Origin of the sequence: Streptomyces sp. NPDC004111 (assembly GCF_042874215.1) — a bacterium.
Lineage (GTDB): Bacteria > Actinomycetota > Actinomycetes > Streptomycetales > Streptomycetaceae > Streptomyces.
The window spans coordinates 1-56,856 of the sequence record NZ_JBIAMU010000026.1 but is presented as its reverse complement, the minus strand read 5'-3'; the positions used below and the strand labels follow the sequence as shown (position 1 = coordinate 56,856).

Genomic DNA, 56,856 nt, shown 5'->3' with positions numbered 1-56,856 from the left:
CACCCATCTGGCCCGATGGTGCGATTTACACTCGCCCGGCGGCCTGCGGCACGTCAGAACCCGGGGAAATGGCCACAACTTCTGCACCAGTACCGTCACGAAAACCCTGCGCGCCGACTATCCACTTGGCGCGCAATCCGCATGATGGACGACCATAGGGGGAGCGGAACACAAGCAGACCGCGGTGAAAGGAGGCGTTCATGGGATCGGTGCGCAAGGCGAGTGCCTGGCTCGGACTCGTCGAGGACAACGACGACGACCGCTACTACGACGACGAGTACGCCGAGGGGAACAACGAGACACCCGAACCCTGGGTCACGGACCCCCGGGTCCGCGTCGTCTCCGAGGCCGCCGAGGACAAGGGCCGCCGCATCGCGACCGTCACGCCGGACGGGTTCCGGGACGCGCGCGGGATCGGCGAGCTGTTCCGGGACGGCATCCCGGTGATCGTGAACCTGACGGCCATGGAACCCGGGGACGCCAAGCGCGTCGTCGACTTCGCGGCCGGCCTGACCTTCGGCCTGCGCGGCTCCATCGAGCGCGTGGCCACCCGGGTCTTCCTGCTGACGCCCGCCAACACGAGCATCGTGAGCGGCGAGGCCGCCGGCCGCGAGACCGGCGGCTTCTTCAACCAGAGCTGATGGGCGGCCGTCCGCACTCGACCACGGGTCCGGGGCACTCCCCCGGGCCGATACAGCGACCAGCGCCGAGCAGGGCGCTCACCGTCCCCGGTTCCCGTCAGCGGAACGCGTCGAGCCCGGTGAGCGCCTTGCCCAGCACCAGCTGGTGCATTTCCACGGTGCCCTCGTAGGTGAGCACCGACTCCAGGTTGGTGGCGTGCCGCATCACGGGGTACTCCAGCGAGATCCCGTTGGCGCCCAGGATCGTGCGGCTGGTGCGGCAGATCTCGATCGCCTCGCGCACGTTGTTGAGCTTGCCGAAGCTGACCTGTTCCGGGCGCAGCTTCCCGGCGTCCATCCGCAGCCCCAGGTGGTGGGCGAGCAGGATGCCCTTGTGCAGCTCGACCGCCATGTCGGCCAGCTTGGCCTGGGTGAGCTGGAAGCCGCCGATGGGCCTGCCGAACTGTTCGCGCGACTTGGCGTAGTCGACCGCCGCTTCGAAGGAGGCGCGGGCCGCACCCATCGAGCCCCAGACGATTCCGTACCGCGCATGGCTCAGGCAGCTCAGCGGACCCTTCAGTCCCACCACCTCCGGGAGCACCGCGGTGGCGGGCAGCCGCACCTCGTCCATGACCAGTTCGCTGGTGACGGAGGCGCGCAGCGACCACTTGTGGTGGATCTCCGGGGCCGAGAAGCCGGGGGTGCCGGTGGGGACGACGAAGCCGCGGATGCCCTCGTCGGTCTGCGCCCAGACCACGGCGACCCCGGCGACCGAGCCGTTGGTGATCCACATCTTGCGCCCGGTGAGCACCCAGTCGGTGCCGTCCCGCTTCGCGTACGTGCGCATGCCGGCCGGGTCGGAGCCGTGGTCGGGCTCGGTGAGGCCGAAGCAGCCGATGGTCTCGCCGGCGGCCATGGAGGGGAGCCAGCGCTCCTTCTGCTCCTCGGAGCCGTACTTCCAGATCGCGTACATGGCGAGCGAGCCCTGGACGGAGACCAGGGAGCGGATGCCGGAGTCGGCGGCCTCCAGTTCCAGGCAGGCCAGGCCGTACTGGACGGCGGTGGCGCCCGCGCAGCCGTAGCCGGTCAGGGACATGCCGAGTGCGCCGATCGAACCGAGCTCGCGGGCCAGCTCGCGGATGCCGGGCAGTTCGCCGCGCTCGTACCAGTCGGCGATGTGCGGCAGGACCCGGTCGGCGGCCCAGTCGCGGACGGTGTCGCGGATCGCGAGGTCCTCGGGGCCGAGCAGGTCGTCGATGCCGAGCGGGTCGGCGGGGTCGAACGGCGGCAGCTTCGCGGGACGTGCGGACATGCGGGCCCTCCGGCGGCTCTCGGCGGTGACGACTCGGGAAGTGGGTGGCAGCGGAGCTTTAACTAGCAGCGGTAGTTAAAGCTCCCGGCCGACGTTACGGGCCACCGGCCGGTCAGTCCAGGCCCGCCGACGCCTCGGCGGGCTCGCGCCGCGCGGCCGGCAGCGGTCCCGCGGACCCCTTCTCGCCCTCAGCGGCGTCCTCGCGGTCCTCGGCTCCGTCGGCGTCCGCCGCGGCACCGGCGTCCGGTTCGCGGTCCCCGCCGTCCGTCCCCTCCTCCGCGGCCGTGGCCTGGTCCATGCCCTTGGGCAGCTTCAGTGCGGCGACCGCACCGATCAGCAGCAGACCGGCGCTGGTCAGCAGCGTCACGTGCAGTCCGTGCACGAAGGCGACGCGGGCCGCGGAGCGCAGGGCCGCGCCCGCCTGGCCGCCGATCTCCTTGGCGACCTCGTATGCCTCGCCGAGCGAGTTGGAGGCGAAGTCGCTGTGCTGCTTGGCGACGCCCTCGACGTGCTTGAGGCCGGGTCCGTAGGCGGCGTTCATCACGCTGCCGAGCAGGGCGATGCCCATGCCCGCACCGAGCTGGTACGAGGTCTCGCCGATGGCCGCCGCCCCGCCGGCCGCGTCCGCCGGTGCCTCGCTGAGCATCGACTCGTACGACCCGAAGAGGGTGGCCTGGAGGCCGAAGCCGAGCAGGACGAAGCCGAAGGCGAGCAGCCCCGGGTTGTCCTCCTGGCCCATCATCGTCAGCAGCGTGACGGCGGCGGCGGTGAGCGTGAAGCCGGAGGCGACCATGGCGCGCGGGCCGACCCGTTGCAGTACGTACGAGCCCAGCGCGCCCGCCACCATCGCGGCGAAGGTCAGCGGCAGCAGCCGCAGCCCGGTCTCCAGCGGGCTGAGGTCCAGCACCAGCTGGAGGTACTGCACCGCGATCAGCTCCAGGCCGACCAGCGCCAGCATGCCCAGCACGATGCAGCCCACCGAGGTGGTGAAGGCGGGCCGGGAGAAGAGCTTCATGTCGATCAGCGGGTGCTCGCGGCGCTTCTGCCTGCGTACGAAGAGCACCAGCAGGACCAGGCCCACCAGCAGCGGTCCCAGAGTGAGGACGGAGAGCGCTGGCTCGCCGCTGCCCGCCCGCTTGACCCCGTAGACCACGCCGAGCACACCGGCGGAGGCCATCAGCGCGCCGACGACGTCCCACGGCCCCTGACCGCTGCCGCGCGACTCGGGCAGCAGCAGACGGCCGAGCGGAAGGATCACCGCCATCAGCGGGATGTTGATCAGGAAGACCGAACCCCACCAGAAGTTCTCGACGAGGAAGCCGCCGACCACCGGTCCCGCGGCGGCGCCGATGCCGGTGACCGCCGACCAGATGCCGATGGCCATCGACCGCTCGCGCCGGTCGGGGAAGACCTGGCGGAGGATCGAGAGCGTCGCGGGCATGATCATCGCGCCGCCGATGCCGAGCAGGGCGCGGGCGGCGATGAGGATCTGCGGGGTCTCGGCGAGCGCCGCCATCGCCGAGGCGATGGTGAACAGTCCGTAACCGAGCAGCAGGATGCGGCGCCGCCCGACCCGGTCACCCAGCGTGCCGAAGAGGATCAGCAGCGACGCACAGATGAGGGGGTAGGAGTCGACGATCCAGAGCAGCTCCACGGAGCCGGGCCGCAGGTCCTCGGTGACCGAGGGGACCGCGATGTGCAGGATCGTCGAGTCGAGCGCGACGAGGGTGAGGCTTGCGCACAGGAGCGCGAGGACGACCCAGCGGTTCGCGCCGCGACCGTCCAGGAGCCGTCGCCAAGGACCTCCCGCAGTCGACTCGGTGCCGGCCGTGGTTGTCCCTGCCATCTACGTAACCTCCCAGTGAAACGCTCGCGCTCGGTAGGCCCTCGGACACGCACGTGATTCATACGTCCTGGTGGGCCCGGCATCGACGGGCGAGTGAGCCGTCAGCGTACGCGAGTTCACCCCCGGTACGCGTGGCCCATCTCTCACCGACTCGTCCGAGCCGGTGTGGCGTGCACCACGCAACACCACGCTCGGCGTGGCGTCCGCGGTTCCGTGCCGTGGCGGAGCGCACACGCGGTGCGACCGGCCGCTTCCCCTGCCGGGGCCGCCGGGCGGGGAGTTGTGGAGAGGTGAATTCCGGCCGCGTGCGCGATCAATGAAATGCGGCGGGATTCCTGAGGAGTTGCAGGAGTGGATCGCATTCAATAGGGCACAAGGCCCTCAGGATTTCCCAAACGCCCGGGAATAAACACTACGGTGAGACACACTCCACATCACATGGTCATCACAAAGAGCCGGGACCGGTCGGGCCCGTCACTCACTCGCGGTAATGTCGATTGGGTGCGTATCGACCGAATCTTTGCCCGGCTGGACCGGGAACCGGAGCCGCCGAAGATAGAGATCCCCGGCATGAGCCGGACCCGCAAGGCTCTCTTCGGCTCGACGGCGGCGTTCTACATCGCCATCGTCTGGGCCGTGCTGGTCTCGTCCTGGCTCGTGCTGCTCGACTGGAAGGTGATGCTCTTCCGGCCGTACGAGCAGTGGCCGGAGCTGCATGCCTTCCTCGACTACTTCGTGGTCCTCGGACAGCGCGGCCCGACGGCGGTGATGGTCGCGGCCTGGCTGGGCTGGCGCTCCTGGCGCCAGCACACCCTGCGTCCGCTGCTCGCCCTGGCCGCCGCCCTGCTGCTGCTGAACCTGACGGTGGGCGCGGTGAAGATCGGCCTGGGCCGGCTCGGCCCGCACTACGCGACGCAGATCGGCTCCGCCGAGCTGTACGCGGGCGGCGATATATTCCCCTCCGGTCACACCGCCAACGCGGTCGTGACCTGGGGCATCCTGGCCTACCTGGCCACCACCCCGCGGGCCAGGCGCTGGCTGTCGGTGCTGTCCGCGGTGGTCGCCCTCGGCGTCGGTGCCACCACCGTCTACCTGGGCACGCACTGGCTGAGCGACGTTCTGCTCGGCTGGGCAGCGGGGCTGCTGATCCTGCTGGCACTGCCCTGGTTCGAGCCGATGATCGCCCGCGCGGAGGCCTTCGTCTTCGCGGTGCGCGAGCGCTGGCGGGCCCGGGGGGCGTACGTTCCCGCCGCACCCGGGGCGTCGGGGGCCCGGACTCCGGCCGGTGCCCAGACCGTCATCCCCTCGATACGCGCGAGCTCGGTGGAGCCCTCGCCGTCCCGCGGGACGGTGGGTGCGGGCAGCGGCGGCAGACACGGCAGCGGCCGTTCCGCCCACCAGGGGGCGTCCCTCCAGACGCAGCCGCAGCTCCAGACCCGGCCGCACGCGGCACGCTCGGAGCGCGCACCGGTCACTCCGGCGGGCAGCCGCCGGCCGCCGCAGTCCCGCGGCGGCGGCGCGCACACCCCGCAGGCGGCGCGCTGACCGACCCGCCGCCACAGGCTCCCGATACGCACGGCGATGGCCCCGGACCGCTCACCAGGAGCGGTCCGGGGCCATCGGCCGTACGCGTCCCGGAGGGGCCGCGACCGGGGCTGCCGGGGGTGTCTTTTCAGCCGACCCAGCAGCGGGTGACGGTGTCGTCCTTCACTTCGAAGTTGAGCCGTCCCTGGAGGAACTCCATCGTGATGATCGCGCCCGGCGGCAGCGCCCTGACGGTCTGCCAGCCGTGCTCGGCGGCCGTCCGTTCGGCCTCCGCGCGGGCGAGGCCGACATAGCGCTCGGGGTTGTCGTCGGGCTGGGCGGGGGGTGTCGGTAGATGTGCCATGGGAGCCACCGTAGGCGCCAGATACCTTCCCGGTCACGCTTGTGTCACAAGATCACGACAGGAGTTTGCCGACGCCCCTTTCACCCGATGGGGCCGTTTCTTTGTTCGTAAAGACCGTTTCCCGTACGGCATTTATCAAATTCAACAAGCAGTCATAATTCATTTCGACTATTCCGCACAGGCTCCGCACACTTGCCTCCCGACAACGCGGAATCCACCTCGACAACCCCATCCGGAATTCTTGATTCCGTCCCAACTCCGGGCACTCGACAGGCGTGTAGCACATCTCGCACGCACATCCGGTTCGGTACGCCCCCTGTCGGATCCGGGGGACTCGCGCGCATCATGTGTCAGTTGGCCCGGAGCGCGGACTGCGAGGGGGCACGATGGGCACGGAGACCGTCGGGACGGCTGCCGCGGAACCCACGCGGGCCGGACGGCCGGGCAGGATCGTCATCGACTGGCTGACCACCACCGACCACAAGAAGATCGGGCACCTCTACCTGATCACGGCGTTCGGCTTCTTCCTGATCGCCGGGCTGATGGCCCTGATGATGCGGGCCGAACTGGCCAGGCCCGGACTCCAGCTGATGTCCAGCAACGAGTTCAACCAGGCCTTCACCCTGCACGGCACCATCATGCTGCTGCTGTTCGCGACGCCCACCTTCGCCGGCTTCGCCAACGAGATCATGCCGCTGCAGATCGGCTCGCCCGACGTGGCGTTCCCGCGGCTCAACATGTTCTCGTACTGGCTGTTCCTGTTCGGCGGGCTGATCGTGCTCGGCTCGCTGATCGTGCCGGGCGGGCCCGCCAACTTCGGCTGGTTCGCCTACGCGCCGCTCAACAGCATGGTCCGCTCCCCCGGCATCGGCGCCGACCTGTGGATCATGGGGCTCGCGCTCTCCGGCTTCGGCACCATCCTCGGCGCGGTGAACTTCCTGACGACCATCATCGGGATGCGCGCACCCGGCATGACGATGTTCCGGATGCCGATCTTCACCTGGAACGTGCTGTTCACGTCGATCCTGGTGCTGGTCGCCTTCCCGGTGCTCGCGGCGGCCCTGCTGGTGCTGGAGGCGGACCGGCGGTTCGGCTCGATGGTGTTCGAGGCCCAGTGGGGAGGCGCGCTGCTGTGGCAGCACCTCTTCTGGTTCTTCGGGCATCCGGAGGTCTACATCATCGCGCTGCCGTTCTTCGGCATCATCACCGAGATCATCCCGGTCTTCTCCCGCAAGCCGATCTTCGGCTACATCATGCTGGTCGGCGCGACCATGGCCATCACGGGCCTGTCGCTGGTGGTCTGGGCGCACCACATGTTCGCGACGGGCGCGGTGCTGCTGCCGTTCTTCTCCTTCATGTCGTTCCTGATCGCGGTGCCGACCGGGGTGAAGTTCTTCAACTGGACGGGCACGATGCTCAAGGGCTCGCTGTCCTTCGAGACGCCGATGCTGTGGTCGATCGGCTTCCTGGTGAGCTTCCTGTTCGGCGGGCTGACCGGGGTGCTGCTGGCGTCGCCGCCGCTGGACTTCCACGTCACCGACTCGTACTTCGTGGTGGCGCACTTCCACTACGTGGTCTTCGGCACGGTCGTCTTCGCGACGTTCGCCGGGTTCTACTTCTGGTGGCCGAAGTTCACCGGCAAGATGCTCGACGAGCGGCTGGGCAGGATCCAGTTCTGGACGCTGTTCGTGGGCTTCCACACCACGTTCCTGGTGCAGCACTGGCTGGGCGCGGAGGGGATGCCGCGCAGGTACGCCGACTACCTGGCGGCCGACGGGTTCACCGTGCTCAACACCGTCTCGACGATCGGCGCGTTCCTGCTCGGGCTCTCCACGCTGCCGTTCTTCTACAACGTCTGGAAGACCGCGAAGTACGGGCAGAAGGTCGACCGGGACGACCCGTGGGGGTTCGGCCGCTCGCTGGAGTGGGCGACCTCCTGTCCGCCGCCCCGGCACAACTTCGTCACCCTGCCGAAGGTCCGCTCGGAGTCCCCGGCGTTCGACCTGCACCATCCGGAGATCGCCGCGCTCGAACGGTTCGAGGAGGACCGGCCGACTCCCCCCGCTCCAGAGCCCGTGAGAGGAGATCACGGGCCCAGCTGAGCCGCTCGGTCAGCTCCGGCGGCTCCAGCACCTCGAACTCCAGGCCCATCAGCAGGATGTGGATGACCAGGACGTCGATGCCGGCCGCCCCGGTGCGCAGCAGACAGCTGTGCTCGCCCTCGGCCTCCAGCACGCCGTCGCTGGGCCCGACCACCTCCCGCGCCACCTCCAGCGGAACGAGCAGACGCACCAGGCCCGTCGCCCGGTACGCCGCCGTGGAGACCCCGCGCGAGACATAGGCCGCGAGGTCCTCGGCCGGTGCCTCGCGGGGTGCGAAGCGCGGCCCGTGCGGCGGCGTGGGGGTGATCCGGTCGACCCGGAACGTACGCCAGTCGGCGCGGTCGGTGTCCCAGGCGACCAGGTACCAGCGGCGCTCGGTGCACACCAGCCGGTGCGGTTCGACGGTGCGGCGGCTGGCGGCACCCGTGTGGTCGCTGTACGCGAAGCGCAGCCGCTCGGAGTCCCGGCAGGCGGCGGCGAGTTCGGTGAGCACGCCCGGGTCGACGGCGCTGGCGCGGCGGCCTCGCAGCATCGGCACGGTGAACGCGTTGAGGGCGCCGACCCGGCGGCGCAGCCGGTCGGGCAGCACCTGTTCCAGCTTGGTGAGGGCGCGCACCGAGGTCTCCCCGATGCCTTCGATGCCCTGGCCGGCCGCGGTGCGCAGCCCCACCGCGACGGCCACCGCCTCGTCGTCGTCGAGCAGCAGCGGCGGCAACTGGGCGCCCACGCCCAGCTGGTAGCCGCCGCCGGTGCCGGGGCTGGCGTGCACCGGGTAGCCCAGTTCCCTGAGCCGGTCGACGTCGCGGCGGACCGTGCGCGGGGTGACGCCGAGCCGGTCCGCCAGATCGGGGCCCGTCCATTCGCGGTGTGCCTGGAGCAGCGAGAGCAGACGCAGCAGCCGGGCCGAGGTCTCCAACATGGGACGGAGTCTGCCAGCCCTTGCGGACAGCTGCTGTCCGCGAGCCCGGGGCCGCCCGGCGGGCCCGGTGTCCTACGGCGTGCTGACCTGCACCGTGAGGTCGTTGTCGAGCGTGTAGTACGGGAAGGCCACGGTCTTGCCGTCGTCGCCGACCGGCAGCGCCGGGTACTTGAAGACCGGCTGCTTCTCCGCGACGTCGTCCAGCAGCCTGGCCACGCGTATCGCGGGTGTGTCGGCCGCGGGGGTCAGCCACAGGTCCCAGGCCCACTTGGCGCCGTCCCTGCCCTCGGCGAGCGGGGCGTAGGGCAGGGTGCAGACGAAGGAGTGCTCGCCGCCGGTCACCGGCTCGCGGTGGACCCGGTCGCGCTCGCCGCGCAGCCTGGCCTCGACGACCGCGTCCGGTCCCAGCTCGACCCCGTACAGCCGCCCCTCGACGGTCATGGCGGATCCGTCGGCGGCGAAGGTGAGGTCGCCCGCCTCGGCGTGCGGGGCGCGCCGCCAGCTGCGGACGGCGAGGCTGCCGTCCGGTGCCGCGTACGGGATGCGGACGGCGACGGCCTCGTGGCGCGGGTCGGGGGTGCGGTCGAGGAGGGCGCGCAGGTCGCTGATGCCGGGCCGGACGGCGAGGTCCGCCTCCCCGGCGCCGTGGACGTGCGCCTCCCAGCGGCCCTCGGGCAGGTCGACGGTGCTGGGCAGCACGGCGCGCAGCCTGCTGGGCGAGACGGGCGTCAGCGGCAGCCGTACGTCGTCGCCGCGGGTGCCGCCGCGGCGGCGCAGCACCAGTGCGGCGTCGGGCGCCGCCGCCACCGCCACGTCGAAGGTGACCCCGCCCGCGGAGTCCGCGGTGCAGTCGGCGCGCGGCACCACCGGGGCGCCGTCCTTGGCCTTGGCGGGCCGGGAGGAGGGTGAGGTGGTCATGCGGTACGCCCTTTCCGGAGCGTGGAGAGGACCTTGCGGCGCAGGGTGAAGGCTTCGTCGATGAGCTTCCCCGGCACGCGGTGCAGGGTGTCCCGAAGGGGGCTGAGGGAGCGGCTGTTGGTGCCGCGGGCGACGAGTTCGGCGTACAGCTCGGCGTGCCGTGCGGCGATGGCGCCGGGGTCGAAGCGCGCGGAGTTCGCCAGCGCCGCCCGGCCCATCCGGGCGCGCAGCTCGTCGTCGTCGATGAGGTCGAGGAGCGCGCGGGCGACGGCGTCCGCGTCGCCCATGGGGACGAGCCGGCCGTCGACGCCGTCCTCGATGATCTCGCGGGGGCCGTGCGGGCAGTCGGTGGAGACGACGGGCAGCCCGCAGCGCATGGCCTCGACGATGGTCATCCCGAAGGCCTCCAGGTCGGAGGTGGCCGCGGCGATCGAGCCCTTGGGCCACTCCGCCTCCAGCGGGTCGGCGATGCCCATCAGGAAGACGTGGTTGTGCAGGCGCAGCTCGTCGATCCGGGCGCGCAGCCGGGGGGTGCTCACCCCGGCGCCGTAGATGCGCAGCCGCCAGTCGGGGCGGGCGGCTGCGACCTGGGCGAAAGCGCTGATCAGCAGGTCGTAGCGCTTGCCGGGGGTGAGCCTGCCCGCGGCGATCACCCACTTGCTCTCGCTGTCCGAGGGTGGCAGGGAGGCGGCCGGGACGCTGTTGGCCATGGCCTCGATGCGGACGCCGGGGAGCTTGAGGCGGTTGCGGTAGGCGCGCGCGTCGGCCTCGCTGACGGTGGTGACGGCGTCCAGCAGCGCGTACCGGAAGCGCAGCTCGCGGCGGAGCCGGAAGCGGTGGCCGTCCAGGGTGAGGTGCTCCTGGCCGACCCGTACGGTGTCGCGCCTGGCCTGGCGGGCGATGTGCACGTTGAGGCCGGGCCGGGTGCCCACCACGACGTCGGCCTTCAGGTCGCGCAGGTAGGTGCCGATCCGCTGGTCGGTGAGCCGGCTGTACTGGTAGTGGCGGCTGTCCCCGGCGGGGAAGACCTTGGCGGGGCGGGAGTGGTCGGGGTGGTTCCCGTCGTAGCCGGGGCTGTCCTTCCGCTGGTCCACGAGGTGGCCGATGCGCACGCCGGCGGGCGGCGTCATCGACGGCTCGTCGCAGTGCCGGAAGACGGACATGATCTCCACGTCGTGGTCCTCGGCCAGGACCTGGGCGAGGTTGAACGTGGTGCGGATCGTGCCGCCGACGGCGTAGGCGTTGTGGAGCAGGAAAGAGATGTGCATACGCCGGCGAGTCCCCCTGGTCTTCGGCGGTCCGGCCCTGGCGTCGGCCGCCTCTCGTACGTCCAAGGACTCTACTTGTCCGCCCCGGCCCACGCGCGGGGTGGCGGGCTTTGCCCGGGGCACTTCCCGGGGCGCGGCGCGGTGCTCACGGCCGGTGGGGCGCCCGTTCCGCTCACCGGCTCACGGCCGGTAGGGCAGCTGCGGGACGGTGAAGCAGGTGTGGTTCATCTCTCCCTGGCCCACCCACCCGGTGCCGTCCTTCCAGCGGGCCACCGACAGGCAGGTGCGGCGCACCTCGGGCGGATCGTCGGTGGGCGCGTACTGGACGGGGAGCAGCAGGCCGCGTGCGGTGTACGGCTCCTCGCGGTTCAGGAAGCGCTCCACGCACGCGCGGGTGAGGGGCTCGCGCGCCCCGGTGCAGGACAGGGCGGCGTCGGTGAACCACATGGCGGCGGCCCACCCCTCCAGCTGCCACTGGGACAGCGCCCCCTCGTCGCGGCCCGCGCGCCGCAGGCTCCCCTGGAGGGCGGTGCGGAACGCGCGGACCTGGGGGTCGTCCCGGTCGTCGTAGTTGCGGCTGCCGCCGGTCACCCACAGGGCGTTGCGGCAGCGCGGCGCGTCCTTGTAGTCCTCGGCGACGCCCGACGACCAGTTCTGGACGTTGGTGACCTTGGCGGTGACGCGGGCGCCGACGGCGTCCATGGCCTTGCAGAGCTGGGCGTTGCCGTGGGTGTCCAGGGCGTCCAGGACGAGGTCGGCCCCTTGCTCCTTGAGGTCGGCGGCGACCGCGCGGAAGTTGGGCAGCGCGAAGTCGACCTGCTCCTCGACGACCGTGTACCCCTCGGCGCGCAGCCCCTGGACGACGACGCGGGCGTACGAGGCGGAGGAGGCCTGGTTGTAGGAGACGACGGCGGCGGTGCGGGCGCCCTGCTCGGCCTTGAAGTAGCGGTAGACCTCGGTGCCGCCGTAGAGGACGCCGTTCCAGCCGGGCCTGCCGCCCTTGCGGGGGGCGAGGCTGCCGTAGATGCCGTAGAGGTGCGGGTAGGTGTCGTACGCGGTGCCGATGGGCTGGCCGCCGATGTCGGGGACGCCCGCCCGGGAGACGAGCGGGGCGCCCTCGTAGTCGAGTGAGGTGGTGGCGACCAGGGCGAACACCTGCTTCCGGTCGATCAGCTCGTGCACGCAGTCGTTGTTGCCGATGCCGCTGCCGCCGTCGTCGCAGGTCTCCACCTGGACGCGGCGGCCGGCGAGGCCGCCGCGGGCGTTGAGGGCGTCGAAGTAGGCGCGGGCGCCCTCGCCGGGGCCGGTGAAGGCGTCGCCGCCCAGCGGGCTGGTGGCGCTGCTGAGGATGCCGACGCGCAGGGGCGGAGCGGGGGTGGCCGCTCCGGTGGGCGGCGGTTCGAAGTCGCTCTCGGGCAGCCGGCTGCCGCAGGCGGTGGCGAGGAGGGCGGACAGGACGAGCAGCACGGCGAGCCGCCGGGGCCGCGCGGGTGCCGTGCGCCGCACCGCTCGCGCTGGTGGGGCCGGGCGTGCGGGTGCCGTGCGCCGCACCGCTCGTGCCGGTGGGGCCGGGCGTGCGGGTCGGGCCGGTCGGTCAGCAGCCCGGGGCCGCATTGCCGCTCAGTTCGACGAGGGCGCACAGCGACTTCACGGAGACCTTCCACACGTCGTCCTGGAGGACGGCGGTGCCCTGCGAGTTGGGCAGTACCGGGGTGCCGTTGAGCAGCAGGTCGTACGTCACGGTCGCCTGGGTGGCCGAGTTGAACCGGACGTTCTTGACCTTGGCCGAACTCTGGCCGCCGCGCTTGTCGTTGCTGAAGGAGAGCAGCAGCGGTTTGAGCAGGGTGCCGTTCTCCAGGTACTTCGCCTTCTGGGCGAGCGGGGTGGCCGGGGCGAAGAACGCCGTCCAGTTCCGCGCGACCTCCCGCTCGGCGGCGGTGGTGTCGGCGGGCCCGCTGGCGGACGCGGAGTCGGAGGGCTGGGGGTCGACGCCGCCGCCGGTGGGCGGGGCCGTGGTCGCGCCGCTCCGCGTGGACGTGACGGGCGGTTCGGAGCCGTCGCCGCACGCGCCGGCACCGGCGGCGAGCAGCAGCACGGCCGCCGCCGCGCACGCGGCCCTCCGTGCACCGGTCCGGGGAATCCTGCCGACGAGCATCCTGCCCACCACCTTCAGGGTCGGTCCCACACAGGGCATAGTGCAAGGAATCGTCCGTGAGGGACAGGGGTCGGACAGCTGTCGGGCTGGGGGCGCGATGCGCAGGGCACCGTACGTGTGGATCGCACTGGCCGCCGTCGCCTGCGGGGCGGTGCTGTGCGTACTGGGCTGGTACGGGGTGTCGGGCGAGCGGTTCACCGCCCGGCAGGTCCCCTACCTGGCCTCCTGCACCCTGCCGGGTGCCGCACTGATCGTGGCGGGGGCGGTGCTGCTCGCCGGCCGGGACCGCGGCGCCCTAGCCGGGGATCCGGCCGCCGGTCTCCCCGCGTACGAGGACGCCGACGGCGCGGGCGCGGAGCACGGGGACGGCCTGCGGGACGGCGGCCCGGGTGCCGCCGCGGACGGCCACCCGCCGCCCTCCGCCGAGGGCCCGCTGCTGCACCTCCCCGGCGGCACACTGGCCCACCGCCCCGACTGCCCGCTGGTCCTCGGCAAGGCTGCGGCCCGGCCGGCGGCGGGCGTGCGGGACCTGGCCCCCTGCCCGGTGTGCGAGCCCGCGCGGCTGCCGCAGGAGCCGCCGTCGATGCCGGGCACCGAGGGCTGAGGCGTGTCCTCGCTGACGTACGAGCTGACGCTGGCCGGGCTGGCGGTCGGCAGCGCCGCCGCGCTGTCCGGCATCGGGCTGATCGTCACGCACCGCGCGACCGGGGTGCTGAACCTGGGGCACGGCGCGGTGGCGATGGTCTGTGCCTATGTGCTGCGGGAGCTGGCGGTGGAGCGGGGCTGGCCGGTGCCGGCGGCCACCGCCGTGACGCTGCTCCTCGTCGCGCCCGCGCTGGGCCTGCTGCTGGACCGTGCGGTCTTCCGGCCGCTCTCGCTGCGGGGCGCGGACCCGGCGCGCACGCTGGTGGCGTCGATCGGGGTGTTCGTCCTGCTGATCGGCGGTGCGGCGCTGGTGTGGGGCGAGGGGGCCAGGGCGGACGCCCCCGAGCCCTTCGGCGACTCCCCGTGGCCGCCGCTGGCCGCCGTACTGCTGCTGGCCGCGCTGGTGGGCGTGGTGACCCGGCGCACCCGGCTGGGCCGGGAACTGCGCGCGGTGGTCGACAACCGGCACCTCGCGGTCCTGGGCGGCATCGACGCGGACCGGGTGGCGGCGGTGGGCTGGGCGTTCGGCTCCTTCACGGCGGGCCTCACCGGGGTGCTGCTGGCCCCCTACGTACGGCTGGACCCGTACGGTCTGCCGCTGCTGGTGGTGGAGGTGATCGCGGTGGCGGCCCTGGCTCGGATGCGCAGCCTCCCGGTGGCCGTCGGGGCGGCGCTGCTGCTGGGCGTCGCCCAGTCCCAGCTGACCAGGCTGCACCCGGAGGGCTGGGCGGGTCCGCTGGTGCAGTCGCTGGGCGCCAACCTGTTCGTGGTGGCGCTCCTGGCCGCAGCCCTGCTCTTCCCACCCCCCACTCCGACCACCCCGACCTCACCCGCACCCCACACCCACCGCCCCACCACCCCGAACCCACCCGGACCCGCTCCACGCCCCGCGGCCCGGTCCCGCCCACGCCGCGGCGCACTTCCCGGCCCACCGGTCTCGCCGACTCCACCGGCCCCGCCCGGCCCTCGGTTACGACGGGGCGGCGTCCGGGACCACCGGGGCAGGCCCGCTGTCCGGCCCCGACCCCGGCCCCGGGTGCTTCCGCAGCCGCTGCGGGCCGTCCCGCGGTTCCGGGTGCCCGCGCCGCGGTTCCTTCCGCTGCTCGCCGCCGCGCTGTTCGTGATGCCGCTGGGGCTGGCCGGGGACGATCTGCGGACCGCGCTCCAGGTGCCCGCGCTGGCGGTGATCCTGCTGTCGCTGGTCGTGGTGAGCGGGCGGAGCGGGCAGATCTCGCTGGGGCAGGCGGCGTACGCGGGGCTGGGCGCGCTCTTCGCCGCGCTGCTCGCCGACGGCCGACTGCCCGGACTGCCCCCGCTCCCCCAACTGCTCGCCCTGGCCGTCGCCGTGGCGCTGACCGCACCGCTCGGGCTGCTCACCGGACGGCCCGCGATCCGCCGGCACGGGCTCGCGCTGGCGCTGACCACGCTGGCGTTCGGCGTGGCGGTGAGCCGGTTCGTGCTCGACCAGCCGTACGCCACGGCCGGTCTCTCCGTGTCCCGCCCGGCGGGCTTCGCCTCCGACCGGGCGTACTACGTACTGGAGCTGGGCCTGCTCCTGGTCTGTCTGCTGCTGGTCGCACAGCTCCGCAGGGGGCGTTCGGGCCGGGCGCTGGCCGCCCTGCGCGACCACGAGGAGGGCGCGGCGGCGGCGGGCGTGCGGGTGCCCGCGCTCAAGGTGCTGACGTTCGTCGCGGGTGCGGCGCTGGCGGCGCTCGGCGGCGGTCTGCTGTCGATGTCCGTACGGGCCTTCGACCCGACCGCGTACGACCCGGTGCGCGGCCTGCTGTGGTTCGCCGCGGTCGTGGTGCTGGGTGCGGACAGTCTGCTGACGGCCTGTGCGGCGGCGGCACTGCTGGTGGCCCTGGACGCGGGCACGACGGCGGGCCTGGCGGCGGTGCTGGTCGGCACGCTGGCGCTGCTGAGCCCACTGCTGCGGCGGCTGCGCGAGGCACTCGGAGGCGCCAACCCGCTGGACCTCCGGGCGCCCCGAGCCGCACCGGTGCGGCGGACGGACGACAGCGGCACCCGGCCCGCGCACAAGCCACCCGACGACGGCAGCACCGGACCGACGCACGACGCATCCAGCGACAGCAACACCCAACCCACGCACAACGCCTCAACGCGCGGCACCTCATCGGCCGCCCGGTCCGCAGGGGCGGTCCGGCGCGGTGGCCTGTTACGGCCCTCCGGCTTACCGTTTCTGCCGGTCCGGAGGGGTCCGGCGGGCCCGGTGTCCGCCCCGGTCGCCGCATCTGCGCCCGCTTCCGCGCCCGGCGCGCCCGGCATCCCCTCCGAGCCCTTGCGCGCCCGGGGCGTCCGGCTCGCCTACGGGGACTTCACCGCGCTCGCCGGGGTCGACCTCACGGTCCCGTACGGCCAGGTCACGGCGCTCGTCGGGGCCAACGGCGCGGGCAAGAGCACCCTGTTCCACTGTCTGTGCGGCACCCTGCGGCCCGGCGCGGGGAGCATCGAGCTGGGCGGCACCGACATCACCCGCCGCTCCGCCCACGCGCGCACCCGGCTCGGCGTCGCCAGGACCTTCCAGCAGCTCGCCGTCTTCCCGTCGCTCACCGTCGCGGAGAACGTCCTGCTCGGTGCCGAGCAGGGCCACCGGCGGACCCGCGACCCGGCCGCCGTCGAGCCCGTGCTGCGGCTGCTCGGGCTGGACGGCCCGGTGCGCCACCGCCGCGCCGCGGGCCTGCCCACCGGCACCCTCCGCAGGGTCGAACTCGCCCGTGCCCTGGCGGGCGGGCCGCACACACTGCTGCTCGACGAGCCCGCGGCCGGGCTGGACGCCGCCGAGACCGCGGCCCTCGCGCGCGTGCTCGCGGCGCTCGCCGCCGACGGCACCGCGGTGCTGGTGGTCGAACACGATCCGGACCTCGTCGCGGACATCGCCACCACCGTGCACACCATGGCGGCAGGCAGGATCACCGCCACGGCCGCCGCCGAGGACGGCACCACCTCCTCGGCCACCGCCCCCGTCTCCCCCGCCCCCGTCGCCGAGGAGCCCGGCCGATGACCGTCGAGATCGAGCTCCGGGCCGCCCGCGTCCGCTACGGCCCCCTGGAGGCGCTGCACGGCATCGACCTCGCCGTCCCGGCCGGTGCCCCGACCGTGCTGCTGGGCCGCAACGGCTCCGGCCGCACGACCGTGCTGCGCGCCCTCGCGGGCACCGTCCCGCTGCACGCCGGCACCGTGCGGTGGCGGGGCGCGGACGTCACCGGGCTGCCCGCGCACGACCGGGCCCGCCGGGGCCTGTGCTTCGTCCCCGACCAGCGGGCGGTGTACGCGGGCCTCACGGTGGCCGAGAACCTGGACCTCGCCACCGCGCCGGGCGGTGGCACCGCGGCGGCCCTGGACGCGTACCCCGCCCTGCGGGCCCTGCTGCCGCGCCGCGCGGGCACCCTCTCCGGCGGCGAACAGCGCATGCTCGCCGTCTCGCGCGCCCTGCTCGCCGCCGCGCCCCCGGGCCCGGCCGCCGCCCGTGGCCCGCGCGCCCGTGCCCGCGTGGTGCTGGTCGACGAACCGACCCTCGGCATGTCCCCGGCCACCGCCGCCCGTACCTACGCGCTCCTGGCCGCGCTCAGCGCGCGGGCGGCCGTGGTCCTCGCGGAGCAGCGACTGCCGCCGCTGCCGCACCCGGGCCCGGTGTTCGTGGCCGAACTGCGCCGGGGGGCAGTGGTGTTCACAGGAGAAGCAGCGGAACTGACGGCGCCGCCGCGAGACCGGTCGCGGCCGGGTCCTGCGCGCCCGCCCGGCCCGAACCCGCCGGGATGACCAGCCAGGTGCCGACGTTGAGCCCGTCGGGCCGGGGCCCGATCATGTCCTTGTTGGCCTTGTAGAGGGCCTGCCAGCCGCCCTTGACCCGGTACTTGGCGGCGATCGAGGTCAGTGTCTCGCCCGCCTTCACGATGTGCGTACGGCGGTCCCCGAGCCGGTACCGCTTGGAGCAGTCGGGCCAGGCGCCCCACCCCTGGGTGGTCAGCACCTCCTTGGCCACGGCGATCTGCTCGCTGCGGCTGGCCAGGTCGGCGCGGGGCGCGTACGCCAGTCCGCCGTGCTCCTCCCAGGTGCTCTGGCGGAACTGGAGTCCGCCGTAGTAGTGGTTGCCGGTGTTGGTCGCCCAGTTGCCGCCGCTCTCGCACTCGGCGAGGCAGCTCCACGGCCACTGGGTCGCGGCGCATCCGTAGGGTCCGAAGCCCCGTGCGGACGACGGCGGTCCGCCGGCCTCGCCCGGCCCGGTCGGGTCGGCGACCGCGCCGGACAGCGGGGAGAGGGCGAGCAGCGCGCCGATCACGGCACAGGACAGGGAACGGAATCGAGGCTTCAGCACCCGGTCACCCCATCACCGCCGCCCGCGCGCGCGTGCGTGCCGCGCGGAACGCGGACGGGCCCCACCCGGTCGGGGGACCGGGCGGGGCCCTTTCGCCGCCGCGCCTCCCGTCCGGGCCGCGTACCGCCCGCGTCGGACGGCAGGGCGGCGGACGGCCTTCGTCGGACGGCAGGGCGCCGGACGGCCCGGCGGTGCCGGGCGACGGGTCAGGCCCGGCCGCGGCGGGTCACAGGTTCAGCCGCAGCCCCGGGACGATGAGGTCCGGATCGCCGCCGACGACGGCCCGGTTGGCCGCGTACAGCTGCCGCCAGCCGGTGCCGTGCGCCTCGGCGATGCCGCCGAGGGTGTCCCCGGGCCGCACCACGTAGCTGCCGCCCTTCGAGGCACGGGCGGTGCCCCGGTCGGCGGCCCGCGGCACGTTCCGGTCGGCCTTGCGGGGCTTGGGCGCGGCCTTCACCGCGGACTTGCCCGGTGCGGGTGCGGCGGCCCCCACCGCGGGCGCGCCGCCCGCGGCACCCGCGCGGCGCGAGCAGTGGGGCCACGCGCCCCACCCCTGGGCGCGCTGGACCTTGGTGGCGACGGCTATCTGCTGGGACTTGCTCGCCCGGTCGGCGGTGCGGGCGTACTTGCCGCCGCCGTACGCGCGCCAGGTCCCGGCGGAGAACTGGAGCCCTCCGTAGTAGCCGTTGCCGGTGTTGATGTGCCAGTTGCCACCGCTCTCGCAGCTCGCGATGCGGTCCCACACTCCACGGTCCGCCGCTGCGGCCTGCGGGCCGGTTGCGGCGATCAGCACGAGCGGGGCCACCAGGGCGGCTCCCACCAGCGCTGCGGTCTCACGACGTCGGCCGCCGCGGCGTATCGCACTGGAACATGCGGACATGGATTCCCTCTCGCAGGACCCGGACTCCCCCTCGGCGGTACGGCCGTGCACGCGTCCGGCGTCCACGGGTCCGACTCCGCCCCGCCCGTCGACGTCACGCATCACTTGCTGGCCGTGCCGGTACTCATGCTGGGCGAGTACGAGCGCGGTTCGACAGGGCGTGTCCGAGCGGTGCTCGATGCACACGGCGGTGGAATCTATGAGCCGGGCGCCCCTGCTACAACCGACGCCTTGTCATTCCAGGCCAGTTGCCCATTACCTCCGGTAACGCCCAATTCAGGACACCCACTTGATCGGTCTATTTCATGATTTCTCGACCCGCCGGCGAATTGATCTGTGACCCAGCTCACCGCCACAACTTCCCTGTAGTCAGCAGGCGTTCACGGGGAGTGAGGGCTTCCGCGCTCCGTTTCACCGTCCGCGCCGGATGAGTCGATTCCGTTCGCCCTGGCGCGTGACCCCTGCCACAGATCGCCCGTTGTCTTCTTGAAGCTCCGGGAACCGCCCGGCGCCCGCACCCAGTTCGAGGAGCCACCCGTGTCGCGCATGCTCGACGTCAGCGACGACGTCCGCGCCGAGATCGGCGACGTAGAAGCCGACCGGCTGCTCGCCGGCGAGAACGCCCCCGGCAGTTACGACTGCACCTCCTGCCGCACGCCCGGCGACTCGGCGCAGGAGGCCACCAGCACCGTCCTGTTCGTCGGCGAGGAGACGGCGGTGCTCGCCTTCGCGCACGCCACCTGCATCCCCTCCCAGGTCGTCCCGGTCTCCGAGGAGCAGCTCCAGGGCGCGGTCCGCTCCATCACCGCCAGCCAGGACGGCTCCGGCGAGGGCTCGGTGCCCGAGCAGGCCGTGCTCGGGGTGACCAGCGGCCTCGTCCTCATCGAGGGCGAGCTGCGGCCCGCGCTCGTCGTGGAGCCGACGGCGGCGGTCGCCCGCCCCGGCAACGACAACGGCGACGAGTTCCTGTCCCTCCTCGTCGAGCAGGGCTTCCAGCCCGTCGCCGACCTCCGGTCGGTGCCCGCCGCGCTGCCCGGCTGGTCCGTGCTGCTCGCGATGGGCCAGCTGCACGCCGTGCTGCAGCCGGGGACGGCGGGCGCCGGCCAGGTCGCCTGGTGGCAGGCGCACCGCCCGCTCCAGGTCACCGACGGCTGGCGGACCGCCGCCAACAAGCTCCAGAAGGTCCTGGTGCTGGCCGCCCCGGTCGGCGCGATCGGCCAGCAGCCGCGCGAGGACCTGCTGCGCAACGCCCTCGACAAGGCCGCGGCGAACGGCGTGCTGGTCGCCGCGACGATGCCGCTCGCGGGCACCTGAGCCGCCCCGGCGCCACCGACCGGTCCTTCCGCCCGGCGGGCGCCGGACGGGAGGAGGATGCGCCGGGTCCGTACGCCCGGTACCCGCATCCGACGGGCAGTGGGGTCGTTGGCACGTACGTGCACTCATACGACCCCACTCGCCCGTACCAGAGCCAGATCCCTGCCATGCGGCCGTCCCAGGAGGCCTCGCCGCAGCCCTCGTTCACGCCGATCTACGACGCCCTCTACTCCGAGTACCGCAAGTCCTTCCGCGCCCTGCCGGGCGACCGGACCGGCGAGGAGGAACTCGGCTTCACGGGCTTCGGCACGACGGCGGGCCTGCACCACCAGCACGGTCACGGCGGCCACCACGGGCACCCGCACACGGCTCCGTACAGCCCCTGGCAGAACCTGCACACCCAGCACAACCAAGGGCGGCAGCACGCCGGGAACCACCTTCCCGCCGCACTGCCGCCCGGCCCCCGCAGGGGCTACTGACCCGCTTCCCGCGGGCTACTTCTTGCGGCCGCGCTTCTCGCGCACCCGCACCGACATGTGGATCGGCGTCCCCTCGAAGCCGAACTCCTCGCGCAGCCGGCGCTCCACGAAGCGCCGGTAGCCGGCCTCCAGGAAGCCCGAGGCGAACAGCACGAACCGCGGCGGCTTGGCACCGGCCTGCGTCCCGAACAGGATGCGCGGCTGCTTGCCGCCGCGGACCGGGTGCGGGTGGGCGGCGACCAGCTCGCCGAGGAAGGCGTTGAGGCGGCCGGTGGGCACGCGGGTCTCCCAGCCCTCCAGCGCCGTCTCGATCGCCGGGACCAGCTTCTCCATGTGGCGGCCGGTCTTGGCGGAGACGTTGACCCGGGGGGCCCAGGCGACCTGGCCCAGCTCGGTCTCGATCTCGCGCTCCAGGTAGTAGCGGCGCTCCTCGTCGAGGGTGTCCCACTTGTTGAAGGCGAGCACCAGGGCGCGGCCGGCCTCGACGGCCATCGTCACGATGCGCTGGTCCTGCACGGAGATGGACTCGCTGGAGTCGATCAGGATGACCGCCACCTCGGCCTTCTCCAGGGCGGCGGCGGTGCGCAGCGAGGCGTAGTAGTCGGCGCCCTCCTGGAGGTGCACCCGGCGGCGGATGCCCGCGGTGTCGATGAACTTCCAGGTCGTACCGCCGAGGGTGATCAGCTCGTCGACCGGGTCGCGGGTGGTGCCGGCCAGCTCGTTGACGACGACGCGGTCCTCCTTGGCCACCTTGTTCAGCAGCGAGGACTTGCCGACGTTCGGGCGGCCGATGAGGGCGATGCGGCGGGGGCCGCCGAGCGGGGTGCCGTTGCCGAAGGTCTGCGCGGGGGCCTCGGGGAGGGCCTCCAGGACGGCGTCGAGCATGTCGCCGGTGCCGCGGCCGTGCAGCGAGGAGACGGGGTGCGGCTCGCCGAGGCCCAGCGACCACAGGGACATCGCGTCGGCCTCGCCGGACAGGCCGTCGACCTTGTTGGCGCACAGCACGACGGGCTTCTTGGCCTTGCGGAGCAGCTTGACGACGGCCTCGTCGGTGTCGGTGGCGCCGACGGTGGAGTCCACGACGAAGACGACGGCGTCGGCGGTCTCGATGGCGTACTCGGCCTGGGCGGCGACCGAGGCGTCGAGCCCCAGCACGTCCTGCTCCCAGCCGCCGGTGTCCATCACCTTGAAGCGGCGGCCCGCCCACTCGGCCTCGTAGGAGACGCGGTCGCGGGTGACGCCCGGCTTGTCCTGCACGACGGCCTCGCGGCGGCCGATGATGCGGTTCACCAGGGTCGACTTGCCGACATTGGGGCGGCCGACGACGGCGAGCACGGGAAGGGGGCCGGCGTTCGCCTCGTCGAGGGCGCCCGCGATCTCCTCCGCGTCGAAGCCCTCCTGCGCGGCGAGCTCCATGAACTCCGCGTACTCGGCGTCACCGAGCGCACCGTGCGAGGCGCCCTGCTCGGGTCCGTGCTCGTCGCCGGAGTGGATCTGGTCGTTCATGAAGTCCGTTCCTCATTCATCATCGATGAGCCGCGTTTCGCCGCGGCCCACTACTCAAGTTTCGCCCACCCGCAGGCCGGGCGCTAACGGCCGGTGAGCCGCCTGGCCCCGGCCAGATGCGCGGCCAGCCGCTCCTGGATCCGTACGGTGGCCTCGTCCAGCGCCTTCCTGGTGCGCCTGCCGCTGCCGTCACCGGCCTCGAAAGCGTCGCCGAAGACGACGTCCACCCGGCTGCGCAGCGGGGGCACCCCCGGTATCAGCCGGCTCTTGCGCTCGGCGCCGCCCAGTACGGCGACGGGGACGATGGGCGCCCCCGACCGTACGGCGAAGTACGCGAGCCCGGCGCGCAGCGAGGCGAAGTCGCCCTCGCCGCGCGAGCCCTCGGGGAAGATCCCGAGCACGCCGCCGTCGCTCAGCACCCCCAGCGCGTCGGTGATCGCGCGCCGGTCGGTGCTCGCGCGGTCCACCTTCAGCTGTCCGATGCCGAGCAGGAACGGACCGAGGGGGCCGACGAAGGCCTCCTTCTTGATGAGGAAGTGCACCGGCCTCGGTGCGGTCCCCATCAGCATCGGCCCGTCGATGTTGTGCGCGTGGTTCACGGCGAGGATGACCGGTCCGGAGGCCGGTACCCGCCAGGAGCCCAGGACGCGGGGCTTCCACAGCCCGTACATCAGCCCGATGCCGATGCCCCGGCCGACGGCGGCGCCCCGCAGGGTGGCCACGCCGGGGCGCTGCGTGTCGGTCACTTTCCGGCCCGCTTCTCCTCGACCAGGGTGACGACGCACTCGATGACCTGGTCCAGGGTCAGCTCGGTGGTGTCCACCTCGACCGCGTCGTCGGCCTTGGCCAGCGGGGAGGTCTTGCGGCCGGAGTCGGCCGCGTCCCGCTTGATCAGGGCTTCCTTGGTGGCGGCGACGTCGGCGCCCTTGGTCTCGCCGCTGCGCCGGGCCGCGCGGGCCTCGGCGGACGCGGTGAGGAAGATCTTCAGTCCGGCGTCCGGCAGCACGGTGGTGCCGATGTCCCGGCCCTCGACGACGATGCCGCCCTCGGCGCCGCGGGCGATCTCCCGCTGCAGCTCGGTGATCCGGGTCCGCACCTCGGGAACGGCGCTGACCGCGCTGACCTTCGAGGTCACCTCGGGGGTACGGATCGGGCCGGACGCGTCCACTCCGTCGACGGTGATCGTCGGGGCGGACGGGTCGGTGCCGGAGAGGATCACGGGCTTGGCGGAGGCGGTGGCCACGGCGGCCGTGTCGCTCACGTCGACCCCGTTGGTCAGCATCCACCAGGTGATCGCCCGGTACTGGGCGCCGGTGTCCAGGTAGCTGAGGCCGAGCTTGGCGGCGACGGCCTTGGACGTGCTGGACTTGCCCGTGCCGGAGGGGCCGTCGATGGCGACAATCACTGCTGCCGGGGCGGTCCGGGCGGCGTTTTCCACGGTGTCGGACACCTTCCTGGTACACGGGCGGAGGGAGGCAGGCTGCATCACTGCCAACCATCTACGGTACCGCCTGAATCCCCGACCCCTGACGCCCAGTCCCCCGGGCCGCCCGCACCGCCCGGCGGCCCGCCCCGGCCGCCCGGCGCCACCCGCCGCCGCCCGGGGGCCCGCACGGCCCCGCGCCACCGCCCGGCCGCCGCGACCGCTACCGCGGCCGGCCACGGTGGGGGGCCGTCACCGGCCGCGCCGCCCGACGGCCCGCCACGGACCGCCCGGCCCTCCCCCGGCTACTTCCGCAGTCCCCAGCCGCGTTCCACCAGCGCCCGGGACAGTGCGTCCACCGCCTGCGGGTCCACCATCAGCTGCACGAGTCCGGCCTGCTGCCCGGTCGCGTGCTCGATCCGTACGTCCTCGATGTTGACCCCGGCCTGTCCGGCGTCGGCGAAGATCCGGGCCAGCTGCCCCGGCTGGTCGCTGATGAGCACCGAGACCATCTCGTAGGCGGCCGGCGCGGACCCGTGCTTGCCCGGCACCCGGACGCGTCCCGCGTTGCCGCGCCGCAGCACGTCCTCGATGCCGTCGGCGCCGCCCCGGCGCTTGTCCTCGTCACCGGACTCCATGGCCCGCAGCGACTGCACGGTGTCCGCCAGGTCCTCGGCGACCCCGGCCAGCACGTCGGCGACCGGTCCCGGGTTCGCCGACAGGATCTCCACCCACATCCGGGGGTCGGACGCGGCGATCCGCGTGACGTCCCTGATGCCCTGGCCGCACAGCCGTACCGCCGTCTCGTCGGCCTCCTCCAGCCGGGCCGCCACCATCGACGACACCAGCTGCGGGGTGTGCGAGACGAGCGCGACCGCCCGGTCGTGGGCGTCCGCGTCCATGACGACCGGCACCGCCCGGCACAGCGCCACCAGCTCCAGCGCCAGGTTGAACACCTCGGTCTCGCTGTCCCTGGTCGGCGTCAGCACCCACGGGCGCCCCTCGAAGAGGTCGGCCGAACCGGCCAGCGGCCCGGACTTCTCCTTGCCCGCCATGGGGTGTGTGCCGATGTACGGGGTGAGGTCGCAGCCCAGTTCCAGCAGTTCGCGCCGGGGCCCGCCCTTGACGCTGGCCACGTCGATGTACCCGCGCGCCACGCCCCGGCGCATCGCGTCCGCGAGGGTCGCGGCGACGTGCGCGGGCGGTACGGCGACGATCGCCAGGTCCACCCTTGCGGCGGGCTCCGCGTCGGTCCCGGCGCCGAGCGCCGCGGCCGTGCTCGCCCGGTCCGGGTCGTGGTCGGCGAGGTGGACAGTGACGCCCCGGGCCGCGAGGGCGAGGGCGGCGGACGTACCGATCAGGCCGGTGCCGATGACAAGTGCGGTTCTCACGGGGCGATGTCCTTGCGCAGGGCGGCGAAGTCGCCGGAGCGGAACAGGGTTCAGGAGATCCGCTCAGCCTAATGGGCCCGGCGGCCGAGCCCCCGCCCGCCCGTACGAAGGACTCGGCGGCCCGTACGAAGGACTCGGCAGCCTGCGCGAAGGCCCTGGCGGCACGGGCGAGGGCCCCGGCCGCAGGCGCGAGGGGCCCCGCCCTCGCCCATGACCCGTCCGGCGGTCGGGGCCCCTGCTCAGGCGATCGGCGTCGCCGTCAGAGTTGCTGTTCCTTGATCAGGTCCTCCAGGGAGGCGGCCTGCGGCAGCGAGCCCTGCGGGGTCAGTTTGTCGACCGCCTGCGGCAGTGCCTGCGCCAGTTGGTCGGCGGCCTGCTGGGGGCTCACCCCGGCCTGCTCGGCGGCCTGGGCGAGGGCGTCGTCGGGCAGTGCCTGGGCCACCTCCTCGCCGCTGACCGCCTTGTTGTCGCCGGTGCCCACCCAGGACTCCGCCTGCTCGGCGAGGCCGGACTTCTTGAGCAGGTCCATGAGGCCGTCCAGCGGACTGCCGCCGCCCTCCTTGCCGCCCGCGCCGCCCGCACCGCCGAGGGCGCCGATGAGCGAGCCGAGGATGTTCCCCGCGCCACCGCCGGAACCGGGGTTTCCGCCGCCGAGAAGGCCGCCGAGAAGACTGCCGAGGTCGTTGCCCGCCATGGTCCTGCCTTTCGCGAGGCTTCCCCGGACGCTTCGAGCGGCGCCCGCGGCGAAGCCGGGGGCGGGTCCGGTCACGGACCCGTCGGACTCGTTCAATCTCGCCCAGATGGCGTCATGCTGCCACTCAGCCCGATCCGCCCCACCTGTCCGGGCCGCCCTGTCCGGTCTGTCCTGACTATGGACGGCGGGGCCCGGGGTCCGCTTGCATGGTGGGTCCGGCGCCGCCTACCCGGAGCCGGCGGGGAGGCCCCCAATGAAACGATCCGGTCCCCTCTACACACTGCTCGCGGGTCTGCTCCTGGCCGCCGTCATGCTGTCGCTCAACGCGACGACGGGCACGAGGAGTTCGGGCTACGGAGGCGGCGGCGCGGCCTCCGCGTCACCGGCGCCGGACCCGGCGGCGCCCCCCGGCCGGACCCCGGCCCCCAAGGTTCCGTCCGCCTCGGCCGCGCCGACCGCCCCGGCGCCCTCGGCCTCCGCTCCCGAGCGCGTCTACGCGGGCCGCACCGACGACGACGGGGCGGCCGTGTCCGTCTCCGTACGGGACCGGCGGGCGGTGGCGTACTACTGCGACGGCCGCACCCGCGAGTCCTGGCTCAAGGGCGACGTCAAGGACGACGGCAGCATGCGGCTGACCGGCAGGAACGGCGCCGAGCTGACCGCGGTCACCCGTGCGGGCGAGATCACCGGCGAGGTCGCGGTCGCCGGCCGCAGGCAGGACTTCACCGCCGCCGGGGCCAACCGGCCCTCCGGCCTCTACCGCGCCACCAACGAGGTGCGCGGCGCCAGGATCGACGGCGGCTGGATCGTCCTCCAGGACGGCCGCCAGGTCGGCATCGTCACCCGCGACGGCAAACCGTCCGCCGCCCCCGTACTCGACCCGGCCACCGGCACCGCGGTCGTCGACAACGCGCGGCTGACGGCCCGCCCCGTGGCCCCGTAGCCCGCCCGAGCCGCCGGCGTCCCCGAGCGACATCCAGGGAGTGACCCCGAGATGAGCAACGTCGACCCCAACGCCCCGACCGCCTCGTTCCCCGCCCCCTCCGCCGGCCACGCCCGCCCCGGCCCGGCCCGGTGGATCCTCCCGGTGCTGGTCGCCGCCGCCGTCGCGGTCGCCCTCGGGGCGTACGGCAGGATCCACGACCCGGCCGGAACGGCGTTCAACCTCGCCGGGTTCAGCAGCACCGGCGCGGTGAAGTCCTGGCTGGCGACGGGGGCCTTCGTGCTCGCGGTCGCCCAGCTCGTGCTGGCGCTGGCCATGTACGGCAGGCTGCCGGGCGTGCGCGGCACCCCGGGGCTGGCCGCCGCGCACCGCTGGACGGGCCGGGCCGCGTTCCTGCTCGCGGTGCCGGTGGCCGTGCACTGCCTCTACGGGCTGGGATTCCAGACCTTCGGCAGCCGGGTGATGTGGCACTCTCTGGCGGGCTGCTTCTTCTTCGGGGCGTTCAGCGCCAAGATGCTGCTGCTGCGCACGGAACGGCTGCCCGGCTGGCTGCTGCCGGTCGTGGGCGGCCTGGTCTTCACCGCCCTGACGGTGATCTGGCTGACGTCGGCGCTGTGGTTCTTCCGTACGTTCGGCCTCACCACCTGACCCACCTCCTCCGTCAAGCGTCACCCGTCCAAGGAGCCAATCCCATGCACGCACCCACCACCCGGCGGACGGTCCTCGCGGCGGCGGCCGGCACGGCGGCCGTCCTGGCCGCCGGCTGCACCAAGTACGGCGAGGAGAAGAAGCCCCCGGCCGAGACCGCGCCGCCCGCACCCGTACCGACGTCCTCCGGCGGGCAGCAGCCGCCCAAGCCCGCCCCGCTGGCCGCCACCTCGGAGATCCCGGTGGGCGGCGGGAAGGTCTTCAAGGACGCCAAGGTGGTCGTCACCCAGCCCGAGGCGGGCAGCTTCAAGGCCTTCTCCGCGATCTGCACCCACCAGGGCTGCACGGTCGCCGACGTCTCCGGCGGCACCATCAACTGCCCCTGCCACGGCAGCAAGTACCGGGTGGCGGACGCCTCGGTGGCGGCCGGCCCGGCCCCGCAGCCGCTCCCGCCGCGCGCGATCACGGTGGAAAGCAATTCGATTCGGCTGGCCTGATTGGCCACAATCCCGGTATGACCAGCTCCCCCGCGCAGGAAACCGCGGACACCCTCGTCCGGGACCACTCCGTCTACTCCTGCGTCATGGGCTCGCGCGCGTTCGGCCTGGCGACCGAGGACAGCGACACGGACGTACGGGGCGTCTTCGTGGCGCCCACCCCGCTGTTCTGGCGCTTCGAGAAGCCCCCGACGCATCTGGACGGCCCGGCTCCGGAACAGTTCTCCTGGGAGCTGGAGCGCTTCTGCGAACTGGCCCTGCGCGCCAACCCCAACGTCCTCGAAGTGCTGCACTCGCCGCTCCCGCTCCACGTGGACGACACCGGCCGCGAACTCCTCTCGCTGCGCCCCGCGTTCCTCACCCGCCAGGCCCTGTCCACCTTCGCCGGGTACGCGGCGAGCCAGCGCAGGAAGCTGGACGCGGACGTGCGCCAGTACGGCGCCCCGCGCTGGAAGCACGCCATGCACCTGCTGCGGCTCCTGGCGAGCGGCCGGGACCTTCTCCGTACGGGTGAACTGACCCTGGACGTGGGCGCAGACCGCGAGGAACTGCTCGCAGTCAAGCGCGGCGAGGTGGCCTGGCCGCGGATCGAGCGCCGGCTGGAGCGGCTGCTCGCGGAGGCCACCGAGGCGGAGTCCACCAGCCCGCTGCCCGCGCTCCCCGACCGCGCCCGGGTGGAGGACTTCCTGTTCCGCACCCGCCGCAGGTCGGCCCTGACGTACGAGGGCAGCCAGTAGCCCAGGGAGGCGGCAGGGGCGTGCCGGGCCGGCCCGCCCCGTACCGCCCGCTCACTCGCCCCGGTCCCACTCCTCCCCCAGCCCCACCAGTTCCCCCCGGTACTCGATCCGCTCCACCCACGCCTGCGGCCAGGCCGCCGCGCCCAGGTGGGCGCCCGCGAAGGCGCCGGCCAGGCAGGCGATCGAGTCCGAGTCGCCCCTGGTGCAGGCCGCCCGGCGCAGGGCCGTGAGCGGCTGCTGGGGGAACATCAGGAAGCACAGCAGCGCCGTCGCCAGCGCCTCCTCCGCGATCCAGCCGTCCCCAGTCACCAGGCACGGGTCGGTCTCGGGCGAGTGCGCCGGGTCGCGCAGGACCGCCGCCAGCCGCTCCAGCACGGCCAGGCACTCCTCCCAGCCCCGCGCGATGAAGTCCTCGGGCGTCGCGTCGTCCGCGTACGTCCACAGGTCGCCGAGCCAGCGGTGGTGGTAGCGCGTCCGGTTCTCCAGCGCGTACGACCTCAGCCGGCCGACCAGACCGGCCGGTTCCGTCCCCTGGGCGAGCAGGAACACCGCACAGGCGGTGAGGTCGGCGGCGGCGAGAGCGGTCGGGTGTCCGTGCGTCAGCGCCGCCTGGAACTGGGCGATCCCGGCCCGCTCCGCCTCGCCGAGCCCCGCCACCAGGCCCACCGGGGCCACCCGCATGTTCGCCCCGCAGCCCTTGGAGTCGATCTGCGAGGCCTTCTGCCAGGGCAGGTCGCTGTCGAGGAGCCGGCAGGCGACCAGGCAGGTGCGGCCCGGCGCGCGGTTGTTCTCCGGCGAGTGGTACCAGTCCACGAACTCCTCGCGCACCGGCCGCTCCAGCCGCTGCGGTCCCAGCGGCCCGCGCGCCGCGGCGGCCCGCAGGCCCCGCCCGAGGGCGAGCGTCATCTGGGTGTCGTCGGAGACGAAGGCCTTCGAGGGCAGTTCCATCTCGCGCCAGGGCCCGCACTTGGCGAGGATCGAGGGAACGTCGTTGAACTCGGTCGGAAACCCGAGCGCGTCCCCGAGGGCGAGCCCGAGCAGGGACCCCGTGGCTGCCTGCTTCGTACGTGTCGTCATGCGGATGTCCCCTCGCTCGTCGTGTCCTTCGCCCCGGCCGGTGCCGCGGGCCGCTGCTCCGGCGCTCCGGCGGGCGTCTCGGCGGGCCGCAGCAGCGGCGGATGCAGCACCGCCCCGGCCCCCGCCCGGTCCGCGCCGCCCGCCCGGTAGAGGGCCGCGGGCTTCCCGCGCCCCCCGGTGCGCCGCGGCGCACCGCCGACCGGTTCGACGAACCCGGCCGCCGCCAGCACCTTGCGCCGGAAGTTGGGGCGGTCCAGCGGCACGCCCCACACCGTCTCGTACACCTGCTGGAGCTCGCCGAGCGTGAACTCGGGCGGGCAGAAGGCCGTCGCGAGCGCCGTGTACTCCAGCCTGTCGCCGATCCGGCGCCCCGCGTCGGCCAGGATCCGCCCGTGGTCGAAGGCGAGCGTCTGCTCCCGGTCGGCCGGCACCCACTGGGCCTCCGCCGCGTCCCCGCCGCCGCGCGGCTCCGGCAGATCCGGTACGAGCGCGGCGAAGGCCACCGACACCACCCGCATCCGGGGGTCCCGGCCGGGGTCGCTGTAGGTCCGCAGCTGCTCCAGGTGCAGTCCGGCGGCGCCGTCCCGGGTGAGCCCGGTCTCCTCCGCCAGCTCCCTCAGCGCGGCCTGCTCGGCGGACTCCTTCGGCAGTACGAAGCCGCCGGGCAGCGCCCACCGGCCCGCGTACGGCGCCTGTCCGCGCCGTACCAGCAGCACGTGCAGCCGCGCCTCGCGGACCGTGAAGACCGCGAGGTCGACGGTCACCGCGAAGGGTTCGAACGCCCCCGGGTCGTAGTCGTCGAGTTCCGTGTGCACACCGCCCCACCCCTTCAATAGTCAGGTTGACTATAAATGGGTGCCCGGGACCCCGCAAGGGGTGTCGGGGAGCGGGGCGGCGCGGGAACGGCAAAAAGCCCGCGCCCGGTCCCCCTGCCTCGGAAGGCGGGGGACCGGACGCGGGCGTCGCGCCGGGGGCCGCTGGCGATGCGGCCCGGGAGGGCAGGCCCTAGAGGCCGACCTCCTTCATCAGCATGCCGACCTCGGTGTTGGTGAGGCGGCGCAGCCAGCCGGACTTCTGGTCGCCCAGCGCGATCGGCCCGAAGGAGGTGCGCACCAGGCGCTCGACCGGGAAGCCGGCCTCGGCCAGCATCCGGCGGACGATGTGCTTGCGGCCCTCGTGGAGGGTCACCTCGACCAGGTAGTTCTTGCCGGTGTTCTCCACGACCCGGAAGTGGTCGGCGCGGGCGTAGCCGTCCTCCAGCTCGATGCCGTCCTTGAGGCGCTTGCCCAGCTCGCGCGGGAGCGGCCCCTGGATGGCGGCGAGGTAGGTCTTCTTCACGCCGTACTTGGGGTGGGTGAGGCGGTGCGCCAGCTCGCCGTGGTTGGTGAGCAGGATGATGCCCTCGGTCTCGGTGTCGAGACGGCCCACGTGGAACAGCCGCGTCTCACGGTTGTTCACGTAGTCGTTGAGGTTCTGGCGGCCGTCCGGGTCGCCCATCGTCGCGACGACGCCCGCGGGCTTGTTCAGCGCGAAGAACAGGTGCGACTGGGCGGCCACGGTCAGGCCGTCGACCTTGATCTCGTCCTTGTGCGGGTCGACCCGCATGCCCTGCTCGACGACGATCTTGCCGTTGACCTCGACCCGGGCCTGGTCGATCAGCTCCTCGCAGGCGCGCCGCGAGCCCATGCCGGCACGGGCGAGGATCTTCTGCAGCCGCTCGCCCTCCTGCTCGGCGCCGGGGAAGGTCTTGGGGAGCTTCACGTCGGGCTTGCCCGCGTAGCGGTCCCGGTTGCGCTGCTCGATCTTGGCGTCCAGCTCGCGCGGGCGGGAGGCACCGGCGTTGAAGTTGCCGCGACGGCCGGGCTTCTGGGGGTTCTGCGGGGACTTCGGGCCGCCCTTGGCGCCGCCGCGCGCGGACGCGCCCCGGCCGCTGCGCGGACCCTCGTGGGTGGCGGAGGGGCCGACGTCGTAGCGCCGCTCCTCGGGACGGGGCCGGCGCGGGCGCTGCTCGCGCTCGTCGTCACGGCCGCCGTAGCCGCCCTCACGGCCGCCCTCACGGCCGCCACCGGTGCCGCGGCCACCGCCGAAGCCCTCCCGGCCGCCACCGGAGCCGCCGCGCCCGCCGCCGGAGCCACCGCGGCCACCGCCGCCGAAGCCGCCCCGGCCGCCGCCGCCCGCCGAGCCCGAACCGGAGCCCGCGCCCCGGCCACCGCCGCCCGCGCCGCCGCGCCCGCCACCCGCAGGGCCGCGTCCGTTGCCCGCACCCCGCTGGTTGCGGTCGTTGCCGCCGCTGCTGCCGCTGTTCCTGCCGTTGCTTCGCATCAAAAATCCGTCTTGTCGTCGTCTGCGTCGGTGTCCGGGGCGTCCGGATCGAACGACGGCACACCCTCTTGCGTCTCGGACTCGATCGCGTCCGCCTCGGGGAGGAAGGGAGCGAGCTCCGGGAGCTCGTCCAGGCCTCGCAGGCCCATCCGCTCCAGAAAGTAGTTCGTCGTCCTGTACAGGATCGCACCTGTTTCGGGTTCCGTGCCCGCCTCCTCGACCAGACCCCGCTGGAGGAGGGTGCGCATGACCCCGTCGCAGTTCACTCCGCGTACGGCCGAAACCCTGGACCGGGACACCGGCTGGCGGTACGCGACGACCGCCAGGGTCTCCAGGGCCGCCTGGGTGAGCCGCGACTGCTGGCCGTCCAGTACGAAGGCCTCGACCGCCGCCGCGTACCGGGCGCGCGAGTAGAACCGCCAGCCGCCCGCCACCAGCCGCAGCTCGAAGCCGCGGCCCTGCACGGTGTACTCGTCGGCCAGCGCCCGCAGCGCGTCGGCGACCTCCCGCTCGGACCGCCCCAGGACCTTCGCCAGGTGCGCGGCGCTCGCGGGCTCGTCCACCACCATCAGCACGGCCTCCAGGGCCCCGCCGAGGTCCTCCGTCCCGAGACCCGCCGCGGCCGGCTCCGCCCGCTCGCTCACTCCTTCTCCTCCACCACGAGATCGAATTCCCCGGTCACCACCGGGTCGCCGGACTCCCCGCCGGTCCAGGTCACGGTCAGCTCGCCCAGCGCCTCCGGCTGGTCGAGGGCGACGGCCTTCTCCCGGTACAGCTCCAGCAGCGCCAGGAAGCGGGCCACCACCGTCAGGGTGTCCGGGGCGTCGCCCACCAGTTCCTGGAAGCCGGCCGTCCCGCGCTTCCTGAGCAGCTCCACCACCACGCCCGCCTGCTCCTGCACGGACACCAGCGGCGCGTGGATGTGGTCCACGTACACCTCGGGCTTCGCCCTCGGCTGCATGGCCTTGACCGCCAGTCGCGCGAAGCCCTCCGCCCCGATGCTGATGACCACCTCCGGCAGCAGTTCGGCGAGCCGGTCCTCCAGCCCCACGGTCCGCGCGAACCGCCGCCCCTCGGCGTCCCACCGCTCCTCGAAGATCCCCGCGATCCGTTTGTACGCCCGGTACTGCAGCAGCCGCGCGAAGAGCAGGTCCCGCGCCTCCAGCAGCGCCAGGTCCGCCTCGTCCTCGACCTCGGCGGCGGGCAGCAGCCGGGCGGTCTTGAGGTCGAGCAGGGTGGCGGCGACGACCAGGAACTCGGTCGTCTGGTCCAGGTCCCAGTCGGCGCCCATGGCCCGGATGTGCGCCATGAACTCGTCGGTGACCTTCGACAGCGCCACCTCGGTGACGTCCAGCTTGTGCTTGGAGATCAGCTGGAGCAGCAGGTCGAAGGGTCCCTCGAAGTTCGCCAGCCGGACGGTGAACCGCCCGTCCCCCGCCGCTTCGGCGGCCCCGGCCCCGTCCGGCCCGGCCGCCGCGGGCTCCGCGACGGGTTCCGGCGCCTGCGGTACGGGGTCGTTCCCGTCCTGGGGTACGAGGTCGTTCCCGTCCTGCGGTACGGGGTCCACATCGGCCGGTGCCGGGATCTCCGGGGCTGCGGACGCCGCCGCCCCCGGCCCGCGCCCCAGCGGGCGGCGGCGCAGGGGGCGGCCGGAGAAGTCCTCGGACGGCGTGGACGGCATCAAGAAGGGTCCTGGTGAAGCGCGGAAGGGCGGGAGGGGGCCAGCCGCGAGGCTACCCCCGCACCGCTCAGCGCCCGCGCAGGCGCCGTACCAGAATGCTCGCGTCGCCCCGCGACTCCAGGTCGGCGAGTACGACGGCGACCGCCTCGCGGACGATCCGTCCGCGGTCGACGGCGAGCCCGTGCTCGCCGCGCAGGACGAGGCGGGCGTGCTCCAGGTCCATGAGCTCCTCGGCGGAGACATAGACGGTGATCTTCTCGTCGTGCCGCTCCCGGCCGCTGGGCCGCCGGTTGGCGCCCCGGCCGCCCCGACGGCGGGGCTGGGCCCCGGAGGCCGCCTGCGCGCCGCCACGGGCCGCCCCGGGGGCCTCCTGGGCCCGGTTGGCGGCGGCCTTCGCGGCGGCGGTCGCGGACCCGGGCCCGGCCGGAGCCGGAACGGTTCCCTCCGCTCCCCTGGTGCGCTGCTGCCCCGCCGCGTCGGCGGCGGCGCCGTGCTCGGTGGCCGCGGCGTCCGGGTCGGCCTCCGGAGCGGCGTCCGCGGCGGGTTCCCCCGCGGGCGCCGGCACCCGGGCCGCCTCACCGTTGGCGCCGGACCTCCGGGCGGAGGACTGCAGGCCCATCCCCCCGGTCGTACGGAACAGCTCGTCGGCCCCCGGCAGACTCACTCGGCGTGACACCGGGCGAGCACCTCCCTGGCGAGCTGGCGGTAGGCGGCGGCACCGACGGAGTTCGAGGCGTACGTGGTGATGGGCTCACCGGCGACCGTGGTCTCCGGGAAGCGCACCGTACGGCCGATGACCGTGTGGTAGACGTGGTCGTCGAACGCCTCGACCACGCGCGCGAGGACCTCACGGCTGTGCACCGTGCGCGAGTCGTACATCGTCGCGAGGATGCCGTCGAGCTCCAGGTCGGGGTTGAGCCGCTCCTGGACCTTCTCGATCGTCTCGGTCAGCAGCGCCACACCGCGCAGCGCGAAGAACTCGCACTCCAGCGGCACGATCACCTTGTGGGCGGCCGTCAGCGCGTTCACCGTGAGCAGGCCGAGCGAGGGCTGGCAGTCGATCACGATGTAGTCGTAGTCGTTCATCAGCGGCTTCAGCGCCCGCTGGAGCGTCGACTCGCGGGCGACCTCGCTGACCAGCTGCACCTCGGCGGCGGACAGGTCGATGTTGCTGGGCAGCAGGTCCATGTTCGGAACGGCCGTCTTCAGCAGCACCTCGTCGGCCGCCATGCCCCGCTCCATGAGCAGGTTGTAGACCGTGAGGTCGAGCTCCATCGGGTTCACCCCGAGGCCGACCGACAGGGCTCCCTGCGGGTCGAAGTCGACGAGCAGGACACGGCGTCCGTACTCGGCGAGGGCGGCGCCCAGGTTGATGGTCGAGGTCGTCTTGCCGACCCCGCCCTTCTGGTTGCACATCGCGATGATCTTTGCCGGGCCGTGATCGGTCAGCGGTCCGGGGATCGGGAAGTACGGCAGCGGCCGTCCGGTCGGGCCGATCCGCTCACGGCGCTGGCGGGCAGCGTCGGGGGCGAGGGTGGCCGCGTACTCGGGGTCGGGCTCGTACTCGGCGTCGGGATCGTAGAAGTGCCCCTGGGACACCTCGTCGAAGTCGGCGAAGCCGGTGGTGGACTTATCGCCACTCTGGTCGCCGGCCATGGCGTTCACGTGTAGGCCGTCCATGCTCTGGTGGGATGTCGTCGTCATGTGCTGATGGGTGGCGAAGGTGCGGACCGCGACCGAGCCGACAGCTTCGAGCCCTGTAGGGCTCTGGCCCTGCGCAGGCGTTCCCGGTTGACCACCCCCGGGAGTAAATGTCGACTCATTCACAAGTCGTCTTACCTCCTTGGGACGTGACCAGGAAACATATCGATAGGTCAGCGTGGCACCATGCCGACGGTGGCCGACTCTATGGCGTGTCACCGCTCCGCAGCAACACAATCCGCCGGACCCGGGTCGATGTGTCGGCAACCGAACACCTCGCTGTCAAGGGTGCGCGGGGGTGCAAGCGAAGCACGCGAGCCGGATTTCACAGGTACGCGAAACGGTTAAAAGGGTTACGTTCGCGACGAGTTGAACGAGTGCCGCAAAGCACCCGGACGCGCGTCCGGCCGGACCTCGCTGGGCAAGGTCCGGCCGGGCACGTGATGTTGACGACGCCTGTTGACGCGTCAGCCGAGGAGGGTGCTCAGCTCGACGTGCGGCAGCTCGTGCGCCTCGGCCACCTCGCGGTAAACAACCTGGCCGTCATGGGTGTTGAGACCCTTGGCGAGGGCGGCGTCGCGGCGCAGCGCCTCGACCCAGCCGCGGTTCGCGAGCTCCACGATGTACGGCAGCGTGGCGTTGGTCAGCGCGTAGGTCGAGGTGTTCGGAACGGCGCCCGGCATGTTGGCCACGCAGTAGAAGACCGAGTCGTGGACCTTGAAGGTCGGCTCGGCGTGCGTGGTCGGGTGCGAGTCCTCGAAGCAGCCGCCCTGATCAATTGCAATGTCGACAAGTACACTTCCGGGCTTCATCTTGGCGACGAGCTCGTTGGTGACCAGCTTCGGGGCCTTGGCGCCCGGGATCAGGACCGCGCCGATGACGAGGTCGGCCTCGACGACGGCCTTCTCCAGCTCGAAGGCGTTGGAGACGATCGTCTGCACCTTGGTGCCGAAGATCTTGTCGGCCTCGCGCAGCTTGTTGATGTCGCGGTCGAGCAGGGTCACGTGGAAGCCCATGCCCACCGCGATCTGGGTGGCGTTCCAGCCGGAGACGCCGCCGCCGATGACGACGGCCTTGCCGGCCGCCGTGCCGGGGACGCCGCCGGGCAGCACGCCGCGGCCGCCGACCTGGCGCATCAGGTGGTAGGCGCCGACCTGCGGGGCGATCCGGCCCGCGACCTCGGACATCGGGGCGAGCAGCGGGAGCGCGCGGTTCGCGGTCTCGACCGTCTCGTACGCGATGGCGGTGGTACCGGACTCCAGCAGCGCGTCCGTGCACTCGCGGGAGGCGGCGAGGTGCAGGTAGGTGAAGAGGGTCTGGTCCTTGCGGAGGCGGTGGTACTCCTCGGCGATCGGCTCCTTGACCTTCAGCAGCAGGTCGGCCGTGGCCCAGACCTCGTCGGCGGTGTCGAGGATGCGCGCACCGGCCGAGACGTACTCGCCGTCCGTGATCGAGGAGCCGAGACCGGCGTCCTTCTCGATGACGACCTGGTGGCCGTGGCGCACGAGCTCGTGCACGCCGGCCGGGGTGATGGCCACGCGGAACTCGTTGTTCTTGACCTCGCGGGGGATGCCGACCTTCACGTCGATCACGGTCCTTGAATTCAGGGGATGAAACGGGGCAATGCCATACATACCCAGGGTAGACAGGCATACCTGGGGAACGCCGCAGATCCATGCGGCAGAGCCAGTCTAATGAAGGATTTCCAGCTGTCTAGCCTTACAAAGCATCAACCTCGCGCAGATGCGCTGCGGATTTCGTAGGCTGGAACCTCTTCTTCCATTAGTCTCTCCGCAGCGCTGCGGTGCAGCCGGGCCGCCGTCGGGTCGCCGAGCCGGTCGAGGGTGTCGGCGAGCCGCAGCCGCAGCGCCGCCTGGAGCCGCACCTCACCGGCCTGCCGGGCCCACTCGACCGCCTCCTGGCAGGTCCGCAGCGATTCCTCCGGGTGCCCCGCGTACTCCTGGACCCGGGCCATCTCGCTCAACGCCCTTGCGTGGCCCGGGAGATCACCGAGCCGCCGCAGTCCGGCCGCCGCCGCCCGCCAGTCGCGCAGCGCGTCCCCGTAGCGGCCGGCGTAGGTGTGCACCGCGCCGAGCCGCCCGTACAGCCGGGCGCCGTCCTCGTGCTCACCGCGCGCGAGCCGCTGGGCGAGGGCCCGGCCGTACCAGTCGGCGGCCCGGGGATAGTCCCCCATCTCCTGGTACGTGCCGCCTACGGATTCCATCGCGCGGACCGTGGCGTAGGGGTCCCTGGCCGTCCGTCCGGCGTCCAGCGCCGCCCGGTAGCGGGTCAGCGCCTCCCGGGTGCGGCCGGTCCGCGCGTCCAGGTCCGCGAGGTTCAGCAGCGCCGCGGCCTTCTCCCGGTGCAGGTCGCGCCGCTCCGCGACGTCCAGCACCAGGCGGTGCAGCCCGTACAGCTCGGGCGCGGCGTCCTCGGTGCCCCGGTGTGCCACCAGCGCCCGCACCAGGGCCGCCACCAGCCGGCGGGCCAGCGTGTCCAGCTCGCCGTCGCCGACCGCGGTGCGGGCCGCCGCGAGCAGCGCGGGCTGCCTGGCCCGCAGCCACGCGGCGGCGGCCGGGGCGTTCGCGAAGCGCAGCGCGCGCGGCAGTCCGGCGAGCTTCTTGCGGGCCGGGGAGCCCTCCGGCTCGGTGACCGCCCGGCACGACTGGAGCTGCCGCACGGTCCGCTCCAGCATCCGGGCCCGCGCCAACTGCCGCTCGGACGGCCGGTCCTGGGACTCCGTCAGCGCGAGCAGGAGCGGCGCCAGGCACCCCGGCACCTGGTACTGCTCCCCCGCCGGGTGCAGCAGTCCGCGCACCGCGAAGTCGTCGAGGGTGCTCTGCGCCGCCGAGACCGAACAGCCGGCCAGCGCGGAGGCGGTGTGCGCGTCGGCGAGTCCCGCGGGGGCCAGCGCGAGCAGTCGCAGTATCCGCGCGGCGGGCAGCGGCAGCGAGTCGTGGACCAGCCGGAACGCCCGCACCAGCGGGGCGGGCCCGTGCGCCTGGAAGGGGTCCTCGGGCAGGTCCCGCAGGTGTTTGGTGACATCCGCCACGGAGGACTTGGGCCGGGCCGCGAGCCAGCCGCCGACCAGGACCAGGGCCGCGGGCTGGCCGCCGCACTCCTCGGCGAGCGTGTCGGCGGCGGTCGGGTCGACGGTGATCCTCACCTTTCCGGTGAGGTGCGCGAGCAGGGCGACGGCGGACGCGGTGTCCAGCCCGCCGAGCGTGCAGGGCCGTACGTCGACGATGCCGGTGAGCGGCCCTTGGGAGGTGGCGACGACCAGGCAGTCCGGGTTGTCCGGAAGCAGCGGGTCCACCTGTTCGGCGTCGGCCGCGTCGTCCAGCACCAGCAGGACCCGGCGCACCGCCAGCGCCTCGCGCACCATTTCGGCCAGGGTGTCCGCGTCGGCGCCGGGCGGGCCGGTGATCCCCAGCTCGCCCAGCAGGTCGCGGGCGGTCTCCTCGGTGGGGACGGGCGCGCCGCCGGGGTCGGTCAGCCGGGCCCGCAGCGCGCCGTCCGGGTAGTCGGCGGCGACGGAGCGTGCCAGTTCCTCGGCGAGCGCGGTGCGCCCGGAGCCGGGGCGTCCGGCGATCAGCAGGACGCGGGCCCTGGGCACTTTGCGGCCGGTCAGGGTGTCGAGGCCGGTGCGCGCGATGTCCGCGCGCAGCTCCTTCAACTCCCGTCGCCTGCCGAAGAATTCACCGGTGGCCCAGTCATGGGCCGAACCCGCCGCGGGGGTGGTCGCAGTGACCGCCGCCGCACCGCCGATGTCCACCGCCTGATCCGTCACGGGCCACGCTCCCGTCCGCCTGCGCACCGATCCCCGTCGCGATTGCGGTCGGGGATTCGAGCCTAGTTCACGCTCTGCGACGGAATGAGGGGAGCGCGGCGGAGACGTCCCCCGATCGGATCAGCAGTTTTTACGACCGGTGGCGGACGGCCGGGGGCAGGCGGGCGGGGCGCGGTCCGCTCAGAACGGCCGTGCGGGCCACGGCGCCTCCGCCGGGCGCAGCGTGTCGGGCCCGTCGCCCGCCAGCACCGCGGCGAGCGCCAGCACACCGGTGGTCAGGCAGTTGTTGTGCAGCTCACCGGCGAGCACCCCGCGCACCAGTTCCGCCAGCGGTACCCGCGCGTGCTCCATGTCGGCCTCCTCCTCGGACACCTCGAAGCGCTCGCCGGTCGCCTCCGACAGGTCCCGCGCGAGGAAGATCCGTACCGCTTCGTCGGAGCCGCCGGGCGAGGTGTAGATGTCGGCGAGCACCCGCCAGTCCCCCGCCTTGACGTGCGCCTCCTCGTACAGCTCGCGCTGGGCGGCGTGCAGCGGGTTCTCGCCGGGCACGTCGAGGAGCCCGGCCGGGATCTCCCAGAGCTTGTGCCGCACCGGGTGGCGGTACTGGCTGAGGACCACCACGCGCCCCTCGTCGTCGAGTGCGAGGACGGCCACCGAGCCGGGGTGGACCTGGTAGTCGCGGCTCGCGACGGACCCGTCGGGCATCGCGACGCGGTCGGTGCGGACGCTGGTCTTGGCCCCCTCGAACGGGGTCACCGAGTCGGTGATCCGCCACTCCTGGGGGGTGTCCTTGATCGCCACGTGCGTCCTCCTGAACACAAAGAAACCGGGGCGAAGGCCTGGAAAGGCCTTCACCCCGGCAACCGTAACGCCTGTTCCCCCAGGGGGAACTACTTGCCCTGCTGGCGCTCCACGGCGGCCTTCACCAGGCCGGCGAAGAGCGGGTGCGGGCGGGTCGGACGGGAGCGCAGCTCCGGGTGCGCCTGGGTGGCGACCAGGTAGGGGTGCACCTCGCGCGGGTACTCGACGTACTCGACGAGCTTGTTGTCCGGGGAGGTGCCGGAGAAGACGATTCCGGCCTTCTTCTCCAGCTCGGCGCGGTAGGCGTTGTTGACCTCGTAGCGGTGGCGGTGGCGCTCGTCGACGTACTGCTCGTCGCCGTAGACCTCGCGGACGATGGAGCCCTCGGCGAGCTTGGCCGGGTAGAGGCCGAGCCGCATGGTGCCGCCCAGGTCGCCCGCGCCCTCGACGTACGCGAGCTGCTCCTCCATGGTGGAGATCACCGGGTGGGCGGTGGCGGCGTCGAACTCGGTGGAGTTGGCGTCCTCGATGCCGGCCAGGTTGCGGGCCGCCTCGATGACGATGCACTGCAGGCCCAGGCAGAGTCCGAGCAGCGGGACCTTGTTCTCGCGGGCGTACTGGATGGCGCCGACCTTGCCGGTGACGCCGCGCTCGCCGAAGCCGCCGGGGATGCAGATCGCGTCGACGTCGCCGAGCTGCTTCTGGGCCTCGGCCGGGGTCTTGCAGTCGTCGGAGGTGACCCACTTGACCTTGACGCGCGCCTTGTTGGCGAAGCCGCCGGCCCGGATGGCCTCGGTCACCGAGAGGTAGGCGTCGGGCAGGTCGATGTACTTGCCGACGAGTGCGACGGTGACCTCGTGGTTCGGGTTGTGGACGCGGTCCAGGAGGTCCTCCCAGACGGTCCAGTCCACGTCGCGGAACGGCAGGTCCAGCTTGCGGACGACGTAGGCGTCCAGGCCCTCGGTGTGCAGCACCTTGGGGATGTCGTAGATCGACTTGGCGTCGATGGCGGCGACCACGGCGGCCTCGTCGACGTCGCACATCAGCGAGATCTTGCGCTTGATGGCGGTCGGGACCTCGCGGTCGGCGCGCAGCACGATCGCGTCCGGCTGGATGCCGATGTTGCGCAGGGCGGCGACCGAGTGCTGGGTCGGCTTGGTCTTCAGCTCGCCCGAGGGGCCGATGTAGGGGAGCAGCGAGATGTGCACCACGAAGACATTGTCGCGGCCGACCTCGTGGCGGACCTGGCGGACGGTCTCCAGGAAGGGCAGCGACTCGATGTCGCCGACGGTGCCGCCGACCTCGGTGATGACGACGTCGACGTCGTCGGTGGCCATGCGGCGGATGCGGTGCTTGATCTCGTTGGTGATGTGCGGGATGACCTGCACGGTGTCACCGAGGTACTCGCCGCGGCGCTCCTTGGCGATGACGGTGTTGTAGACCTGGCCGGTGGTGACGTTGGCCGAACCGTCGAGGTCGACGTCGAGGAAGCGCTCGTAGTGGCCGATGTCCAGGTCGGTCTCGGCGCCGTCGTTGGTGACGAACACCTCGCCGTGCTGGAAGGGGTTCATCGTGCCGGGGTCGACGTTGAGGTACGGGTCGAGCTTCTGCATGGTGACGCGCAGGCCGCGGGCCTTCAGGAGCGCACCGAGGCTGGAGGCAGTCAGACCCTTGCCGAGGGAGGAGGCGACACCCCCGGTGACGAAGATGTGCTTGGTCGTCGAGGATTTGGGCTGCATGGCCAAGACGGGGCTCCCGTGGTCGCGAGGTGAGGGTGCGTTTCCGGCCTCCCCACCGGCACACATCGGTGGATTCACCGGTGATTTCGGGGGGCGCCGTCGCTGCGGTTCGGGGGGTTTTGCTCCCACCGCCCACGGGCTACCAGGGTAACAGTGACTGCGGGAGGCTGCTTCCGGCGTCCACGGACCCGCTGCTTTCGGACACTCTGCGCGACACCTTCGGGCCATCTCGGGGCCACCTCCGCCGCCCTGCCTCCGGCAGTCCCGGGCCGCACTCCCGCCGGGTTACGGGCGCCCGTTCGACCGTCTTCACCGCACCCTCACGCCGGCTGCACCCGGGCCTCACCCGTTCGGCCCACCTGCGTTGCGATGACCTCACACAGATCAGCAGCGACCGTCGTATCCTTCACGGACACATCGCTGCGAGCCGGCCGGCGAAGGCATCCATCCCCGCCCGCTCCCGGCCCTTGAAGCTCGTCGTCGAAGATCCCCTGACCGCAGAAGCCCCTTCCACCGGGGTGGATGTGGCCGTTCGACTGGAGATTGCACGTGGCCGGGCGCATCGAGGACTACGCACTCATCGGAGACATGCAGACAGCGGCGCTGGTCTGCCGGGACGGCTCAGTCGACTGGCTGTGCCTGCCCCGCTTCGACTCCCATGCCGTCTTCGCCGGGCTCCTCGGAACCGAGGAGCACGGCTTCTGGCGGATCGGACCCTCCCATCCGGAAGGCGAGGCGGCCCCCGCGGCCACCCGCCGCCGCTATCGCGGGGACTCCCTGATCCTGGAACAGGAGTGGGACACCCCGCGCGGCACGGTCCGGGTGACCGACTTCATGCCGCCGCGCGACGGTGCGCCCCAGCTCACCAGAGTCGTGGAGGGCGTCAGCGGCCGGGTGCCGATGCACTCGGCGCTGCGGATGCGCTTCAGCTACGGACGGGTGGTGCCCTGGGTGCACCGGGTGGACGGCCGCACGGTGGCCGTCGCGGGCCCCGACTCCGTCTGGCTGGACACGGACGTGGAGACGCACGGCCAGGACCTCACCACGCACTCCGACTTCACGGTCGCGCCCGGTGAGCGGCTCGCGTTCACCATCCAGTGGCAGCCCTCGCACAAGGAGCCGCCGCCGCTGCCGGACCCGGAGGGCGCGCTGGAGCTCACCGCCGAGTTCTGGCGGGAGTGGGTCGAGCACTGTACGTACCACGGCCCCTACCGGGAGGCGGTGGTCCGCTCCCTGATCACGCTCAAGGCGCTGACGTACGCCCCGACCGGCGGCATCGTGGCCGCGCCGACCACCTCCCTGCCGGAGGACATCGGCGGCTCCCGGAACTGGGACTACCGCTACACCTGGCTGCGCGACGCCGCCATCACCCTCTCCTCGCTGCTGCGCACCGGGTACCGCGAGGAGGCCCGCGCCTGGCGCGAGTGGCTGCTGCGCGCGGTCGCCGGCGACCCGGAGAACCTGCAGATCATGTACGGGATCGCCGGCGAGCGGGAGCTCGGCGAGGCGGAGCTGGACTGGCTGCCGGGGTACGAGAACTCGGGCCCGGTCCGCGTCGGCAACGGCGCCGCCCACCAGCTCCAGCTCGACGTCTACGGCGAGGTCACCGAGGCCCTGCACCTCGCCCACATGACGGGCCTGGCCCGCAACGACTACGCCTCCCTCCTCCAGCTCAAGCTGATCCGCTACCTGGAGGGCCACTGGAACCAGCCCGACGAGGGCATCTGGGAGGTGCGCGGCCCGCGCCGCCACTTCGTCCACTCCAAGGTGATGACCTGGGTGGCCGTCGACCGCACGATCAAGCTGATCGAGTCGGGCGACGTGGACGGCCCGCTGGAGCGCTGGCGCGACCTGCGCGACGAGATCCACCGCGACGTCTGCGAGAAGGGCTACGACCCCGAGCGCAACACCTTCACCCAGTCCTACGGCTCCAAGGAGCTGGACGCCTCGCTGCTGCTCATCCCGCAGATGGGCTTCCTGCCGCCGGACGACAAGCGCGTCATCGGCACCATCGAGGCGATCCAGCGCGAACTGTCCACCCCGGACGGCTTCGTGCTGCGCTACCCGACGGCCGGTGACGACGCCGGGGTGGACGGTCTGGAGGGCGACGAGGGCGCGTTCCTGGCCTGCTCGTTCTGGCTGGCCGACGACCTGGCGATGATCGGCCGGGTCGACGAGGCCCGCAAGCTCTTCGAGAAGCTGCTGGCCCTGCGCAACGACCTGGGGCTGCTGGCCGAGGAGTGGGACTCCCGGCTCCAGCGCCAGGTGGGCAACTTCCCGCAGGCCTTCAGCCACGTGCCACTGATCGACACGGCACTGCGGCTGACGGCGTCCGGGGCGTACGGCGGCTGACCCGGCCGGGGCCTTTCGCCCCCTGTGACCCGAACGCCCCGGAGGCTGTCGCCGCCGGGGCGTTCGGGTACCGTCCGGCTTCATGGACACGCAGGGCGGAATCACCGTGCAACGGGCGCTTGAACTGCCGGGGCTCCGCAGCGGGCTGCCGGAGGTGGTGGCGGGCGCCGACCGGCTCAACCGGACGGTGCGCTGGGTGCACGCCGGGGAGGTCCCCAACATCGCGTCCCTCCTCAAGGGCGGCGAGCTGCTGCTGACCACCGGACTCGGCCTCGGCACCCGCCCCGCCGAGCAGCGCGCCTTCGTGCGCCGGCTGGCGGACCGGGGCATCGCGGCCCTGGTCGTCGAGCTGGGGCCGCGCTTCGGCCGGCTGCCCTCGACGCTGGTGGAGACCGCGCGGGCGGCCGGCCTGCCGCTGGTGCAGCTGCACCGCGAGGTGCCCTTCGTCTCGGTGACCGAAGAGGTGCACACCGAGATCGTCAACGGGCACTACACCCTGCTGCGGCGCGCCGAGGAGGTGCACCGCCGCTGCACCGAGGCGCTGCTGGGCGGCGGCGGGGTGCCGCAGGTGCTCGGCATCCTGGCGGACTTCGCGGCCAACCCGGTCTTCCTGGAGACCGCCGACGGCCAGCTGCTGTACGCGGCCGGGCCCTCGGCGGGCGACGACCGGGGCGCGGACCCGCTCCAGGTCTGGGAGGGGCTGCGCGGCCAGCGCGAGGCACGCGAGTCGGGGCCGCCCGCGAACGGGACCCTGGTGGACGTGCCGGGCGGCGGGCACGGCGCCGGTTCGGTACGGGCCCGGCTGGTCCTGCTCGGGGTGGAGACGCCGCTGCTCCCCGTGCACCGGATCGCGGCCGAGCGCGCGGCGGGCATCCTCGCCGTCGTCCTGATGCAGGCGCGGCAGGAGGAGGAGCTGGCCGCACGCGGACGCGGCGACTTCCTGTCCGACCTGGCGCAGGGCCGCGTCTCGGCGGAGGACGCGCCCGCGCAGGCGCGCGTGCTGGGCTTCAAGCCGGGCGAGGGGCCGCTGCTGCCGGTGGTGATGCGGCTGGCGGCCGAACTGGCGCCGTCCGGCAACTGGTCGGTGCTGGCGCGGGCGGTGCTGGAGGAGCTGGCGTCCGTGGGAGTGCCGGTGCTGCTGGGCGTACGTCCCGTGGAGGGGCGCGTTCCGCTGCTCCTCGGGCTGCGTACGGAATCGGAGCGGACAGCGGTCGCCGACCGGGTCGCGGCGGCGCTGCGGGCGGGCGTGGAGCGGGCCGGGCTGGGCCGCTCGGGCGCCCACCCGCCGGTGGTGGTCGTGGGCGTCGCGGGCGGCTGGGCGGCGGCCTCGGCCGGGCTGCGGCACGCGGCGGAGACCGCCACGGCGGCCCAGGGCCTGCACGACCGCCCCTGGTACGACGCCCGCCGCCTGGACATCGACCTGCTGCTGTGGCGGCTGCGGGACCACCCCGACCTGGCCGCGTTCGTGGACCGCGCGATCGGCCCGCTCCGCGACCACGACCGCACCTCGCGCCCGCCCCTGCTGCCCACCCTGGAGACGTACCTCGCGCACGCGGGCCGCAAGGCGGAGACCGCCCGCGAGCTGCACCTCAACCGCCAGACCCTCTACAACCGGCTGGCCCGCATCTCCGAACTGCTGGGCACCGACCTGGACGACCCCCAGACGGTGCTGGCCCTGAGCCTGGCCCTGCGGGCCCGCCGCCACGCCTCGTAGCGCGGACGCCGCTCCCGTCACGGCCGGGGACCCGGGCGCGCCCGGGTCCCCGGCACGGTCCCGCCGGGGGCCGCTAGCCCTGCCCGGTCAGCTCGTCGTAGACGCTCAGCACCTGCGCCACCGTCTCGTCCTCGGTGGGCCAGGTCGCCGCCTGGCGCAGTCCGGCCGCCGCGAGCCGGCCGCGCCGCTCCGGGTCCGCGAGGAGGCCGAGCACCGCTCCCGCCAGCGCCTCCGCGTCCCCGTACGGCACGAACTCGGCGGCCTCGCCGACCAGTTCCGGGATGCCCCCGACCTCGGTGGCCACCAGCGGCACCCCGGCCCGCAGCGCCTCCTGGGCCAGCACCGACCGCGCCTCCCACCGGCTGGGCAGCACCGCGACGTCGGCGGCGGCCAGCAGCTCGGCGATGTCGTCCCGCCGTCCGATCAGCTGGACGGGCAGGTCCTCGTCGTCGATACGGCGCAGGAGGGCGGCCCGCTCGCGGCCCTCCCCGGCGATGGTCAGCAGCGGAGCCGGTTCGAGGTCCCGCCAGATCCGGGCGGCGTCCAGCAGGACGTCGTACCCCCGGTGCGGCACCAGGCTGCCGACGGCCATCAGCAACGGCCGCTCCACCGCGCCCAGTTCGGCCCGCGCCTTGCTCTCGTGGAACTCGCCGGACGGCCGGGGCGCGGGCACCGTGACCGGGGCGAGCCGGGCGTCGCGCGCGCCCCTGCTGCGGGCCCGGTCCACCAGGTCGGACGAGGTGCCGAGGACGACGGCAGCCGCCCTGGCCGCCCGCCGCTCCATCAGCCGTACGACATGGCTGCGCGCGCCCTCCGCGTGCCCCCGGGTGTGCCAGGTGACGACGAGCGGGACCCGGCCCCGGGGACGCCCGCCCGCGATCCTGAGCTGCTGCGCCCGTCCGCCCTGCGGCAGCCGCCCGCCGAGCGCGAAGGCGCTGCGCACGGCGGCGTGCAGCCCGTGCGCGTGGACGATGTCCGCCCCCGCGCACGCGCTGCGCAGCGCGGCCACCGACATCGGGTCGCTGCGGCGGGGCACGCACACCACGTCGGCGCCGGCCTCCGCGAAGCCGTAGGCGCTCTCCAGTTCGGCCGGGGCGCACACGGTGACCCGCACGCCCCTGGCCACCAGCCCTGCGGTCAACGACCTGACGTGCGCGCTGCTGCCCGCACTGCCGCCGCCGAGCACCTGTACGGCGCTCAGCTGCGACTGTCCGTACGGCGGGGGCGGGGTGCTGCTCACTGTGGTGGGTGCTCCTGGGTGGTTGTCGGCGCGCAACTCGTCGAGGGGAAAGGGCACTTGTAGCAGACGACCGGCGCGAGGACGCACCGTCCGGGGCACTTGCGCCGCGTTTCCTTCCGCCCAGGTGCCGCACCTGTGCGCGTTACGGCGCCAAGGATGCCAGTTGCCGGGGCAGTTGGGGCACCACAGGCGCGCCTGCGCGGGCAGTTCCCGTCCGCTACCACCCGCACGAGTGATCGTCGCTCAGAACGCCCCCGCCGCACGGCTGACCCTGTCACCGCAGACCGCCGCCGCGACCAGCGCGGCGGCGTGCAGGACCAGTCCGGTGCGTCCGGCGCCCGCGGCCGTCGCCGCCCCGATCCCGGCCCCCAGCGCGTGGGCCCCGGTGTCGCCCAGCATGGTCCGCCGCGCGAGGTCGTCCTCCAGCACGGCCGCCGCCGCCCCCACCGGCGCGGCGGCGAGCACCCCGGCGGTGCCGCCCCTCAGCAGCCCGCCCGCCCCGAGCGCGAGAACCGTTCCGGCCGCCCGCCCGGGGCGTACGTCCACCAGGTTCACCAGGTGCGCGGTGCCCGCGACGACGACGCCCGCGAGGATCTTGTCGGCGGGCCGCTCGCGCAGGAGCGCCCCGGCCACGAGACCGGCGGCCCCGACGCCCAGGAGCTTGACGGCGCCGCTGGTGACCTCGCCGTGCCGCAGCGCGCCCAGGTGCGCCCGGAAACCGCGGCGCGGGTCGTCGCGGCCCGCCATGTCGTCGTACGCGCCGCAGCCCCCGGCCGCGAGCACGGCGAGGACGGCGGCGGTCCTGGTGCGCGCGGGGAGCAGCGGGGCGGCGGCGACCGCCGCCGCGGCTCCGAGTGCGGCGGCGGGCCCCGCGTACAGGTCGACGACCTCGCCCCGGAAGTTCTTCCGCTCCCACAGGGCGGCCTCCCCCGGCGGCCACCGCCGCATCCCCTGCCGTACGCACACGGTGGTCCCGACAGCTCCCAGGAACCCCGCCACCCGCCCCTTGACGATCATGGACTCAGCCTAACCGTCAGGGGTGTGCGGCCTTGGGGGAGGCAGGGCGGGGCGTCCGCACACAGGCACCGGGCTCCCGCCGGGCTAGGCGTCCGCGCGGGCCGTGGCCAGCAGCTCCTCCGCGTGCGCGCGGGCCGTCTCCGAGTCCTCCTGGCCGGCCAGCATCCGCGACAGCTCGCGCACCCGGTCCTCGCCCTCCAGCACGGTCACCCCGCTCCGGGTCACCGAACCGTCGTTGGTCTTCTCGACGAGCAGCTGCCGGTCCGCGAACGCCGCCACCTGCGGCAGGTGCGTCACCACGACCACCTGCGCCGACCTGGCCAGCTTCGCGAGCCGCCGGCCGACCTCGACGGCCGCCTTGCCGCCGACGCCCGCGTCGACCTCGTCGAAGAGGTACGTGGGAACGGGGTCGGACCCGGCGAAGACGACCTCCACCGCGAGCATCACGCGCGAGAGCTCACCGCCGGACGCGCCCTTGCCGATGGGACGCGGCTGCGCCCCGGGGTGCGGGGCGAGCAGCAGCTCGACCTCGTCGGCACCGGAGGAGTGGTAGGCGACGAGCCGGCCGCCCACCTCGATGCCGCGCTCGGGGTCCTCGGTCTGCCGGATGTCGATGGACACGCGCGCGTGCGGCATGGCGAGGGACGCCAGCTCGGCGGTCACGGCGTCGGCGAAGCGCGCGGCGGCCTCCGTACGGGCGTCGGTCAGGGCCTGGGCCAGTGTGGACAGTTCCTCGCGCAGCACGTCCCGCTCGGCGGTCAGCTCGCCGATCCGGTCGTCGTCGCCGTCCAGTTCGGTGAGCCGGGCGGCGCCCTCCTGCGCCCACTGGAGCACCGCGTCGATGCCGCCCTCGGGTCCGCCGTACTTCCGGGTGAGCTGCGTCAGGGCCGCCCTGCGCTCCTCGACGGCGGCCAGTCGCAGCGGGTCGGCGTCGAGGTCGTCGGCGTACCCGGCGAGCTCGCCCGCCACGTCGCCGAGCAGGATGCCGATCTCGCCGATGCGCTCGGCCAGGGCGCCCAGGGCCGCGTCGTGCGCGCGCACGGCGTCCACCGCGCGGTGCGCGCCCGCGACGAGGGTGCCGGCGTCGACTCCCTCGGGGTCCTCGGGGTTCCCGGCGAGGGCGGCGTGCGCGAGGGCGGCGGCGGAGGCGAGTGCCTCGGCGTGGCCGAGCCGCTCGGCCTCGGCCGCGAGTTCGGTGTCCTCGCCCGCGAGCGGTTCGACGGCGGCGATCTCCTCCAGGCCGAAGCGCAGCAGATCGGCCTCCTGGGCCCGCTCACGGGCCCGGGTGACGAGGGTGTCCAGTTCGGTGGAGACGGTCTTCAGACGGCGGTAGGCGGCCGTGTACTTGGCGTGGGGCACCGCCACGGCGTCGCCCGCGTACCGGTCGAGCGCCTGCCGCTGCCGGGACGGCCGCAGCAGGCCCTGCTGATCGGTCTGTCCGTGCACGGCGACCAGGTCGTCCGCCAGTTCCGTGAGCACGCCCACCGGCACGGACCGGCCGCCGAGGTGGGCGCGCGAACGCCCCTCGGCAGAAACCGTCCTGCTGATCAGCAGCGCTCCGTCGTCGAGTTCCGCCCCGGCCTCCTCGGCACGCAGGGCGGCCGGGTCGCCGGGGCCGACCGTGAGCCGGCCCTCCACCACCGCCGCCTTGGATCCCAGCCGTACCAGCGCAGCGTCGGCCCGGCCTCCGAGCAGCAGCCCGAGACTGGTGACGACCATGGTCTTGCCCGCTCCGGTCTCGCCGGTCACCGCCGTGAAGCCGGGTGACAGCTCGACGACAGCGTCGTCGATGACTCCGAGCGACCGTATCCGCATCTCCTCCAACACGGACACGACCATACGAGGTCGGGAGGGCGGTGTGCGACGTCACCCGTCCGCCGCACACCCCGCAAGCCGCCGAAACCTGCGGAAAACCGCAGTCCAATCCTGAGGCCGACCGCATGGCGGGCCGCCGCTGCCCGGCCGCAGAGTGGGTGACACGGCGGTCGTCGGGTTGATCGCACGAAGACTCGGTGAAGACTCGGCGTGGGGTCAGTGCGGTGCTCCGCGCCACCCCGACACAGGGAGGGCGAACTTGGCCACCAGACGGTCGGTGAACGACGCGTGGTGCAGTCTGGCCAGCCGTACGGGCACCTCGCCCCGGCGGACCTCCACCCGCGCCCCGGAGGGCAGTTCGACGGTGCGGCGGCCGTCGCACCACAGCACCCCGTGGGGGGTGTGCGGCTGGACCTCGACGGCGAGCACCGAGGTGGGCGAGGTGACCAGCGGCTTCGCGAACAGGGCGTGCGCGCTGATCGGCACCATCAGCAGCGCCTCCACCTCCGGCCAGACCACCGGCCCGCCGGCCGAGAAGGCGTACGCGGTGGAACCGGTCGGCGTCGCGCAGACGATGCCGTCGCAGCCGAAGCCGGTGACCGGGCGGCCGTCGATCTCCAGCACGACCTCCAGCATCCGCTCCGGCGACACCTTCTGCACGGCGGCCTCGTTGAGCGCCCAGTCGCGGTGCACGACGTCCCCGTTGTTGTGCACCAGGACGTCGAGCGTCATCCGCTCCTCGACCTCGTACGACTTGGTGACGACGCGGTCCACCACCTTGTCCAGGTCGTCCCGCTCGGCCTCGGCGAGGAAACCGACCCGCCCCAGGTTGACGCCCAGCATCGGTACGCCGGAGGCGCGGGCGATGTCCGCGCCGCGCAGCAGGGTGCCGTCACCGCCGAGGACGATGAGCAGTTCGCAGCCGTCGAGCACGTCCGGGGTCGCCTCCACGACGGTCTCCACGGACTCCGGGAGCGGCAGGTCGACCGCCTCCGACTCCAGGAGACGCACGCCGAGGCCGCTCTTGAGGAGTCCCTCGACGACGAGTTCGGCGCTGCGGATCGCGGCGGGCCGCCCCGTGTGCGCCAGGAGGAACACGGTGCGTTCCGCTGCTGGGGCGAGCACCAGTGCCGCCGCGGCGTCCGGCAGCAGTGGCGCGGCGGGCGCCGGGTCGTCGCCCGGGGTGTCCGCGGTCGTTCCTGTGGTCGTCCCTGTCCTTGTCAACGAGGCCCCTCCGCCACTGCACGGTCAACGTCCGCCGGATCGAGTTCGGGTGCCCCCGCCCGGAGCCACAGAAAGTACTCGACATTTCCGGAGGGGCCGGGCAGCGGACTGGCCGTCACGCCCCGCACTCCGAGTCCGAGTTCCCACGCCTGCCGCGCCACGTTCCGTACGGCGTCGGCGCGCAGCTCGGGACTGCGTACCACTCCCCCGCTGCCGAGGCGCTCCTTGCCCACCTCGAACTGCGGCTTCACCATCAGCACCAGGTCGGCGTCGGGTGCCGCGCAGCGCGCCAGCGCGGGCAGCACCAGACCCAGAGGGATGAACGACAGATCGCCGACGACGATGTCCACCGGGACCCCGTCGATCGTCTCCAGGGTCATCTCGCGCACGTTCGTGCGGTCCTTGACGGTGACCCGTTCGTCGGACTGCAGCGACCAGGCGAGCTGTCCGTAGCCGACGTCGACGGCGAGCACGTGTCCGGCCCCGGCCCGCAGCAGTACGTCGGTGAAGCCGCCGGTGGAGGCTCCGGCGTCCAGTGCCCGGCGCCCCTCGACCTTCAGGCCCAGCGGTGCGAAGGCGGCCAGCGCCCCGGCCAGCTTGTGCCCGCCGCGCGAGACGTAGTCGGGGTCGTCGTCGTCCTTGAGCACCACCAGGGCGGCGGCCGTCTCGACCTGCGTCGCCGGCTTGGTCGCCACCGCTCCGGCGACCTTGACCCGGCCGGCCGCGATCAGCTGGCTCGCGTGCTCCCGCGAGCGGGCGAGCTTCCGGCGGACCAGCTCGGCGTCCAGGCGGCGGCGTGCCACTCCTGCCACTTCTCGTTCAGCTCCTGAGGTCGTACGGGGTGGGCGGTGACGACGGTGAGGTCGCCGGGGTCGTGGAGGGCGCCGGGGGTCCCGGGCGTGCGTCGAGCGCGGTCAGCGTTTCGCGCAGCCTCCGGTGTACATCCTCGTACACCTCGATGTGTCCGTCCGCCGTCAGGTGGTCGACGTCCGAAAGACGCTCCAGTCCGGCGTCGACCTCGGCGTTCCCCGTCGTGCTCCGCTCGACCCCGAGCGGGGCGGGGGCCGCCGGGTCGTACGCCACCATGCCCGCGGCACCGTCGTCCCCGGTGGCCGCTGCTTCCTCGACATCCATGGTCATGACGCTACCGCGAAGCCCTGAGGTACGGTCGGCGATGATGGCGACCATGGAGGAGTGCCGCGGTGCACTCGACAAGCTCTCGGACAATCTCAGCGGTTCCGACCACGACGGCGTGCGCAGCGTCGCGGGGTTCGACCGCTCGCTCAGCTGCCACATCACGGATCTGGACACGACCTTCACCGGCCGTCTCGCGGACGGCCGGATCACGGTGGCCGACACCGTCGCGGGTCCGCCGCGCGAGCGTGCCCAGATCCGGCTGGCGATGACCGGCGACGACCTGGTCGCGATGGTCGACGGGCAGCTGAACTTCGCGAAGGCGTGGGCCTCGGGAAGGGTGCGGCTGGAGGCCGGTTTCCGCGACCTCCTGCACCTCAGGAAGCTCCTCTAGCCACCCACGGCCGGAGCGCCTGCCTCCGCGCCCGCGCCGGCCCGCGCGCCGGTGCCTGCTTCCTCACCGGTAGCCGCGTCCTCGGCGACCTCGGCCCGCCGCTTGCGCGCGGCCGGCACCACCAGCGGAGTACCGGTCTCCGGATCGGCGATGACCTGGCACTTCAGCCCGAACACCCGCTCCACCAGGTCGGCCGTGACGATGTCCGACGGCGCGCCCTCGGCGACGACCTCGCCGTCCCGCATGGCGATCAGGTGCGTGGCGTAGCGCGCCGCGTGGTTCAGGTCGTGCAGTACGGCGACCAGGGTGCGCCCCTGGGTCTCGTGCAGCTCCGCGCACAGGTCGAGCACGTCGATCTGGTGCTGGATGTCGAGGAAGGTGGTCGGCTCGTCGAGGAGCAGCAGCGGCGTCTGCTGGGCGAGCGCCATCGCGATCCACACCCGCTGGCGCTGGCCGCCGGACAGCTCGTCCACGTACCGCTCGCCCAGTTCGCCGACGCCGGTGGCGGCCATCGACTCCTCGACGATCCGTTCGTCCTCGGGCGACCACTGCCGCAGCAGTCCCTGGTGCGGGTAGCGCCCGCGCGCCACCAGGTCGGCGACCGTGATCCCGTCCGGCGCCACCGACGACTGGGGCAGCAGCCCGAGCGTCCTGGCGACCTTCTTCGCGGGCAGCGACCCGATGGCCTGCCCGTCGAGCAGCACGTGCCCCCGTGACGGCTTCAGCATCCGCGACAGGGCGCGCAGCAGCGTCGACTTGCCGCAGGCGTTGGGGCCCACGATGACGGTGAAGGAGTGGTCCGGGATCTCGACCGAGAGGTTCTCGGCGATGACCCGCTCGTCGTAGCCGAGCGTCACCGCCTCGGCGACGAGACGCTGCGCGGAGCCGTTCGCGGTCCGCTGCTCGGACGTGCGCGCGGTCCGGTCCTGTCGGGACTTGGACATCGGGTTCCTGCTCCTGCCGTTCGCGTTCCTGCCGCTGTTCATATCCGTCCCGCCTTGCGCTCCGTCACCAGCAGCCACAGCAGATAACAGCCGCCGACCACACCGGTCACCACTCCCACCGGCAGCTGGCGCTCGCCGAAGGCCTGCTGGGCCACCCAGTCCGCCACCACCAGCAGCCCCGCGCCCATCAGCGCCGAGGGCACCAGGTTGGGCCCCGGAGCACGGGTGAGCCGCCGGGCGAGCTGCGGCGCGCTCAGCGCCACGAACACGATGGGCCCGGCCGCCGAAGTGGCCACCCCGATCAGCAGCACCGCACACAGCATGAGCACCACCCGCGCCCGCTCCACCGGCACACCGAGCGCGTACGCCGCGTCGTCGCCCATCTCCATCATCCGCAGCGCCCGCCCGTGGCCGAGCGCCAGCGGCATCAGTACGGCGCAGGCGGCGGCCAGCGGAACGACCTGCTCCCAGCCGCGGCCGTCCAGCGTGCCGGTGATCCACAGCATCGCCTGCGTCGCGTCGACGAGGCTGGCCTTGGTCAGCAGGTACTGCATGACGGCGGTCAGCATGGCCGCGGCGCCGATGCCGACGAGCACCAGCCGGTAGCCGTGCACGCCCCGCTTCCACGCCAGCAGGTAGATCAGCAGGCCGGTCACCAGACAGCCGGCCAGCGCACCCGCGGCGATCGTCCAGCTGCTCCCCTGGAACAGCACGATGACGACCAGTGCCCCGACGGTCGCACCCTGGCCGAAGCCGAGCACGTCCGGGCTGCCGAGCGGGTTGCGGGAGATCGACTGGAAGATCGCACCGGAGAGTCCGAGCGCCGCGCCCACCAGCAGGGCGGTCAGCACCCTCGGCAGCCGTACGTCCTGGACGATGAACTCCTGCGCGGGCACCCCGTCGCCGAGCAGCGTCGAGACGACCTCGCCCGGTGTCATCGGGAAGTCGCCGCTGCCGATGAGGACGATGCCGACGCCCAGCGCCACCACAGCCAGCGCCGCCGTCATGACCACGGCCCGCGGTGCGAAGCGCATCGACAGGCCGCGGGTACGCACCGCCCGCGCGCCGGAGCGGCGCACGGGCGCCCGCTCCTCGCTCTTCACTGCTTCCCTGGTGCTCACAGCTGCCCCATCCGCCGACGGCGTACCAGGTGGATGAAGACGGGCCCGCCGATGAGCGCGGTCACGATCCCGACCTGGAGTTCCGCGGGCCTCGACACGACCCGTCCCACCACGTCCGAGCCCAGCAGCAGCACGGGCGCGAGCACGGCGGCGTACGGCAGGATCCAGCGCATGTCCGGGCCGGTGATGGCCCGCACCAGGTGCGGCACCATCAGCCCGATGAAGACGATCGGCCCGCACGCGGCGGTCGCGGCGCCGCACAGCAGCGTCACGGAGACCATCGCCAGCACCCGGGTCCGGGTCAGGTGGACACCGAGCGAGCGCGCGCTGTCCTCGCCCATCTCCATCGCGTTCAGCGGCCGGGCGATCAGCAGTGCCAGCACGAGCCCCGCCACGATGAACAGCCACACCTTCGACACCACCGCCATGTCCGCCGAGGCCAGCGACCCCACGGTCCAGAAGCGCAGCCGCTCCAGCGCGGCCGAGTCGAGGAGCTGTACGGCGTTGACGTACCCGAAGAGGGCCGCGGTCGCCGCCGTGCCGGCGAGGGCGAGCCGTACCGGCGTCGCTCCCCGGCTGCCGCCCAGCAGGTACACCACCGCGGAGACGGCGCCCGCCCCCAGGAACGCGAACCACACGTAGCCGGTGAGCGAGGTGACGCCGAGGAAGCTGATCGCCGAGACGACGGCGGCGGACGCTCCGGCGTTCACCCCGAGGATGCCCGGCTCGGCCAGCGGATTGCGGGTCAGGCCCTGCATCACCGCCCCGGCCATGCCGAGCGCGGCTCCGACGAGCACGCCCAGCAGGGTGCGCGGTACCCGCACGTCCCGGACGATCACGTCGTCGCCGGTGCCCGAGTAGTGCGCCAGCCCGTGCCACACCTCGCCCAGGCTCAGGTTCTTGGCGCCCACGGCGATGCTCAGCAGCACCACCAGCACCAGTACGCCCAGGGAGACCAGCAACCCGGCAGCACGCACCGCGTTGCGTTTGCGGACGGTACCGGTGGCGGGCGGAGCGGAGCCGGGCTCCACGCTCTCTTCGGGGGGACTGTCGACCAACACCTGGTTAGGTTAGCCTACCCTCCAATCCATCCCGTACGGAGAGCTACGCCGCCCAGCCCCGGCGCTCCTCGCCGTGCCCGCGCGCACCCGCTGCCCGCCGCACCGAGGGCCCGCCGCCCCGCGATCAGCCGAAGAGGCCGCCCGATGACCGCATCACAGCCGACCGCCCCCACCGCTCCCACCGCCACCGCGACGGCGACCGCCGACGCCCCCTACCACTTCTTCGACCTGCGGGTGCTGCGCACCGAACGGGTCTCACCGAGCATGCTGCGCGTCGTCCTCGGCGGCGAGGACCTGGCCGGCATGGGTTCCGCCGGCCGCGACCAGCGCATCAAACTCTTCTTCCCGCACCCCGGCCAGGACGCCCCCGTCGTCCCCCGGAGCGAGGACGGCCAGTGGTACGCCGCCTGGTGCGCGCTCGACCCGGGGGTGCGCGGCATCATGCGCACCTACACCACCCGTGACCTGCTCCGCGACCCCGACGCGCTGGTCGTCGACTTCGCCCTGCACCCGGGCGCGGAGGGCCCGGCCTCCCGCTGGGCGACGGCGGCCCGGCCCGGCGACAAGCTGTGCGTGCTGGCCCCGGTCGGCGCGGAGAACGGCGGCTACGACTTCCGCCCGCCGCCCGGCACCAGGTCGTACGTCCTCGCCGGTGACGAGTCCGCCCTCCCCGCACTGGCCGGCATCCTCGCGTCGCTCCCGCCGGAGGCCACCGCGCGGGTCTGGATCGAGGTCCAGGACCCGGCCGACCGCCAGCACCTCGCCACCGAGGCAGCCGCGGAGATCACCTGGGTGGTGCGCGACCCGGCCGCCCCCTTCGTGGACGCCTTCCGCGCGGCGGACCTGCCCGACCCCGCGACCGCCCCGTACGCCTGGATCGCGGGCGAATCGGCCACCGTCCGCGCGCTGCGCCGCAACCTCGTCCAGGACCGCGGCTACGACCGCAAGTCCGTCCGCTTCTCCGGCTACTGGCGCCCCGGCACCACCGAAGACCAACTCCTCACCACGGGCCAAGCCGCCTAACCCCACGCCCACCCCCTTGGCGGCGGAGCCGCACCCCCGAGCCCCCTTGAGCGACAGACCCGCACCTTCCCCACCCACCCCCGCCCCCTCGGGCGGCGGGCCCGCCCGCTCGCTCCCCCGCCCCCTTGGGCGGCGGGGCCGCCCCCCGGGGGCGGAACGGGCGGGCAAGGGGGCGGCCCCCGGCG

50 protein-coding genes and 1 pseudogene are annotated in these 56,856 nt (G+C 73.4%); 16 read left to right on the top strand and 35 right to left on the bottom strand.

The features are described 5' to 3' along the window. Positions 1-200 precede the first annotated feature (200 nt). On the top strand, positions 201-641 hold the full coding sequence (locus ACFYVL_RS38165) for a cell division protein SepF (RefSeq protein WP_389253426.1): 441 nt from the start codon (positions 201-203) through the stop codon (positions 639-641). 97 nt (positions 642-738) lie between these two features. On the opposite strand, the gene ACFYVL_RS38160 is transcribed toward ACFYVL_RS38165, so the two are convergent. Together ACFYVL_RS38160 and ACFYVL_RS38155 are read right to left on the bottom strand one after the other, a co-directional pair. Then, positions 739-1,932 carry an acyl-CoA dehydrogenase family protein gene (locus ACFYVL_RS38160; protein ID WP_389253425.1) on the bottom strand — a complete coding sequence of 398 codons (1,194 nt, stop codon included), beginning with the start codon at positions 1,930-1,932 and terminating at the stop codon, positions 739-741. Positions 1,933-2,044: 112 nt separating this feature from the next. After that, a complete protein-coding gene (locus ACFYVL_RS38155; protein WP_389253424.1) occupies positions 2,045-3,778 on the bottom strand; it encodes an MFS transporter in 1,734 nt (577 codons plus the stop codon). A 501-nt stretch (positions 3,779-4,279) separates the two neighbouring features. Here ACFYVL_RS38155 and ACFYVL_RS38150 point away from each other — a divergent pair. Next, on the top strand, positions 4,280-5,323 hold the full coding sequence (locus ACFYVL_RS38150) for a phosphatase PAP2 family protein (protein WP_389253423.1): 1,044 nt from the start codon (positions 4,280-4,282) through the stop codon (positions 5,321-5,323). Positions 5,324-5,450: 127 nt separating this feature from the next. Here ACFYVL_RS38150 and ACFYVL_RS38145 read toward each other — a convergent pair whose 3' ends face one another. Continuing rightward, positions 5,451-5,666 (bottom strand): I78 family peptidase inhibitor, encoded by a 216-nt coding sequence (locus ACFYVL_RS38145; RefSeq protein ID WP_389253422.1) that lies wholly within the window; start codon positions 5,664-5,666, stop codon positions 5,451-5,453. Between the two features lie 386 nt (positions 5,667-6,052). Here ACFYVL_RS38145 and ctaD point away from each other — a divergent pair. After that, positions 6,053-7,741: pseudogene (gene ctaD, locus ACFYVL_RS38140) on the top strand (cytochrome c oxidase subunit I); the annotation flags it as partial. Here the strand turns inward: ctaD and ACFYVL_RS38135 are convergent. The 5 genes from ACFYVL_RS38135 to ACFYVL_RS38115 all read right to left on the bottom strand — a co-directional run bounded on the left by ACFYVL_RS38135 (position 7,629) and on the right by ACFYVL_RS38115 (position 13,058). Beyond that, a complete protein-coding gene (locus ACFYVL_RS38135) occupies positions 7,629-8,687 on the bottom strand; it encodes a helix-turn-helix transcriptional regulator (protein ID WP_389253421.1) in 1,059 nt (352 codons plus the stop codon). The pseudogene ctaD and the gene ACFYVL_RS38135 overlap by 113 nt on opposite strands. A gap of 72 nt (positions 8,688-8,759) precedes the next feature. Beyond that, entirely contained in the window at positions 8,760-9,605 is an 846-nt protein-coding gene (locus ACFYVL_RS38130) for a transferase (protein WP_389253419.1), read from the bottom strand. After that, positions 9,602-10,873 (bottom strand): glycosyltransferase, encoded by a 1,272-nt coding sequence (locus tag ACFYVL_RS38125; protein ID WP_389253417.1) that lies wholly within the window; start codon positions 10,871-10,873, stop codon positions 9,602-9,604. The genes ACFYVL_RS38130 and ACFYVL_RS38125 overlap by 4 nt, the downstream gene beginning before the upstream one ends. Positions 10,874-11,053: 180 nt before the next feature. Beyond that, the gene (locus ACFYVL_RS38120; RefSeq protein ID WP_389253415.1) at positions 11,054-12,379 is read right to left on the bottom strand and encodes an ABC transporter substrate-binding protein; all 1,326 of its coding nucleotides are present in this window, start codon (positions 12,377-12,379) and stop codon (positions 11,054-11,056) included. An 88-nt stretch (positions 12,380-12,467) separates the two neighbouring features. Then, positions 12,468-13,058: a hypothetical protein gene (locus tag ACFYVL_RS38115; protein WP_389253413.1), complete on the bottom strand. Its 591-nt coding sequence runs from the start codon at positions 13,056-13,058 to the stop codon at positions 12,468-12,470. A gap of 67 nt (positions 13,059-13,125) precedes the next feature. Here ACFYVL_RS38115 and ACFYVL_RS38110 point away from each other — a divergent pair, with 67 nt between their 5' ends. The 3 genes from ACFYVL_RS38110 to ACFYVL_RS38100 are packed head-to-tail and all read left to right on the top strand — an operon-like array spanning position 13,126 to position 17,453. Further along, positions 13,126-13,632, top strand: coding sequence for a hypothetical protein (locus ACFYVL_RS38110; protein WP_389253411.1), 507 nt, complete (start codon positions 13,126-13,128; stop codon positions 13,630-13,632). Between the two features lie 3 nt (positions 13,633-13,635). Next, a complete protein-coding gene (locus ACFYVL_RS38105; protein WP_389253409.1) occupies positions 13,636-16,695 on the top strand; it encodes an ATP-binding cassette domain-containing protein in 3,060 nt (1,019 codons plus the stop codon). After that, entirely contained in the window at positions 16,692-17,453 is a 762-nt protein-coding gene (locus ACFYVL_RS38100) for an ATP-binding cassette domain-containing protein (RefSeq protein WP_389253407.1), read from the top strand. The genes ACFYVL_RS38105 and ACFYVL_RS38100 overlap by 4 nt, the downstream gene beginning before the upstream one ends. On the opposite strand, the gene ACFYVL_RS38095 is transcribed toward ACFYVL_RS38100, so the two are convergent. Further along, on the bottom strand, positions 17,362-18,009 hold the full coding sequence (locus ACFYVL_RS38095) for a transglycosylase family protein (RefSeq protein ID WP_389253405.1): 648 nt from the start codon (positions 18,007-18,009) through the stop codon (positions 17,362-17,364). The two genes, ACFYVL_RS38100 and ACFYVL_RS38095, sit on opposite strands and share 92 nt — an antisense overlap. Before the next feature lie 226 nt (positions 18,010-18,235). Then, complete coding sequence (locus ACFYVL_RS38090) at positions 18,236-18,889, bottom strand: transglycosylase family protein (RefSeq protein WP_389253403.1); 654 nt, start codon at positions 18,887-18,889, stop codon at positions 18,236-18,238. A 537-nt stretch (positions 18,890-19,426) separates the two neighbouring features. Here ACFYVL_RS38090 and ACFYVL_RS38085 point away from each other — a divergent pair. Both ACFYVL_RS38085 and ACFYVL_RS38080 read left to right on the top strand, forming a co-directional pair. Beyond that, on the top strand, positions 19,427-20,203 hold the full coding sequence (locus ACFYVL_RS38085) for a hypothetical protein (protein WP_389253401.1): 777 nt from the start codon (positions 19,427-19,429) through the stop codon (positions 20,201-20,203). Between the two features lie 119 nt (positions 20,204-20,322). Continuing rightward, entirely contained in the window at positions 20,323-20,682 is a 360-nt protein-coding gene (locus ACFYVL_RS38080) for a hypothetical protein (protein ID WP_389253399.1), read from the top strand. 15 nt (positions 20,683-20,697) lie between these two features. Here ACFYVL_RS38080 and der read toward each other — a convergent pair whose 3' ends face one another. The 5 genes from der to ACFYVL_RS38055 all read right to left on the bottom strand — a co-directional run bounded on the left by der (position 20,698) and on the right by ACFYVL_RS38055 (position 25,696). Continuing rightward, positions 20,698-22,188: a ribosome biogenesis GTPase Der gene (gene der / locus ACFYVL_RS38075; RefSeq protein ID WP_389253397.1), complete on the bottom strand. Its 1,491-nt coding sequence runs from the start codon at positions 22,186-22,188 to the stop codon at positions 20,698-20,700. An 83-nt stretch (positions 22,189-22,271) separates the two neighbouring features. Next, the gene (locus tag ACFYVL_RS38070) at positions 22,272-22,973 is read right to left on the bottom strand and encodes a lysophospholipid acyltransferase family protein (RefSeq protein WP_389253395.1); all 702 of its coding nucleotides are present in this window, start codon (positions 22,971-22,973) and stop codon (positions 22,272-22,274) included. Then, positions 22,931-23,674, bottom strand: a complete 744-nt coding sequence (cmk, locus tag ACFYVL_RS38065) for a (d)CMP kinase (protein WP_389253622.1) — start codon at positions 23,672-23,674, stop codon at positions 22,931-22,933. Before cmk ends, ACFYVL_RS38070 begins: the two co-directional genes overlap by 43 nt. A gap of 242 nt (positions 23,675-23,916) precedes the next feature. Next, positions 23,917-25,002 (bottom strand): prephenate dehydrogenase, encoded by a 1,086-nt coding sequence (locus ACFYVL_RS38060; protein ID WP_389253393.1) that lies wholly within the window; start codon positions 25,000-25,002, stop codon positions 23,917-23,919. A gap of 259 nt (positions 25,003-25,261) precedes the next feature. After that, on the bottom strand, positions 25,262-25,696 hold the full coding sequence (locus ACFYVL_RS38055) for a YidB family protein (RefSeq protein WP_389253391.1): 435 nt from the start codon (positions 25,694-25,696) through the stop codon (positions 25,262-25,264). A gap of 253 nt (positions 25,697-25,949) precedes the next feature. Between ACFYVL_RS38055 and ACFYVL_RS38050 the strand changes: the two genes are divergently transcribed. From ACFYVL_RS38050 to ACFYVL_RS38035, 4 genes are read left to right on the top strand one after another with little or no spacing between them, the layout of a single operon-like run. Beyond that, a complete protein-coding gene (locus ACFYVL_RS38050) occupies positions 25,950-26,639 on the top strand; it encodes a hypothetical protein (protein ID WP_389253389.1) in 690 nt (229 codons plus the stop codon). A 51-nt stretch (positions 26,640-26,690) separates the two neighbouring features. Beyond that, positions 26,691-27,287: a DUF6529 family protein gene (locus tag ACFYVL_RS38045; RefSeq protein WP_389253387.1), complete on the top strand. Its 597-nt coding sequence runs from the start codon at positions 26,691-26,693 to the stop codon at positions 27,285-27,287. 44 nt (positions 27,288-27,331) lie between these two features. Beyond that, complete coding sequence (locus ACFYVL_RS38040) at positions 27,332-27,784, top strand: Rieske (2Fe-2S) protein (protein ID WP_389253385.1); 453 nt, start codon at positions 27,332-27,334, stop codon at positions 27,782-27,784. Positions 27,785-27,801: 17 nt separating this feature from the next. Next, complete coding sequence (locus tag ACFYVL_RS38035) at positions 27,802-28,521, top strand: DNA polymerase beta superfamily protein (RefSeq protein ID WP_389253383.1); 720 nt, start codon at positions 27,802-27,804, stop codon at positions 28,519-28,521. Positions 28,522-28,572: 51 nt separating this feature from the next. Here ACFYVL_RS38035 and ACFYVL_RS38030 read toward each other — a convergent pair whose 3' ends face one another. The 11 genes from ACFYVL_RS38030 to ACFYVL_RS37980 all read right to left on the bottom strand — a co-directional run bounded on the left by ACFYVL_RS38030 (position 28,573) and on the right by ACFYVL_RS37980 (position 41,632). Then, a complete protein-coding gene (locus ACFYVL_RS38030) occupies positions 28,573-29,598 on the bottom strand; it encodes an ADP-ribosylglycohydrolase family protein (RefSeq protein ID WP_389253381.1) in 1,026 nt (341 codons plus the stop codon). Beyond that, the gene (locus ACFYVL_RS38025) at positions 29,595-30,413 is read right to left on the bottom strand and encodes an NUDIX domain-containing protein (RefSeq protein WP_389253379.1); all 819 of its coding nucleotides are present in this window, start codon (positions 30,411-30,413) and stop codon (positions 29,595-29,597) included. Before ACFYVL_RS38025 ends, ACFYVL_RS38030 begins: the two co-directional genes overlap by 4 nt. A 190-nt stretch (positions 30,414-30,603) precedes the next feature. Next, the gene (locus ACFYVL_RS38020; protein ID WP_389253377.1) at positions 30,604-31,920 is read right to left on the bottom strand and encodes a pseudouridine synthase; all 1,317 of its coding nucleotides are present in this window, start codon (positions 31,918-31,920) and stop codon (positions 30,604-30,606) included. Beyond that, positions 31,920-32,564: an SMC-Scp complex subunit ScpB gene (scpB, locus tag ACFYVL_RS38015; RefSeq protein WP_389253375.1), complete on the bottom strand. Its 645-nt coding sequence runs from the start codon at positions 32,562-32,564 to the stop codon at positions 31,920-31,922. The genes ACFYVL_RS38020 and scpB overlap by 1 nt, the downstream gene beginning before the upstream one ends. Next, on the bottom strand, positions 32,561-33,601 hold the full coding sequence (locus tag ACFYVL_RS38010; RefSeq protein ID WP_389253373.1) for a segregation and condensation protein A: 1,041 nt from the start codon (positions 33,599-33,601) through the stop codon (positions 32,561-32,563). The genes scpB and ACFYVL_RS38010 overlap by 4 nt, the downstream gene beginning before the upstream one ends. 67 nt (positions 33,602-33,668) lie before the next feature. Continuing rightward, positions 33,669-34,265, bottom strand: coding sequence for a hypothetical protein (locus ACFYVL_RS38005; protein WP_389253620.1), 597 nt, complete (start codon positions 34,263-34,265; stop codon positions 33,669-33,671). Beyond that, on the bottom strand, positions 34,262-35,305 hold the full coding sequence (locus ACFYVL_RS38000) for a ParA family protein (RefSeq protein WP_389253371.1): 1,044 nt from the start codon (positions 35,303-35,305) through the stop codon (positions 34,262-34,264). The genes ACFYVL_RS38005 and ACFYVL_RS38000 overlap by 4 nt, the downstream gene beginning before the upstream one ends. A 464-nt stretch (positions 35,306-35,769) precedes the next feature. After that, positions 35,770-36,885: an alanine dehydrogenase gene (ald, locus tag ACFYVL_RS37995; RefSeq protein WP_389253618.1), complete on the bottom strand. Its 1,116-nt coding sequence runs from the start codon at positions 36,883-36,885 to the stop codon at positions 35,770-35,772. Positions 36,886-37,031: 146 nt separating this feature from the next. Beyond that, entirely contained in the window at positions 37,032-39,092 is a 2,061-nt protein-coding gene (locus ACFYVL_RS37990; RefSeq protein WP_389253369.1) for a tetratricopeptide repeat protein, read from the bottom strand. Between the two features lie 180 nt (positions 39,093-39,272). After that, positions 39,273-39,893 (bottom strand): NUDIX domain-containing protein, encoded by a 621-nt coding sequence (locus ACFYVL_RS37985; protein WP_389253367.1) that lies wholly within the window; start codon positions 39,891-39,893, stop codon positions 39,273-39,275. Between the two features lie 89 nt (positions 39,894-39,982). Next, on the bottom strand, positions 39,983-41,632 hold the full coding sequence (locus ACFYVL_RS37980; RefSeq protein WP_389253365.1) for a CTP synthase: 1,650 nt from the start codon (positions 41,630-41,632) through the stop codon (positions 39,983-39,985). 549 nt (positions 41,633-42,181) lie between these two features. Between ACFYVL_RS37980 and ACFYVL_RS37975 the strand changes: the two genes are divergently transcribed. Both ACFYVL_RS37975 and ACFYVL_RS37970 read left to right on the top strand, forming a co-directional pair. Beyond that, on the top strand, positions 42,182-43,984 hold the full coding sequence (locus ACFYVL_RS37975; protein ID WP_389253362.1) for a glycoside hydrolase family 15 protein: 1,803 nt from the start codon (positions 42,182-42,184) through the stop codon (positions 43,982-43,984). An 82-nt stretch (positions 43,985-44,066) separates the two neighbouring features. Next, positions 44,067-45,698: a PucR family transcriptional regulator gene (locus ACFYVL_RS37970; RefSeq protein ID WP_389253359.1), complete on the top strand. Its 1,632-nt coding sequence runs from the start codon at positions 44,067-44,069 to the stop codon at positions 45,696-45,698. A gap of 73 nt (positions 45,699-45,771) precedes the next feature. On the opposite strand, the gene ACFYVL_RS37965 is transcribed toward ACFYVL_RS37970, so the two are convergent. From ACFYVL_RS37965 to ACFYVL_RS37940, 6 genes are all read right to left on the bottom strand, one after another. Continuing rightward, positions 45,772-46,938: a glycosyltransferase family 4 protein gene (locus tag ACFYVL_RS37965; protein WP_389253357.1), complete on the bottom strand. Its 1,167-nt coding sequence runs from the start codon at positions 46,936-46,938 to the stop codon at positions 45,772-45,774. A gap of 243 nt (positions 46,939-47,181) precedes the next feature. After that, entirely contained in the window at positions 47,182-47,955 is a 774-nt protein-coding gene (locus tag ACFYVL_RS37960; RefSeq protein ID WP_389253355.1) for a hypothetical protein, read from the bottom strand. A gap of 84 nt (positions 47,956-48,039) precedes the next feature. Beyond that, on the bottom strand, positions 48,040-49,794 hold the full coding sequence (gene recN, locus ACFYVL_RS37955; RefSeq protein ID WP_389253353.1) for a DNA repair protein RecN: 1,755 nt from the start codon (positions 49,792-49,794) through the stop codon (positions 48,040-48,042). A 192-nt stretch (positions 49,795-49,986) separates the two neighbouring features. Next, positions 49,987-50,919, bottom strand: a complete 933-nt coding sequence (locus tag ACFYVL_RS37950) for an NAD kinase (RefSeq protein ID WP_389253616.1) — start codon at positions 50,917-50,919, stop codon at positions 49,987-49,989. Between the two features lie 71 nt (positions 50,920-50,990). Further along, the gene (locus ACFYVL_RS37945) at positions 50,991-51,806 is read right to left on the bottom strand and encodes a TlyA family RNA methyltransferase (protein WP_389253351.1); all 816 of its coding nucleotides are present in this window, start codon (positions 51,804-51,806) and stop codon (positions 50,991-50,993) included. Positions 51,807-51,813: 7 nt separating this feature from the next. Further along, complete coding sequence (locus tag ACFYVL_RS37940; protein ID WP_389253349.1) at positions 51,814-52,128, bottom strand: hypothetical protein; 315 nt, start codon at positions 52,126-52,128, stop codon at positions 51,814-51,816. Positions 52,129-52,171: 43 nt separating this feature from the next. Here ACFYVL_RS37940 and ACFYVL_RS37935 point away from each other — a divergent pair, with 43 nt between their 5' ends. Next, a complete protein-coding gene (locus tag ACFYVL_RS37935) occupies positions 52,172-52,522 on the top strand; it encodes an SCP2 sterol-binding domain-containing protein (protein WP_389253614.1) in 351 nt (116 codons plus the stop codon). On the opposite strand, the gene ACFYVL_RS37930 is transcribed toward ACFYVL_RS37935, so the two are convergent. The 3 genes from ACFYVL_RS37930 to ACFYVL_RS37920 all read right to left on the bottom strand — a co-directional run bounded on the left by ACFYVL_RS37930 (position 52,519) and on the right by ACFYVL_RS37920 (position 55,645). Further along, positions 52,519-53,466, bottom strand: coding sequence for an ABC transporter ATP-binding protein (locus tag ACFYVL_RS37930; RefSeq protein WP_389253346.1), 948 nt, complete (start codon positions 53,464-53,466; stop codon positions 52,519-52,521). The two genes, ACFYVL_RS37935 and ACFYVL_RS37930, sit on opposite strands and share 4 nt — an antisense overlap. Positions 53,467-53,504: 38 nt before the next feature. Then, positions 53,505-54,500, bottom strand: a complete 996-nt coding sequence (locus tag ACFYVL_RS37925; protein ID WP_389253612.1) for a FecCD family ABC transporter permease — start codon at positions 54,498-54,500, stop codon at positions 53,505-53,507. An 83-nt stretch (positions 54,501-54,583) separates the two neighbouring features. Beyond that, the gene (locus ACFYVL_RS37920) at positions 54,584-55,645 is read right to left on the bottom strand and encodes a FecCD family ABC transporter permease (protein ID WP_389253610.1); all 1,062 of its coding nucleotides are present in this window, start codon (positions 55,643-55,645) and stop codon (positions 54,584-54,586) included. Positions 55,646-55,792: 147 nt separating this feature from the next. On the opposite strand from ACFYVL_RS37920, the gene ACFYVL_RS37915 reads away from it, so the two are divergent. Next, positions 55,793-56,671, top strand: coding sequence for a siderophore-interacting protein (locus ACFYVL_RS37915; protein ID WP_389253344.1), 879 nt, complete (start codon positions 55,793-55,795; stop codon positions 56,669-56,671). The last annotated feature ends 185 nt before the right edge of the window (positions 56,672-56,856 follow it).

Coding starts and splice junctions, on each gene's coding strand:
- ACFYVL_RS38165 (WP_389253426.1), top strand. CDS start 201: ATGGGATCGGTGCGCAAGGCGAGTGCCTGGCTCGGACTCGTCGAGGAC.
- ACFYVL_RS38160 (WP_389253425.1), bottom strand. CDS start 1,932: ATGTCCGCACGTCCCGCGAAGCTGCCGCCGTTCGACCCCGCCGACCCG.
- ACFYVL_RS38155 (WP_389253424.1), bottom strand. CDS start 3,778: ATGGCAGGGACAACCACGGCCGGCACCGAGTCGACTGCGGGAGGTCCT.
- ACFYVL_RS38145 (WP_389253422.1), bottom strand. CDS start 5,666: ATGGCACATCTACCGACACCCCCCGCCCAGCCCGACGACAACCCCGAG.
- ACFYVL_RS38135 (WP_389253421.1), bottom strand. CDS start 8,687: ATGTTGGAGACCTCGGCCCGGCTGCTGCGTCTGCTCTCGCTGCTCCAG.
- ACFYVL_RS38130 (WP_389253419.1), bottom strand. CDS start 9,605: ATGACCACCTCACCCTCCTCCCGGCCCGCCAAGGCCAAGGACGGCGCC.
- ACFYVL_RS38125 (WP_389253417.1), bottom strand. CDS start 10,873: ATGCACATCTCTTTCCTGCTCCACAACGCCTACGCCGTCGGCGGCACG.
- ACFYVL_RS38110 (WP_389253411.1), top strand. CDS start 13,126: ATGCGCAGGGCACCGTACGTGTGGATCGCACTGGCCGCCGTCGCCTGC.
- ACFYVL_RS38100 (WP_389253407.1), top strand. CDS start 16,692: ATGACCGTCGAGATCGAGCTCCGGGCCGCCCGCGTCCGCTACGGCCCC.
- ACFYVL_RS38090 (WP_389253403.1), bottom strand. CDS start 18,889: ATGTCCGCATGTTCCAGTGCGATACGCCGCGGCGGCCGACGTCGTGAG.
- der (WP_389253397.1), bottom strand. CDS start 22,188: ATGAACGACCAGATCCACTCCGGCGACGAGCACGGACCCGAGCAGGGC.
- cmk (WP_389253622.1), bottom strand. CDS start 23,674: ATGCAGCCTGCCTCCCTCCGCCCGTGTACCAGGAAGGTGTCCGACACC.
- ACFYVL_RS38055 (WP_389253391.1), bottom strand. CDS start 25,696: ATGGCGGGCAACGACCTCGGCAGTCTTCTCGGCGGCCTTCTCGGCGGC.
- ACFYVL_RS38050 (WP_389253389.1), top strand. CDS start 25,950: ATGAAACGATCCGGTCCCCTCTACACACTGCTCGCGGGTCTGCTCCTG.
- ACFYVL_RS38045 (WP_389253387.1), top strand. CDS start 26,691: ATGAGCAACGTCGACCCCAACGCCCCGACCGCCTCGTTCCCCGCCCCC.
- ACFYVL_RS38040 (WP_389253385.1), top strand. CDS start 27,332: ATGCACGCACCCACCACCCGGCGGACGGTCCTCGCGGCGGCGGCCGGC.
- ACFYVL_RS38035 (WP_389253383.1), top strand. CDS start 27,802: ATGACCAGCTCCCCCGCGCAGGAAACCGCGGACACCCTCGTCCGGGAC.
- ACFYVL_RS38030 (WP_389253381.1), bottom strand. CDS start 29,598: ATGACGACACGTACGAAGCAGGCAGCCACGGGGTCCCTGCTCGGGCTC.
- ACFYVL_RS38020 (WP_389253377.1), bottom strand. CDS start 31,920: ATGCGAAGCAACGGCAGGAACAGCGGCAGCAGCGGCGGCAACGACCGC.
- ACFYVL_RS38010 (WP_389253373.1), bottom strand. CDS start 33,601: ATGCCGTCCACGCCGTCCGAGGACTTCTCCGGCCGCCCCCTGCGCCGC.
- ACFYVL_RS38000 (WP_389253371.1), bottom strand. CDS start 35,305: ATGACGACGACATCCCACCAGAGCATGGACGGCCTACACGTGAACGCC.
- ACFYVL_RS37980 (WP_389253365.1), bottom strand. CDS start 41,632: ATGCAGCCCAAATCCTCGACGACCAAGCACATCTTCGTCACCGGGGGT.
- ACFYVL_RS37970 (WP_389253359.1), top strand. CDS start 44,067: ATGGACACGCAGGGCGGAATCACCGTGCAACGGGCGCTTGAACTGCCG.
- ACFYVL_RS37960 (WP_389253355.1), bottom strand. CDS start 47,955: ATGATCGTCAAGGGGCGGGTGGCGGGGTTCCTGGGAGCTGTCGGGACC.
- recN (WP_389253353.1), bottom strand. CDS start 49,794: ATGGTCGTGTCCGTGTTGGAGGAGATGCGGATACGGTCGCTCGGAGTC.
- ACFYVL_RS37940 (WP_389253349.1), bottom strand. CDS start 52,128: ATGGATGTCGAGGAAGCAGCGGCCACCGGGGACGACGGTGCCGCGGGC.
- ACFYVL_RS37935 (WP_389253614.1), top strand. CDS start 52,172: ATGGCGACCATGGAGGAGTGCCGCGGTGCACTCGACAAGCTCTCGGAC.
- ACFYVL_RS37930 (WP_389253346.1), bottom strand. CDS start 53,466: ATGTCCAAGTCCCGACAGGACCGGACCGCGCGCACGTCCGAGCAGCGG.
- ACFYVL_RS37925 (WP_389253612.1), bottom strand. CDS start 54,500: ATGCGCTTCGCACCGCGGGCCGTGGTCATGACGGCGGCGCTGGCTGTG.
- ACFYVL_RS37915 (WP_389253344.1), top strand. CDS start 55,793: ATGACCGCATCACAGCCGACCGCCCCCACCGCTCCCACCGCCACCGCG.